Source organism: Micromonospora sp. URMC 103 (assembly GCF_051386435.1).
GTDB lineage: Bacteria > Actinomycetota > Actinomycetes > Mycobacteriales > Micromonosporaceae > Micromonospora.
The window spans coordinates 1087854-1144084 of the sequence record NZ_JBPQTR010000005.1 but is presented as its reverse complement, the minus strand read 5'-3'; the positions used below and the strand labels follow the sequence as shown (position 1 = coordinate 1144084).

51 protein-coding genes and 1 pseudogene (1 of these 52 only partly in view) are annotated in these 56231 nt (G+C 74.7%); 32 read left to right on the top strand and 20 right to left on the bottom strand.

Going from position 1 to position 56231, the window contains the following annotated elements; genetic code table 11:
- Window positions 1-178 precede the first annotated feature (178 nt).
- Entirely contained in the window at window positions 179-1579 is a 1401-nt protein-coding gene (locus ACSNOA_RS18365) for a glycosyltransferase family 4 protein (protein WP_436659906.1), read from the bottom strand.
- Between the two features lie 336 nt (window positions 1580-1915).
- On the opposite strand from ACSNOA_RS18365, the gene glgX reads away from it, so the two are divergent.
- From glgX to ACSNOA_RS18340, 5 genes are all read left to right on the top strand, one after another.
- Complete coding sequence (gene glgX, locus ACSNOA_RS18360; protein ID WP_436659904.1) at window positions 1916-4033, top strand: glycogen debranching protein GlgX; 2118 nt, start codon at window positions 1916-1918, stop codon at window positions 4031-4033.
- Window position 4034: 1 nt separating this feature from the next.
- Window positions 4035-6359 (top strand): malto-oligosyltrehalose synthase, encoded by a 2325-nt coding sequence (gene treY, locus ACSNOA_RS18355; RefSeq protein ID WP_436659902.1) that lies wholly within the window; start codon window positions 4035-4037, stop codon window positions 6357-6359.
- Complete coding sequence (gene treZ / locus ACSNOA_RS18350) at window positions 6356-8089, top strand: malto-oligosyltrehalose trehalohydrolase (RefSeq protein WP_436659900.1); 1734 nt, start codon at window positions 6356-6358, stop codon at window positions 8087-8089. Before treY ends, treZ begins: the two co-directional genes overlap by 4 nt.
- Before the next feature lie 665 nt (window positions 8090-8754).
- Complete coding sequence (locus ACSNOA_RS18345) at window positions 8755-9711, top strand: SRPBCC family protein (protein ID WP_436659898.1); 957 nt, start codon at window positions 8755-8757, stop codon at window positions 9709-9711.
- A gap of 29 nt (window positions 9712-9740) precedes the next feature.
- Complete coding sequence (locus ACSNOA_RS18340; protein WP_436659896.1) at window positions 9741-10913, top strand: zinc-dependent alcohol dehydrogenase; 1173 nt, start codon at window positions 9741-9743, stop codon at window positions 10911-10913.
- Between the two features lie 380 nt (window positions 10914-11293).
- Here ACSNOA_RS18340 and ACSNOA_RS18335 read toward each other — a convergent pair whose 3' ends face one another.
- On the bottom strand, window positions 11294-12772 hold the full coding sequence (locus ACSNOA_RS18335) for a glutamate--cysteine ligase (RefSeq protein WP_436659895.1): 1479 nt from the start codon (window positions 12770-12772) through the stop codon (window positions 11294-11296).
- Window positions 12773-12957: 185 nt separating this feature from the next.
- On the opposite strand from ACSNOA_RS18335, the gene ACSNOA_RS18330 reads away from it, so the two are divergent.
- Entirely contained in the window at window positions 12958-13299 is a 342-nt protein-coding gene (locus ACSNOA_RS18330) for a DUF3817 domain-containing protein (protein ID WP_436662364.1), read from the top strand.
- A gap of 111 nt (window positions 13300-13410) precedes the next feature.
- Here ACSNOA_RS18330 and ACSNOA_RS18325 read toward each other — a convergent pair whose 3' ends face one another.
- A complete protein-coding gene (locus ACSNOA_RS18325) occupies window positions 13411-14271 on the bottom strand; it encodes an alpha/beta fold hydrolase (protein ID WP_436659894.1) in 861 nt (286 codons plus the stop codon).
- Window positions 14272-14340: 69 nt separating this feature from the next.
- Complete coding sequence (locus tag ACSNOA_RS18320) at window positions 14341-14889, bottom strand: hypothetical protein (protein WP_436659892.1); 549 nt, start codon at window positions 14887-14889, stop codon at window positions 14341-14343.
- Window positions 14890-15031: 142 nt separating this feature from the next.
- Between ACSNOA_RS18320 and ACSNOA_RS18315 the strand changes: the two genes are divergently transcribed.
- From ACSNOA_RS18315 to ACSNOA_RS18295, 5 genes are all read left to right on the top strand, one after another.
- Window positions 15032-16156, top strand: coding sequence for a Vms1/Ankzf1 family peptidyl-tRNA hydrolase (locus tag ACSNOA_RS18315; protein ID WP_436659890.1), 1125 nt, complete (start codon window positions 15032-15034; stop codon window positions 16154-16156).
- On the top strand, window positions 16149-17909 hold the full coding sequence (locus ACSNOA_RS18310) for a thiamine pyrophosphate-binding protein (protein WP_436659888.1): 1761 nt from the start codon (window positions 16149-16151) through the stop codon (window positions 17907-17909). Before ACSNOA_RS18315 ends, ACSNOA_RS18310 begins: the two co-directional genes overlap by 8 nt.
- 75 nt (window positions 17910-17984) lie before the next feature.
- On the top strand, window positions 17985-18395 hold the full coding sequence (locus tag ACSNOA_RS18305) for a VOC family protein (RefSeq protein ID WP_436659887.1): 411 nt from the start codon (window positions 17985-17987) through the stop codon (window positions 18393-18395).
- Between the two features lie 326 nt (window positions 18396-18721).
- On the top strand, window positions 18722-20092 hold the full coding sequence (locus ACSNOA_RS18300; protein ID WP_436662363.1) for a hypothetical protein: 1371 nt from the start codon (window positions 18722-18724) through the stop codon (window positions 20090-20092).
- Between the two features lie 222 nt (window positions 20093-20314).
- A complete protein-coding gene (locus ACSNOA_RS18295; protein ID WP_436659885.1) occupies window positions 20315-21460 on the top strand; it encodes a SigB/SigF/SigG family RNA polymerase sigma factor in 1146 nt (381 codons plus the stop codon).
- Window positions 21461-21506: 46 nt separating this feature from the next.
- Here ACSNOA_RS18295 and ctaD read toward each other — a convergent pair whose 3' ends face one another.
- The 5 genes from ctaD to ACSNOA_RS18270 form a co-directional block, all read right to left on the bottom strand.
- Window positions 21507-23543: an aa3-type cytochrome oxidase subunit I gene (ctaD, locus tag ACSNOA_RS18290; protein ID WP_436659883.1), complete on the bottom strand. Its 2037-nt coding sequence runs from the start codon at window positions 23541-23543 to the stop codon at window positions 21507-21509.
- A gap of 105 nt (window positions 23544-23648) precedes the next feature.
- Window positions 23649-24377, bottom strand: coding sequence for an ATP-binding protein (locus tag ACSNOA_RS18285; protein WP_436659881.1), 729 nt, complete (start codon window positions 24375-24377; stop codon window positions 23649-23651).
- A gap of 96 nt (window positions 24378-24473) precedes the next feature.
- Entirely contained in the window at window positions 24474-24923 is a 450-nt protein-coding gene (locus ACSNOA_RS18280) for a DUF4383 domain-containing protein (protein ID WP_436662362.1), read from the bottom strand.
- A 124-nt stretch (window positions 24924-25047) separates the two neighbouring features.
- Window positions 25048-26205, bottom strand: a complete 1158-nt coding sequence (locus tag ACSNOA_RS18275; protein WP_436659879.1) for a glycosyltransferase — start codon at window positions 26203-26205, stop codon at window positions 25048-25050.
- A gap of 82 nt (window positions 26206-26287) precedes the next feature.
- A complete protein-coding gene (locus ACSNOA_RS18270; protein ID WP_436659877.1) occupies window positions 26288-27313 on the bottom strand; it encodes a glucosyl-3-phosphoglycerate synthase in 1026 nt (341 codons plus the stop codon).
- A 181-nt stretch (window positions 27314-27494) separates the two neighbouring features.
- Here ACSNOA_RS18270 and ACSNOA_RS18265 point away from each other — a divergent pair, with 181 nt between their 5' ends.
- From ACSNOA_RS18265 to ACSNOA_RS18240, 6 genes are all read left to right on the top strand, one after another.
- The gene (locus ACSNOA_RS18265; protein WP_436659875.1) at window positions 27495-28499 is read left to right on the top strand and encodes a Gfo/Idh/MocA family protein; all 1005 of its coding nucleotides are present in this window, start codon (window positions 27495-27497) and stop codon (window positions 28497-28499) included.
- A complete protein-coding gene (locus ACSNOA_RS18260; protein ID WP_436659874.1) occupies window positions 28492-29580 on the top strand; it encodes a zinc-binding dehydrogenase in 1089 nt (362 codons plus the stop codon). The genes ACSNOA_RS18265 and ACSNOA_RS18260 overlap by 8 nt, the downstream gene beginning before the upstream one ends.
- Before the next feature lie 103 nt (window positions 29581-29683).
- The gene (gene secA2 / locus ACSNOA_RS18255) at window positions 29684-31975 is read left to right on the top strand and encodes an accessory Sec system translocase SecA2 (protein WP_436659873.1); all 2292 of its coding nucleotides are present in this window, start codon (window positions 29684-29686) and stop codon (window positions 31973-31975) included.
- A gap of 179 nt (window positions 31976-32154) precedes the next feature.
- Window positions 32155-32895: a GAF and ANTAR domain-containing protein gene (locus tag ACSNOA_RS18250; RefSeq protein WP_436659871.1), complete on the top strand. Its 741-nt coding sequence runs from the start codon at window positions 32155-32157 to the stop codon at window positions 32893-32895.
- Between the two features lie 97 nt (window positions 32896-32992).
- Window positions 32993-33496 carry a DUF2231 domain-containing protein gene (locus tag ACSNOA_RS18245; protein WP_436659870.1) on the top strand — a complete coding sequence of 168 codons (504 nt, stop codon included), beginning with the start codon at window positions 32993-32995 and terminating at the stop codon, window positions 33494-33496.
- A 133-nt stretch (window positions 33497-33629) separates the two neighbouring features.
- Window positions 33630-34388: a class I SAM-dependent methyltransferase gene (locus ACSNOA_RS18240; RefSeq protein ID WP_436659868.1), complete on the top strand. Its 759-nt coding sequence runs from the start codon at window positions 33630-33632 to the stop codon at window positions 34386-34388.
- Window positions 34389-34525: 137 nt separating this feature from the next.
- On the opposite strand, the gene ACSNOA_RS18235 is transcribed toward ACSNOA_RS18240, so the two are convergent.
- Window positions 34526-35476: a DUF3500 domain-containing protein gene (locus tag ACSNOA_RS18235; protein WP_436659866.1), complete on the bottom strand. Its 951-nt coding sequence runs from the start codon at window positions 35474-35476 to the stop codon at window positions 34526-34528.
- A 134-nt stretch (window positions 35477-35610) separates the two neighbouring features.
- Here ACSNOA_RS18235 and ACSNOA_RS18230 point away from each other — a divergent pair, with 134 nt between their 5' ends.
- The 9 genes from ACSNOA_RS18230 to ACSNOA_RS18190 all read left to right on the top strand — a co-directional run bounded on the left by ACSNOA_RS18230 (window position 35611) and on the right by ACSNOA_RS18190 (window position 41528).
- Complete coding sequence (locus ACSNOA_RS18230; protein ID WP_436659864.1) at window positions 35611-35988, top strand: signal peptidase I; 378 nt, start codon at window positions 35611-35613, stop codon at window positions 35986-35988.
- Between the two features lie 129 nt (window positions 35989-36117).
- On the top strand, window positions 36118-36573 hold the full coding sequence (locus ACSNOA_RS18225; protein WP_436659862.1) for a cysteine dioxygenase: 456 nt from the start codon (window positions 36118-36120) through the stop codon (window positions 36571-36573).
- Between the two features lie 98 nt (window positions 36574-36671).
- A complete protein-coding gene (locus ACSNOA_RS18220; protein WP_436659860.1) occupies window positions 36672-37160 on the top strand; it encodes a rhodanese-like domain-containing protein in 489 nt (162 codons plus the stop codon).
- A 50-nt stretch (window positions 37161-37210) separates the two neighbouring features.
- On the top strand, window positions 37211-37759 hold the full coding sequence (locus tag ACSNOA_RS18215; protein ID WP_436659858.1) for a winged helix-turn-helix domain-containing protein: 549 nt from the start codon (window positions 37211-37213) through the stop codon (window positions 37757-37759).
- Window positions 37760-38039: 280 nt separating this feature from the next.
- Entirely contained in the window at window positions 38040-38645 is a 606-nt protein-coding gene (locus ACSNOA_RS18210; protein WP_436659856.1) for a winged helix-turn-helix domain-containing protein, read from the top strand.
- A gap of 24 nt (window positions 38646-38669) precedes the next feature.
- Window positions 38670-39329: a uridine kinase gene (locus ACSNOA_RS18205; protein ID WP_436659854.1), complete on the top strand. Its 660-nt coding sequence runs from the start codon at window positions 38670-38672 to the stop codon at window positions 39327-39329.
- A 153-nt stretch (window positions 39330-39482) separates the two neighbouring features.
- Window positions 39483-39881, top strand: coding sequence for a TraR/DksA family transcriptional regulator (locus ACSNOA_RS18200; protein WP_436659852.1), 399 nt, complete (start codon window positions 39483-39485; stop codon window positions 39879-39881).
- A gap of 49 nt (window positions 39882-39930) precedes the next feature.
- Complete coding sequence (locus ACSNOA_RS18195; RefSeq protein WP_436659849.1) at window positions 39931-40827, top strand: DUF72 domain-containing protein; 897 nt, start codon at window positions 39931-39933, stop codon at window positions 40825-40827.
- Window positions 40828-41099: 272 nt separating this feature from the next.
- Complete coding sequence (locus ACSNOA_RS18190) at window positions 41100-41528, top strand: DUF2267 domain-containing protein (protein ID WP_436659847.1); 429 nt, start codon at window positions 41100-41102, stop codon at window positions 41526-41528.
- A gap of 40 nt (window positions 41529-41568) precedes the next feature.
- Here the strand turns inward: ACSNOA_RS18190 and ACSNOA_RS18185 are convergent, their stop codons facing one another.
- On the bottom strand, window positions 41569-42315 hold the full coding sequence (locus tag ACSNOA_RS18185; protein WP_436659845.1) for a DUF72 domain-containing protein: 747 nt from the start codon (window positions 42313-42315) through the stop codon (window positions 41569-41571).
- 7 nt (window positions 42316-42322) lie between these two features.
- Entirely contained in the window at window positions 42323-43066 is a 744-nt protein-coding gene (locus ACSNOA_RS18180; protein WP_436659843.1) for a PIG-L deacetylase family protein, read from the bottom strand.
- A gap of 220 nt (window positions 43067-43286) precedes the next feature.
- Between ACSNOA_RS18180 and ACSNOA_RS18175 the strand changes: the two genes are divergently transcribed.
- Both ACSNOA_RS18175 and ACSNOA_RS18170 read left to right on the top strand, forming a co-directional pair.
- Window positions 43287-43577 (top strand): hypothetical protein, encoded by a 291-nt coding sequence (locus ACSNOA_RS18175; protein ID WP_436659841.1) that lies wholly within the window; start codon window positions 43287-43289, stop codon window positions 43575-43577.
- A gap of 9 nt (window positions 43578-43586) precedes the next feature.
- Complete coding sequence (locus tag ACSNOA_RS18170) at window positions 43587-44858, top strand: cupin domain-containing protein (protein WP_436659839.1); 1272 nt, start codon at window positions 43587-43589, stop codon at window positions 44856-44858.
- Between the two features lie 87 nt (window positions 44859-44945).
- Here the strand turns inward: ACSNOA_RS18170 and ACSNOA_RS18165 are convergent, their stop codons facing one another.
- The 5 genes and pseudogenes from ACSNOA_RS18165 to ACSNOA_RS18145 all read right to left on the bottom strand — a co-directional run.
- Window positions 44946-45611, bottom strand: a complete 666-nt coding sequence (locus ACSNOA_RS18165) for a hypothetical protein (protein WP_436659837.1) — start codon at window positions 45609-45611, stop codon at window positions 44946-44948.
- On the bottom strand, window positions 45608-48292 hold the full coding sequence (locus ACSNOA_RS18160) for an FtsK/SpoIIIE domain-containing protein (RefSeq protein WP_436659835.1): 2685 nt from the start codon (window positions 48290-48292) through the stop codon (window positions 45608-45610). Before ACSNOA_RS18160 ends, ACSNOA_RS18165 begins: the two co-directional genes overlap by 4 nt.
- Window positions 48285-49403, bottom strand: coding sequence for a hypothetical protein (locus tag ACSNOA_RS18155; protein WP_436659833.1), 1119 nt, complete (start codon window positions 49401-49403; stop codon window positions 48285-48287). Before ACSNOA_RS18155 ends, ACSNOA_RS18160 begins: the two co-directional genes overlap by 8 nt.
- A gap of 8 nt (window positions 49404-49411) precedes the next feature.
- Window positions 49412-49672: a hypothetical protein gene (locus ACSNOA_RS18150; RefSeq protein ID WP_088993708.1), complete on the bottom strand. Its 261-nt coding sequence runs from the start codon at window positions 49670-49672 to the stop codon at window positions 49412-49414.
- 192 nt (window positions 49673-49864) lie between these two features.
- A pseudogene (locus ACSNOA_RS18145) lies at window positions 49865-50230 on the bottom strand (hypothetical protein); the annotation flags it as partial.
- Window positions 50231-50339: 109 nt separating this feature from the next.
- On the opposite strand from ACSNOA_RS18145, the gene ACSNOA_RS18140 reads away from it, so the two are divergent.
- From ACSNOA_RS18140 to ACSNOA_RS18130, 3 genes are read left to right on the top strand one after another with little or no spacing between them, the layout of a single operon-like run.
- Window positions 50340-52895 carry an ATP-dependent Clp protease ATP-binding subunit gene (locus ACSNOA_RS18140; RefSeq protein ID WP_436659831.1) on the top strand — a complete coding sequence of 852 codons (2556 nt, stop codon included), beginning with the start codon at window positions 50340-50342 and terminating at the stop codon, window positions 52893-52895.
- A complete protein-coding gene (locus ACSNOA_RS18135) occupies window positions 52892-53155 on the top strand; it encodes a hypothetical protein (RefSeq protein WP_436659829.1) in 264 nt (87 codons plus the stop codon). The genes ACSNOA_RS18140 and ACSNOA_RS18135 overlap by 4 nt, the downstream gene beginning before the upstream one ends.
- The gene (locus tag ACSNOA_RS18130) at window positions 53155-53505 is read left to right on the top strand and encodes a DUF3140 domain-containing protein (RefSeq protein ID WP_436659827.1); all 351 of its coding nucleotides are present in this window, start codon (window positions 53155-53157) and stop codon (window positions 53503-53505) included. The genes ACSNOA_RS18135 and ACSNOA_RS18130 overlap by 1 nt, the downstream gene beginning before the upstream one ends.
- Before the next feature lie 81 nt (window positions 53506-53586).
- On the opposite strand, the gene ACSNOA_RS18125 is transcribed toward ACSNOA_RS18130, so the two are convergent.
- The 3 genes from ACSNOA_RS18125 to ACSNOA_RS18115 all read right to left on the bottom strand — a co-directional run bounded on the left by ACSNOA_RS18125 (window position 53587) and on the right by ACSNOA_RS18115 (window position 55574).
- Entirely contained in the window at window positions 53587-53850 is a 264-nt protein-coding gene (locus tag ACSNOA_RS18125) for a hypothetical protein (RefSeq protein WP_436659825.1), read from the bottom strand.
- A gap of 19 nt (window positions 53851-53869) precedes the next feature.
- Window positions 53870-54877 (bottom strand): LysR family transcriptional regulator, encoded by a 1008-nt coding sequence (locus ACSNOA_RS18120; RefSeq protein WP_436659823.1) that lies wholly within the window; start codon window positions 54875-54877, stop codon window positions 53870-53872.
- Window positions 54878-54974: 97 nt separating this feature from the next.
- Window positions 54975-55574, bottom strand: a complete 600-nt coding sequence (locus ACSNOA_RS18115; RefSeq protein ID WP_436659821.1) for a hemerythrin domain-containing protein — start codon at window positions 55572-55574, stop codon at window positions 54975-54977.
- A gap of 135 nt (window positions 55575-55709) precedes the next feature.
- Here ACSNOA_RS18115 and ACSNOA_RS18110 point away from each other — a divergent pair, with 135 nt between their 5' ends.
- A protein-coding gene (locus tag ACSNOA_RS18110) for a M20/M25/M40 family metallo-hydrolase (RefSeq protein WP_436659819.1) crosses the window boundary here: on the top strand, window positions 55710-56231 show its 5' end (the start). 807 nt of this gene lie beyond the right edge of the window; 522 of the gene's 1329 nt are visible here — the first part of the coding sequence; its start codon is at window positions 55710-55712; its stop codon lies off the right edge, out of view.

Below are 56231 nucleotides of genomic sequence, written 5' to 3'. Positions count from 1 at the left end.
GCGGCCTGTCCGCATCCGCCCCCGGGCCGACCTGTGCCCGGGCCGACCTGTGCCCGGGCCGACCTGCCCCGGTGATCAAGAGGTTTGCGTCAGAGATGGCGCCATTTCTGACGCAAACCTCTTGATCAACCGGGCGAAGACGGAGGCCGGGCGGGCCGGGTGGGCTTGCGGGGTTGGGTCAGCGGAGGCCGGCGGTTGCCAGGAGGTTGCCGGTCGGGATCGGGGGCAGGGAGCGGCCCTGGGCCATCCGCTGCTCTGCGCGTTCGGCGGTGAACGCACCGGCGGTGGCCACGGCGGCGGCGTAGGTGTCGGCCGTACGCCGGGCGATGGCCGCCCACCCGTACTGCTCGTGGACCATGGCGCGGGCGCGGCGGGCCAGCGTGCGGGCGCGGTCCCGGTCGGCGAGCAGCGCGTCCACCGCGTCGGCCAGCCCGTCCGGATCCTGCGGCCGGAACGTCATCCCGGTGACGCCGGGCTCGACGATCTCCGCGAGCCCGCCGGTGGCCGACACGGCGAGCGGCGCACCCGCCGCGGCGCCCTCCAGGGCCACCATCCCGAACGGCTCGTAGATGCTCGGCACCGCGAAGCAGTCCGACGCGGCCATCACGGCGGGCAGGTCGGTCCCGCCGAGGAAGCCCGGCATGCTCACCGCGTCGCCCAGGCCGAGCCGGTGCACGTCCGCCTCCAGCTCACCGCGGTACGGGCCGTCGCCGGCGACCACCACGCGCAGCCCGGGGTGCCGCTCCCGCAGCCGGGGAACCCCGGCGAGCAGGTGCTGCACACCCTTCTCGTAGACCAGCCGGCCCGCGAACGTGACCAGCGGGCCGTCGCCGGCGAACCGCGCCCGCGCGGCGGCCACCGCGCCGCGCGACGCCCGCCACCGGTGCGGCTCGACGCCGTTGGGCACCACGTCGACCCGGCCGGACGGCACGCCGAAGAGCCCGGTCACCTCGTCGCGCATGTACCCGGAGCAGACGATCACCCGGCCCGACTCGCCGCTGAGCCAGTGTTCGACCCCGTGGATGGTGCGGTTCATCTCCTCGGGCAGCCAGCCCTGGTGCCGGCCGGCCTCGGTGGCGTGGATGGTCGTGACCAGCGGGATGTCCAGGTGCTCGCGGAGCGTGATCGCGGTGTGGGCGACGAGCCAGTCGTGGGCGTGGATGACGTCGTACTCGCCGGCCTCGGTGGCACGTAGGGCGGCGCGGGTGAGGGTGTGGTTGAAGGCCATGGTCCAGGCCAGGAGGCTGTTGGTGGCCAGGGGGAAGGTGACGGGGTCCTCGGCGGCGCGGATGATGCGGACGCCGTCGGCGTACTCCTCGAGGGGTGCGCCGTCGGCGTGGCGGGTGACGACGGTGACCTGGTGGCCGGCGGCGGCGAGGGCGACGGACAGGGCGTGCACGTGCCGGCCGAGGCCGCCCACGAGCACCGGCGGGTACTCCCAGGACAGCATGAGGATGCGCCGCGACGGCGGCGGAACGCCGGGGCCGGCGGACTGCGGGATCTGGGACCGGGTCAGGGTGGGCCGGCAGGTGCGGTCCGGGGCGGTGGCGAGCGGTTCGCCGACCCGCAGGGTGCTCACATCTGTCTCCGTCCAGGCAGGGGCGTGTGCACCGTCGTCGGTGACGGCGCGACCGAGGTGAAGGGTGGGGCCGAAGGCCGGGCGGTGACGCGCGGGCGCGCGCGTCCCCGGACCAGCAAAGGGCATCCCGCGATGATCCGCATCTCGAGAGCGGCCACGGTGACCGAGGACACCCTTTCGGCCCGCCCGTCCCAGTCGGGCGGATTTCCGGCGTTCGGCTGGAAGGATGGATTGGCCGAACCGGGCGTGGGGCATTACCGCCGTGCGTCCCGCCCGGCCGTGCGGTGCGGTGCGCTCATGACGCGGTGCGCGCATGATCCGAACCAAGGGAGCGACATGCAGGTCTGGCCGGGTGAGCGCTATCCCCTCGGCGCCACGTACGACGGGATGGGCACCAACTTCGCGCTCTTCTCGGAGGTCGCCGAGAAGGTCGAACTCTGCCTCTTCGACGAGTGGGACACCGGCGCCGAGCTGCGCGTCGAGCTGCGCGAGGTGGACGCCTACGTCTGGCACGCGTACCTGCCGGGCATCGAGCCGGGCCAGCGGTACGGCTACCGCGTCCACGGCCCGTACGACCCGGCGAACGGGCTGCGGTGCAACCCCCACAAGCTGCTGCTCGACCCGTACGCGAAGGCCGTCGACGGCGACGTGGTCTGGGACCCGGCGGTCTACGACTACGACCTGGGCGACCCGGAGCGGATGTCCGAGACCGACTCGGCGCCGTTCATGCCCAAGTCCGTGGTGGTGAACCCGTACTTCGACTGGGGCAACGACAAGCCGCCGCGCACCCCGTACCACCACTCGGTGATCTACGAGGCGCACGTGCGCGGCCTGACCATGCGCCACCCGGACATCCCGCCGGAGCTGCGCGGCACGTACGCCGGCATCGCCTCGCCGCCCATGATCGAGCACCTGACCCGGCTCGGGGTGACGGCCATCGAGCTCATGCCGGTGCACCAGTTCGTGCACGACCACCGGCTCGCCGACATGGGGCTGCGCAACTACTGGGGCTACAACACGATCGGCTTCTTCGCCCCGCACCACGGCTACTCCGCCCTGGGCCGGCTCGGCCAGCAGGTGCAGGAGTTCCGGGGCATGGTCAAGGCGCTGCACGCGGCCGGCATCGAGGTCATCCTCGACGTGGTCTACAACCACACGGCCGAGGGCAACCACCTCGGGCCGTCGCTGAGCTTCAAGGGCATCGATGCCCCCAGCTACTACCGGCTCTCCGAGGAGGATCGGCGCTACTTCGTCGACTACACCGGCACCGGCAACAGCCTCAACGTGCGTAGCCCGCACTCGCTCCAGCTGATCATGGACTCGCTGCGCTACTGGGTCACCGAGATGCACGTCGACGGTTTCCGCTTCGACCTCGCGGCCACCCTGGCGCGGGAGTTCTACGAGGTCGACCGCCTCTCCACGTTCTTCGAGGTCGTGCAGCAGGACCCGGTGGTCAGCCAGGTGAAGCTGATCGCCGAGCCGTGGGACGTGGGCCCGGGCGGTTACCAGGTGGGCAACTTCCCGCCGGTGTGGACCGAGTGGAACGGCAAGTACCGGGACACCGTGCGGGACTTCTGGCGCGGCGAGCCGGCCACCCTCGCCGAGTTCGCCTCCCGGATCTCCGGCTCCGCCGACCTCTACCAGGACGACGGGCGCCGCCCGTTCCACAGCATCAACTTCGTCACCTGCCACGACGGGTTCACCCTCAACGACCTGGTGTCGTACAACGACAAGCACAACGAGGCCAACGGCGAGGAGAACCGGGACGGCGAGAGCCACAACCGGTCCTGGAACTGCGGGGTGGAGGGCCCCACCGACGACGAGGCGGTGCTCGCGCTGCGCGCCCGGCAGCGGCGCAACTTCCTGGCCACGCTGGTGCTCTCCCAGGGCGTGCCGATGATCGGCCACGGCGACGAGCTGGGCCGGACCCAGGGCGGCAACAACAACGCGTACTGCCAGGACAGCGAGCTGTCCTGGGTCGACTGGGAGAACGCCGACGAGGGCCTGCTCGAGTTCGTCCGGACGCTTGTCGCGTTCCGCCGCCGGCACCAGGTGTTCCGCCGGAGGCGCTTCTTCACGGGGCTGCCCGTGGGTGGCCGCGACGTCGGCTCGCCGCTGCCCGACCTCGCCTGGTACACGCCGGACGGGCGGGAGATGACCGGCGAGGACTGGGGCAACGACTTCGGCCGGTCGGTGGCGCTGTTCGTCAACGGGGAGGGCATCCGCGAGCGCGGCCCGTACGGCCAGCGGCACCACGACGACTCCTTCCTGCTCTGCTTCAACGCCCACGACGCGCCGCTGGACTTCACGCTCCCGCCCGCGGAGTTCGGGCAGCGCTGGGAACTGGTGATCAGCACCGCGGAGCCGGAGGCCGAGAAGGCCACCGTGGTCGAGGCGGGCGGCGCGCTCTGCGTGCCGGACCGGTCCCTCGTGGTGCTGGAGAGGACAGCCTGACATGTCCACCACCCCTCGATCCGACGCGCCCCGGGTCCGCGCCACCTACCGGGTGCAGGTCCGCCCCGGCTTCGACCTGGACGCCACGGCCGGCCTGGCCGGCTACCTCGCCGACCTGGGCGTGACGCACCTCTACAGCGCGCCGCTGCTGGCCGCCGCCCCCGGCTCGGCGCACGGCTACGACGTGGTCGACCACCGGGCCGTCAACGCCGAACTCGGCGGCGAGGCGGGCCGGCAGCGGCTGCTGCGGGCCCTGCGCGCGGTCGGGCTGGGCCTCGTGGTGGACATCGTGCCCAACCACGCCGGGGTGGCCGTCCCGGCCGCGAACCCCGCCTGGTGGGACGTGCTGCGCCGGGGGCGCGCCTCGGCGTACGCCCGCTGGTTCGACATCGACTGGGACCGGGGCCGGCTGCTGCTGCCGGTGCTCGCCGACACCCCCGACGCCCTCGACGACCTCAAGATCGTCGACGGGGAGCTGCGCTACCACGAGCACCGCTACCCGATCGCCGACGGCACGGGCGAGGGCACGCCCCGGCAGGTGCACGACCGGCAGCACTACGAGCTGGTCTCCTGGCGGCGCGGAGACGCCGAGCTGACGTACCGCCGGTTCTTCGCCGTCTCCGACCTCGCGGGGTTGCGGGTGGAGGACCCGGAGGTCTTCGCCGCCACCCACGAGCTGGTCCTGGCGTGGGCGGCGGCCGGGGAGGTCGACGGCATCCGCGTCGACCACCCGGACGGTCTGCGCGACCCCGCCGGCTACCTGGCCCGGCTGCGCGACGCCGCGCCGGCCGCGTGGCTCGTGGTCGAGAAGATCCTGGAGTACGGCGAGGAGCTGCCGGACTGGCCGGTCGACGGCACCACCGGCTACGAGGCCCTCGCGGCGGTCAGCGGGCTCTTCGTCGACCCCGACGCGGAGGGCGACTTCACGGCGCTGGACACCCGGCTCGTGGGCCGACCCACCTCCTGGGAGGACCTGACCCACGAGACCAAGCTCGCCGCCGCCACCCGGCTGCTCGCCGCCGAGCTGACCCGGCTGGCCGCCCTCGCCCCCGACGTGGAGCCGGCCGCGGCCCGGGCGGCCCTGGCCGAGCTGGCCGCCGCCTTCCCCGTCTACCGCGGCTACCCGCCCCACGGGGCCCGACACCTCGCCGTGGCCCGGGCCGAGGCCGGTCGCCGCCGGCCGGACCTGGCCGCGGCCCTGGACGCGGTCACCCGGCGCCTGCGCGACCCGGACGACGAGCTGGCCCGGCGGTTTCCGCAGCTCACCGGGGCCGTGATGGCCAAGGGCGTCGAGGACACCGCCTTCTACCGCTGGAGCCGGTTCGTGGCGCTCAACGAGGTCGGCGGCAGCCCCGCCCACTTCGGCGTGCCGCCCGCCGAGTTCCACCGGTTCGCCGCGGCCCGGCACGTCCGCTGGCCCACCGGCATGACCACGATCTCCACCCACGACACCAAGCGCGGCGAGGACGTCCGGGCGCGTCTCGCCGTGCTCAGCGAGCTGCCCGACCGGTGGGCCACCCTCGTCACCGGCTGGACGGCCCGGGCGCCGCTGCCCGACCCGGCGTTCGCGCACCTGCTCTGGCAGACCGCCGTCGGCGCGTGGCCCATCGAGCGCGAGCGGCTGCACGCGTACGTGGAGAAGGCCGCCCGGGAGGCGTCGGTGTCGACGAGCTGGGCCGACCCCGACCCGGCCTTCGAGCGGGCGATGCACGCGGTGGTCGACCGCATGTACGACGACCCGGACCTGCACGCGGAGCTGACCGCGTTCGCCGCGGAGATCACCCCGGCGGGCTGGTCGAACTCGCTCGGGCAGAAGCTCGTGCAGCTCGCCATGCCCGGGGTGCCCGACACCTACCAGGGCACCGAGCTGTGGGACAACTCCCTCGTCGACCCGGACAACCGCCGACCGGTCGACTTCGCCGTACGCCGGGAGCTGCTGGCCCGGCTCGACGCCGGCTGGCGGCCGGCGGTCGACGCGGACGGGGCGGCCAAGCTGCTCGTGGTGTCCCGCACGCTGCGGCTGCGTCGCACCCGGCCCGACCTGTTCACCGGCTACCGCCCGGTGCCGGCGCGCGGGCCGGCGGCGCGGCACGCCGTGGCCTTCGACCGCGGGGGCGTCGTCGCCGTCGCCACCCGGCTGCCGGTGGGGCTGGCCACCGCCGGTGGCTGGCGCGACACCGTGCTGTCGCTTCCCGTTCACAACATGACGGACCTGTTCACCGGTCGGGTCTACAGTGGCGGTGAGACCCGCCTCGCCGATCTGCTGGCCACCTATCCCGTCGCGCTGCTGGCTCCCACCATCGAATCCGCGGAGGCTGCGTCATGACCGAGTTCACGGTGTGGGCGCCGGACGCCGCCCGGGTCCGGCTGCGCCTGGACGGCGCCGCCGACCACGAGATGACCGCCGGGCCGGGCGGCTGGTGGCGGGCCGAGGTGCCGGACGCCGGCCCGGGCACCGACTACGCCTTCCTGCTCGACGACGACGACCAGCCCCTGCCCGACCCGCGGTCGGCCTGGCAGCCGCACGGCGTGCACGGGTCCAGCCGCCTCTACGACCACTCCGCCTTCTCCTGGACCGACGGGGAGTGGACGGGTCGCCAGTTGCCCGGCAGCGTCCTCTACGAGCTGCACATCGGCACGTTCACCCCCGAGGGCACCTTCGACGCGGCCATCGAGCGCCTCGACCACCTCGTGGCCCTCGGGGTGGACATGATCGAGCTGCTCCCGGTCAACGCGTTCAACGGCGAGCACAACTGGGGCTACGACGGCGTCTGCTGGTACGCCCCGCACCAGCCCTACGGCGGCCCGGACGGGCTGAAGCGGCTGGTGGACGCGGCGCACGCCAAGGGGCTGGGGGTGATCCTCGACGTCGTCTACAACCATTTCGGGCCCTCCGGGGCCTACGCGCCGCGCTTCGGCCCGTACCTGGCCGAGCAGAGCAACACCTGGGGCCGCGCGGTGAACCTCGACGGGCCGCACTCCGACGAGGTACGCCGCTACATCATCGACAGCGTGCTCATGTGGCTGCGCGACTACCACGTCGACGGGCTCCGGCTGGATGCCGTACACGCCCTGCCGGACAGCCGGGCCGTACCGTTGCTGGAGGAGATGGCCGTCGAGGTGGAGGCGCTCTCCACCCACCTGGGCCGGCCGCTGTCGCTGATCGCCGAGTCGGACCTCAACGATCCGCGGCTCATCACACCGCGCGAGGCCGGCGGGTACGGCCTGCACGCCCAGTGGAACGACGACGCCCACCACGCGCTGCACACCCTGCTCACCGGCGAGCGGCAGGGCTACTACGGCGACTTCGGCTCCATCGAGTGCCTCTCCGACGTGCTCACCGGCGCGTTCTTCCACGCCGGGACGTGGTCGAGCTTCCGCAACCGGCACCACGGCCGGCCCGTCGACCGGCAGCGCACCTCGGGCCACCGGTTCGTGGCGTACCTGCAGAACCACGACCAGATCGGCAACCGGGCCACCGGCGACCGCATCTCGGCGACGCTCTCGCCGGCGCTGCTGCGGGTCGGCGCGACGCTGCTGCTGACCGCGCCGTTCACCCCCATGCTCTTCATGGGGGAGGAGTGGGCGGCCAGCACGCCCTGGCAGTTCTTCACGAGCCATCCGGAGCCGGAGCTGGCGAGCGCCGTGGCCAACGGCCGGCGGCGGGAGTTCGCCGCGCACGGCTGGCCGGAGGGTGACGTGCCGGACCCGCAGGACCCGCAGACGTTCGTCCGCTCGCGGCTGGACTGGGCCGAGCTGGACAAGCCCGAGCACCGGGAGATGCTGGAGTTCTACCGGCGGCTCATCGCGCTGCGCAAGAGCCGGCCCGACCTGTCCGACCCGCGGCTCACCACCGTCGACGTGCGCCACGGCGACCAGTTCCTGCTGATGAGGCGTGGGGAGTGCCTCGTGGCGGCGAACCTCGCGGGCAAGCCGCAGCGAATCAACCTGCCGGGCGTGGTCCGCGGCGTGCTGCTGGCGACCAACACCGGGGTCACCGTCATGCGCGACACCGTCGAGCTGCCGCCGGAGACCGCCGCCATCGTGGCGCTCTGACCGCGCCGACGTCGCTCGGGCGCATACACCCGGGCGCCCCCTTCCTCGCCCACGACGATCCTTCGGCTTCCGCATGAGGGTGTGACTCGCTGTCACGAATCCGTCCCCTCGACGCCGTCGCACCTGGATCCTTTGCTCTGCAGCCCTATAGGCACCAGTGACGGTGCGTCACGCACGCGCCCCGGGGCCGGCGGGGGTCGGTCGCTGATTCCGCAGCTCAAGCGGGTGGTGCATAGAGACATGCAGAGCAAAGCGTCGGATGGGCATCCCGTGAGGTCGGGCCGGTAGTCACGGTGGGCGAACTTCACGCTCCGTGGTCGGGCGGCTGATGGTCCGCCCGGTCCTCCGCGAAGGGACTGCGGGAGTCGGGCTCATTGCGCCGGTCCGGGCTCGCTGCGCTTGCCCGGGCCCGCCGCGCACGCTGTCGGTCCCGCTTGGGCGGTGACAGGTGGAGGTTGATCGACTCCGTTTCGCCGAAGTGGCGGTGTCGCGGGGCATTGGATGCCGCCATATCGGCGATCTGGTGTGGTTCTCGGGCGGAGTGTGGCACATTCTGGTCGGAACCGGGCACACCGGTCCGCCGTACGACATAGCGTCACGGTGGCGGCGCCACCGCCACGGCCGCCGGGAACGTCGACGGCCATGCGCCGAGCGGAGGGACCCACGTGAACCGTATCGACGGAGTGCTCCTGCCCGAGTTGGAGGACCCGACCCGCGAGCCGTGGCTGCCCCGGGCACTCGGCTGGTTGAGCCTCGCCCTCGGTGTGGGCGCCGTCGCCGCGCCCGGCCCGCTCGCCCGCCTCACCGGCGTCGACGACTCGCCCGCGGCGGGGACGGTCATCTCGGCCGTGGGCGCGCGCGAACTGGGACACGGTATCGGGCTCGTCGCCGGCCGCCGGCGCGCAGGCTGGGCCTGGACGCGGGTGGCCGGAGACGCCATGGACCTGGCCGTGCTCGGCCAGGCCCTCGCCGACCGTAGGGGCGAACGACGACGCCGGGTCGCCATCACCACCGCCGCCGTGGCCGGGATCGCCGCGGTCGACCTGTTCGCGGCGATCGGCGCCACCCGCGCCCGGCGCGCCCGGGACCGGGCCATCCGCATCACGATGGGTGTCACCGTGAACCGGTCGCCCGCGGAGGCGTACCGGTACTGGCGGGACATCGAGAACCTGCCCCGGTTCATGTCGCATCTGGAGTCGATCCGCGCCGAGGACCTGCGCCGGTCCCACTGGGTCGCCCACGGCCCGGCCGGCCGCCGCATCGAGTGGGACGCCGAGATCGTGGACGACCAGCCCAACCGCTCCATCGCGTGGCGGTCGCTGCCCGGCACCCGCGTGCCCAACGCGGGACGGGTGCGGTTCGTGCCGGCGCCGGGGGACCGGGGGACGGAGGTGCGGGTCCAACTGGGTTACGCGCCACCGGGCGGCGCGGTGGGCCGGGCCGTGGCGAAGCTCTTCGGTGAGGAGCCCGAGCAGCAGGTCCGCGACGACCTGCGCCGATTCAAGCAGGTGCTGGAGACCGGCGACGTGGTCCGCTCGGAGGGCAGCCCGGACGGGATCTCGGTGCGGCAGCAGGTCATGCAGCGCCCGGCGCAGCCGTTGCCCGGCCGGCCGCGGCGCTGACCAGCCCGATCGGGAGGAGAGGACAGACGATGAGGGCCACCGCCTGGATGGGCAAGGACAGCGTCAAGGTCATCGACGTGCCGGAACCCAGGATCATGAACCCGCGGGACGCGATCGTCCGCATCACCACGACCGCCATCTGCGGTTCCGACCTGCACCTCTACCACGGCTACATCCCGGCGATGCGCAAGGGCGACGTCCTCGGGCACGAGTTCATGGGCGAGGTGGTCGAGGTGGGCCCGCAGGTGCGCAACCTGCGCCCCGGCGACCGGGTGGTGGTGCCGTTCCCGATCGCCTGCGGCCACTGCACCTCCTGTCAGCGCGGCCTCTACTCGGTCTGCGAGAACTCGAACCCCAACGCCGGCATCGCCGAGAAGATCATGGGCCACTCGCCGGGCGGCATCTTCGGCTACTCGCACCTGCTCGGCGGGTACGCCGGCGGCCAGGCCGAGTACGCCCGGGTCCCGTTCGCCGACGTCGGCCCGCAGAAGGTGCCCTCCGACGTGCCCGACGACCAGGCCGTCATGCTCGCCGACGTCTTCCCGACGGGCTACATGGGCGCCGAGATGTGCGACATCAGGCCCGGCGACGTGATCGCCATCTGGGGCGCCGGGCCGGTCGGGCTCCTCGCCGCGGCCAGCGCGCGGCTGCTCGGGGCGGAGCGGGTGTTCGTCATCGACCGGTACCCGTACCGGTTGCGGCTGGCGCGAGAGTTCGCCGGCGCCGAGACGATCAACTACGACGAGACCGACGTGCTCGACGCGCTCAACGAGCTGACGGCCGGCCGCGGCCCGGATGCCTGCATCGACGCTGTGGGCCTCGAGGGGCACCACGGCAACGCGGCGATCTACGCGTACGACCGGACGAAGCAGGCGGTGCGGCTGGAGACCGAGCGCCCCTTCGCCCTGCGCCAGGCGATCCTGGCCTGCCGCAGCGGCGGAGTCGTGTCGGTGATCGGCGCGTACGGCGGGCTCATCGACAAGTTCCCGATGGGCGCGTTCATGAACCGGTCGCTCACGATGCGGACGGGGCAGTGCCACGTCCAGCGGTACACGCGCCCGCTGCTGGAGCGCATCCAGCGGGGGGAGATCGACCCGAGCTTCATCGTGAGCCACCGCATGCCGCTCAAGGACGCCCCGAAGGGCTACAAGATCTTCCAGAAGAAGCAGGACGAGTGCACCAAGGTGCTGCTCACCGTCTGACACCGGCAAGCGGCGGAACCGCCGTCGGCCGGCTGCGGCACGGCGCCGCGTGCCGGCCGGGGCGGCGGGCGGAGGCCGCGGTGGCTAGCCTGTCCGGTGTGGAGGGCGGCTACTGTGCCCACGCCCGGCATCGTCCACGACGGCGACGGCACCCGCGTCCGCCTGCGCCCGGTGGTCGAGGCCGACCTTCCCATGTTCCGGCGCTTCTGCACCGAGCCCGGCCTCGTCGGCCTCGACTGGGGCGGCTTCCTCGATCCGGGCGCGCCGGCACCTCGAGGGCGTGGTCCGGGCCTGCGAGTTTCGGGCCGGGCGGTGGCGCGACGGCCACCTCTACAGCCGGCTGCGCGACGACCCGTCGCCCTGGGAGTGACCGGGCCCGTTCAGGGCAGCGGCCACTCGTGCACCGGCCGGTTGCTGTGCATCAGGTCGACGTAGTGCCGCATCACCTCGCGCAGGGCCTCCGGCCGGTCCAGGTGGTCCGCGGATTCCAGCCGGTGCAGGGTCTCCACCTGCCAGCTCGCCCCGTTGCGTCCGGTGAGGCAGCGCCGCTCGATGATGCCGAGCAGCCGGTCGCGCTCCGGCGGGGCCAGCCCCCACCGGTCCAGTCCGTGGTGGGCCAGGGGCAGCAAACGGCGCAGCACCAGTTCCGTCACGGGCAGGTAGCCCAGGCCGGGCCAGAAGACCTGCGCGTCGATGCCGTGGCGGGCGCAGCTCGTGAAGTTCTCCTCGGCGGCGCTGAACGACATCTGGGACCACAGTGGCCGGTCGGACTCGGCCAGCGCCCGCACCAGGCCGAAGTAGAAGGCGCCGTTGGCGATGGTGTCGAGGACGGTCGGCCCGGCCGGCAGCACCCGGTTCTCCACCCGCAGGTGCGGGCGGCCGCGCAGGACGTCGTAGACGGGCCGGTTCCACCGGTAGACGGTGCCGTTGTGCAGCCGCAGCTCGGCGAGCTTCGGCACGCCGCCGCTCGCGAGCGCCTCCGCCGGGTCCTCGGGGTCGCACACCGGCAGCAGCGCCGGGAAGTAGCGGACGTTCTCCTCGAACAGGTCGAACACGCTGGTGATCCACCGCTCGCCGAACCAGACCCGCGGCCGTACGCCCTGGGCCTTGATCTCCTCCGGGCGCGTGTCGGTGGCCTGCTGGAACAGCGGGATCCGCGTCTCCCGCCACAGCTCACGGCCGAAGAACAGCGGCGAGTTGGCGCCCAGCGCCACCTGCACCCCGGCCACGACCTGGGCGGCGTTCCAGTAGTCGGCGAACTGGGCCGGGCTCACCTGGAGGTGGAACTGGGTGCTGGTGCAGGCCGCCTCCGGGGTGATGGTGTCGGCGGTGACCGACAGCCGCTCGACGCCGTTGATGGCGATGCGCAGATCCTCCCCGCGGGCCGCGAAGATCTGCTCGTTGAGCAGTTCGTAGCGCGGGTTCGCCGAGAGCGTACGCGCCGTCAGGTGCTCGGGCCGCAGGGTCGGCAGGATGCCGATCATCACCATGTGCGCGCCGATCGCCCGGGCCTTGGCGTCGGCCGCGTTGAGGCTGGCGCGGACGTCCTCCTCGAACTGCGCGGTGCCGGTGCCGGCGAGCCGCCGCGGCGCGACGTTGATCTCCACGTTGAACTGGCCGAGCTCGGTCTGGAAGCTCGGGTCGGCGACGGCGGACAGCACGTCGGCGTTGCGCATCGTCGGCTGAGACTCGTCGTCGACCAGGTTGAGCTCGATCTCCAGCCCGGTCATCGGGCGGTCGACGTCGAAGCGGGCCTCGCGCAGCATCTCGGCGAAGACGTCCAGACACCGGCGCACCTTGTCGCGGTAACGCGCCCGGTCCTCCCGACTGAAGGTGCGCGCGCCGACGTCTTCGCCCATGGTCACCACCCGGAGTCACCGCTGGTCCTCCTAAGCTCGCACGGCGGCCGTGCGTGGGGGAAGACCATTCGGATCCTTCTCTACCCATCCTGGCGCCCGGTGATCCCCGTCGCGCCCCGCCGGTTCGCCCCGACCACCGGCCCGGCGCCCGCTACCATGGGCCGCCGGAAGGGGTGGCGATGGCGATGCGCGACAGGGTGACCCGGCTGTTCGTGGGAGCGGCGGTCGCCGAGGCATGCTCGTGGCTCGGCCTCCTGGTCGGCATGGCCGTCAAGTACGGCCCGCCCGGCAACGAGGTCGGTGTGAAGGTGTTCGGCCCGATCCACGGCGGGCTCTTCGTCGCGTACCTCCTGCTGGTCCTCCTCGTGGCCCGGCGGCACCGGTGGAGCCTGCTCGCGACCGGGGTGGCCCTGGCCTGCGCGGTGCCCCCGTTCGCCACCCTCGTGTACGAGCGCTGGGCCCGCCGCCGGGGGATGCTCGGGTCGGCGGAGGCGGCGGCCCGTCCGGAGCCCGTGCCGGCCCGCTGACCGCCGGACGGCGCCCGCCGTCCGATGCCCGCGCCGGCGTCCGGCCGTCAGCCGCCGGAAGTCCGCGCCAACGCCCGCCGGCCAGGCGTCAGCCACGCGGCGTCCGCGCGGTCAGCCGGCGAGGAAGTCGCTGAGCAGCGCGGCCAGCTCCTCCGGGGCCTCCTCTGCCATGTGGTGGCCCGAGTCCACCGACGCGACCCGCAGGTCGTCGGCCCAGTCCCGCCAGATGGCCCCGGGATCGCCGTACAGCTCGACCATGTCGTCCCGCTCCGACCAGGCGAACAGCACCGGGCAGGCGATCCGGCGACCGGCGGCCCGGTCGGCGTCGTCGGCGGCCCGGTCCGGTCCGAGCCCCGCCCGGTAGTCCTCGCACATGGCGTGCACGGTGGCCGGGTCGTGGATCGCGCGGCGGTAGTCCGCGTACGCCTCCTCGCCCATCTGCTCAGGCGTCCCGCCGTACCAGGCGTCCGGGTCGGCGTTGATGATCCGCTCGGCCGGCTTGTCGGTCTGCCCGAGGAAGAACCAGTGCCACCACCGGGCGGCGAACCGCGCGTCGGCGCGGGCCAGCGCCTCGCCGATGGGCACGCCGTCGAGCACCCCGAGCCGGCTCACCCGGTCGGGGTGGTCCAGCGCCGTGCGCATGGCCACGTAGCAGCCCCGGTCGTGGCCCACCACGGCGGCGCGCCGGTGGCCGAGCGCGTCGAGCAGCGCGACCACGTCGGCGGCCATCGCCCGCTTCGCGTACGACGAATGGTCGGGTGTGTCCGGCGGCACCGTGGAACCGCCGTACCCGCGCAGGTCGGGGCAGATCACGGTGTGCCGGGTGGCGAGCAGCGGCGCGACCCGGTGCCAGGTGGCGTGGGTGCGCGGGTGGCCGTGCAGCAGCACGACGGGCGGCCCGGATCCGCCGTGGCGCACCCGCAGCCGTACCGCGCCGACGTCGATCGAGTCCAGGGCGAATCCGTCGAACATGCGTTCCCCGGTGCCCCGGCCCGCGCCGGCCGAAACGCGCCGGCGGAGCGACACGCGCGCCCCGGCCGGTCAGCGCAGAGCGGACCAGGCGGCGATCCCGAGAAGGAGCAGCATCCCGAACGTGGCCCGCAGCAGCAGCGGCGGGCCGAGGTGCGTCCAGACCGTGGCCGTGCGGGGAGTGAGCAGCTGCCCCGTGGTGAGGTTGACGATCCGTTCGATCCGGGGCGGCAGGTCGGGGTCGGCCTGCGGCCGGAGCGTCAGCTGGACGTGGTCGGCGGGGTGCAGGGCGCTCTGCGGCAGGTGCCCGTGCAGCTCGACCTCGCAGAGCCGGCCGGTGGCGTCGCGCAACCGCAGGGGCGTCACCAGGTACTCCGGGCCCTTCTTCAGGTCCTTCCAGCGTCGCCGGGGCCCACCCGCCCCGCCGGGCAGGACGGCGCGCGCCAGCCGCATCGGCAGGCTCGCCACGCCGGCCGCGGCAAGCACCGCCACGAGCACCGGCTGACCGACCGCCACCTCCCGGGAGTAGCCGTCGAGCAGCCGCACCACACGGCCCGCGACGATCCGCTCCGTGGGGTGGGCGATCCGTCGGGTGTCGAGTCCGCTGTCCATGTTCACCACCGAGAGTCCTGATCCGTTCACTGATGGTATCGGCGGAAGGGGTTGAACGGCGTGAATGAAACCTGGTCACGCGCTCACGACCGTCAGGTGAACTCCGGGGCGGCACGGGTAAGCGCAGGGCCGAGCTGGAAAGGGGTCGAGCATGCAGCTGTCCTTCCTGCGCCCGCTCTACGACCGTCCCGGGCCGTGGTGCTCCGTGTACGTGGACGCGTCGGCCGACACGCACGAGGCCCACCCGGCGCTCGACCTGCGCTGGCGGGCGCTGCAGGGCCAACTCACCGACCAGGGCGCGGACGAGCCCACCGTCGCGGCGCTGGACCGGGTGGTCCGCGGCCACGACCCGATGGCGGGTAGCTACGGCCTGGCCGTGTTCGCCACCCGCGGCCGGGTGGTGCTAACCGAGTACCTCTCCGCCCCGCCGCTGCGCGACCTCGCCAGTTACGCGCCGCTGCCGCACGTGATGCCGCTGCTCGCCCAACGTGGTGAGCAGGTGGCGTGGGTGCGGGTGCTGGCCGACCGGACCGGCGCCGACGCCATGGCGGTCAGCGCCGGGGGCGTGCCGCGCCGGGCGCACGTGGTGGGGCGCGAGAACTCGCAGCTGCGCCGGGTGCAGCCGGGCGGCTGGTCGCAGCCGCGATACCAGCGCGCGGCCATGGAGGCGTGGCACCACAACGCCGGCGACGTGACCGCCGCGACCGTCGACCTGGCCGAGCGGGTCGGCGCGGACGTGGTGGTGGTGGCCGGCGACGTGCGGGCCACCGGAATGGTCGCCGCGCAGATGCCGCCGCGCTGGCAGGACGTCGTGGTCCGCACCGACGCCGGTTCCCGGGCCGGCGGCGCGGACCAGACCCAGCTCGACGACCTGACCGTGCAGACCATCGCCGAGGTGGCCGACCAGCGCATCGCCGCGGCCCTGGACCGGTTCGGCATGCAGGAGGACGTCGGCGCCGGCCTGGAGGCGGTGGTCGGGGCGCTCCAGCGTAACCAGGTCGAGACCATGCTGATCGTGGACGACCCGTCGGCCAACGGCGAGCTCTGGATCGGCCCCGAGCCCACCGAGATCGCCGTCGACCCCGGGCAGCTCAGCGCGATGTCGGTCGCCGAGCCGCAGCGCGTACGGGCCGACGCCGCGCTGGTGCGGGCGCTCGTCGGCACCGACGCCGAGTTGACCGTGCTCGGGCCGGAGGAGGCGCCGGAGCTGACCGACGGGGTCGGCGCGGTGCTGCGCTACGTCGACGCGAGCACCCCCGGGCGGGGCAATGGCTGAGCGCGTCGCGGCCGACCTGGTGGTCGAGCGGCTGCGGGCCTGGCGGGTGCCCCGGGCGTTCGGCTATCCGGGCGAGGCCATCGCCCCGATCGTTGCGGCGCTCGACCGCGCGGGCGGGGACCCGGAGTTCGTGCCGGCCCGGCACGAGGAGACCGCCTCGTTCATGGCGACCGGGCACGCGAAGTTCACCGGCGGGATCGGCGTCTGCCTGGCCACCCAGGGGCCGAGCGCCGTGCAACTGCTCAACGGCCTGTACGACGCCAAGCTGGACAGCAAGCCCGTCGTGGCGCTCGTCGGCGAGGACGTGTCCGGCCCGCTCGGCGGGGCGCACCAGGAGATCGGGCTCAGCCGGCTCTTCGGCGACGTCTGCAACCAGTTCGTCCAGTACGCCCGCAGCGCCGGCCAGGTGCCCGGCCTGCTCGACCAGGCGTTCCGCACCGCCGCGGCGACCCGCAGCCCGGTCTGCGTGGTGCTGCCCCGGCAGGTGCAGGAGGCCTCGGTGCCGGACCTCCAGGCGTACGCCGCCGGGGTGATCACGGCGACGCCCGGCGAGCCGCTGGCCCGGGTGCTGCCGCACGACGTCGACCTCGCGGCTGCCGCGCAGGTGCTCGGCGGCGGCCAGCGCACCGCGATCCTCGTGGGGCAGGGCGCCCGGGACGCGGAGGACGAGGTGCTCGCGCTGGCCGACCGGCTCGGGGCCGGGGTGGCCACCTCACTGCTGGGCAAGCCGGTCCTCGACGAGCGGCTGCCGTTCCACACCGGCGTGCTCGGCGAGGTGGGCACCCGGGCCGCCGCCGAGCTGATGGGGGGCTGCGACACGTTGCTGATGGTCGGCACCAACGATCCGTGGACCGGCTACCTGCCGATGCCCGGCCAGGTCCGGACCGTGCAGATCGACATCGACGGCCGCCGGATCGGCAGCCGGTACCCGGTCGACGTCCCGCTCGTCGGCGACGCCGCCGAGACGCTGCGCGCCCTGCTCAACCGGATCCCGGACCGGCCGAACCCGCGGTGGCGGGCCACCGTCGAGAACTCCGTCGACCGCTGGCGGCAGGAACTCACCGATCGTGCGTCGGCGCCCGCCGAGCCGGTGAACCCGCAGCTGGTGCTCCAGGAGCTGTCGCCCCGGGTGCCGCGCGCGGGCGCGCTCGCCGTGGACGTGGGATCGGTCCTCTACTGGTACGCGCGGCACCTGGAGCTGCCGCCCGGCGTGAACGCCCAGCTCTGCGGCACGCTCGGTTCGATGGGCTGCGCCCTGCCGTACGCCGTGGCCGCGAAGCTCGCGGCGCCGGACCAGCCGGTGATCGCGCTGGTCGGCGACGGCGCCATGCAGCTCAACGGCCTGGCCGAGCTGATCACCGTGGCGCACCACTGGTCGCGCTGGCCCGATCCGCGGCTCGTGGTGCTGGTCCTCAACAACCGCGACCAGTCCGGGATGGGCGGTGGTCGCCAGCCGGTCAGCGACCCGGGGCGACGCCGGCCGGACGTGCCGTACGCCGGTTGGGCCCGGCTGCTCGGGTTGCACGGCGTCCGTGTGGACCGCCCGGAGCTGGTGGGCGCCGCGTGGGACGAGGCGCTGGCGGCGGACCGGCCGTGCGTGGTGGAGGCGGTGGTCGACGCGGCCGTGCCGCTGGCCCCGCCGGAGCCCGCCTTCGCCGACCTGCGGGGCGTCTACGCCGACGGTGCCGCCGCGCGCCGCGTCCGGGAGCAGGTGGACCGGCAGTTGTCGGTGGCCGCGGAGGACCTCACCTGACCTCGTGGTCCGGCCGGTCACGATCGGTCAGGATTCGAGAAGCGGGGCCGCGGGCCCGTACCTAGCCTGGTCGGCATGGACATCACCATTCACACCAGCGTTCTTCCGCACGTCGACCCGGACGCGTCCCTGGCGTTCTACCGCGACGTCCTCGGCTTCGAGGTCCGCAACGACGTGGGTCAGGGCCGGATGCGGTGGATAACCGTGGGCCCCGTCAACCAGCCCGACACCTCGATCCTCCTGGCGCCGCCGACCACCGACCCCGGGATCACCGAGGACGAGCGCCGCACCATCGCCGAGATGATGGCGAAGGGCACCTACGGCTGGATCCTGCTGGCCACCCGCGACCTGGACGCCACCTTCGAGAAGGTGCAGGCCGGCGACGCCGAGGTCGTCCAGGAGCCGACCGAGCAGCCGTACGGCATCCGGGACTGCGCCTTCCGCGATCCCGCCGGCAACCTGGTCCGCATCCAGGAGCTGCGCTGAGCGTTCGCGGGCCTCGACCTGCCTGACCGCGCCAGCGCCGCCGACGTGGCCTCGCCCGGCCGAGCGGACACCACGACCTCGGCGAGCGGAGTCGATCACGCCCGGACTCCCGGGTGTGCCCGGGACGGGCGGGGCGAGGCGGGCCGGACGCCACCTACCGCCCGGTATCGGCGAAGCGCCCCCGATCAGCGGATTGGCCCCGCCCGGTGGGGGAGGGCCCGTTTGAACCGCATCCGGACGGGAAGCCGGGCCGCGTGGTGAGCGAACGAGGCAAGGTGGGGCCGGTGCACAAGGTGCACGAGGGGCTGGTTGCCGCAGACGCCGGTATGGCGGGAGACCGCGTCGTGGCGGCCGGCAGCACGGCGCGGGTCCTGGTCGCCGCCACGGCCCGCGCGCTGCGCGGCAGCGACTGCGCCGACCTGGGGCATCCGGGTCCGGTGTCCCGTTTTCCCGGCGCACCGGACCCGGTGCGCCGGGCGGCCGTCACCCGGGCCGCCGGACGGGTCGCGCTCACGCCCGCGCAGACCGCCGACGTGGACGCGGCGCGGGTGGCGAGCTGGTTCGTCGACCAGTACCCCCGGCGGCGCTACCCGGGCGCGGTGCTCGGCTCGCCGCACGGCGCCGCGGCGCACCTGGCGGTGGCCCTCGGTGTGCCCTGGCTGCCCGCCGGCTTCGAGATGACCGTGCACTGGGCGCAGGGCGCCGTGGACCGGCCGGGCGCCGCCCTGGACCACGGGGCCGCGCTCTGCGGGCGGCTGCTCGCCGGGAACGACGACCTGCACGTACGCCAGGTGCACTGCCCGGCGAGCCGGGGCGCGCTGGCCGGGGCCATGGTCTCCCTGGCGGCCCGCTGGCGGACCCTGCCGGCCGCGTACCGGCGTTTCCTGACCGACCGGCTCGCCCCCGGCGCGCCGGTGCTGCTGCTGCGCGACGCCCGCACCTGGCCGGTGCTCGACCCGGGGCAGGGGCACAGCTTCCAGGTCGGCTGCCCGGGCAGCGGACTGGACCCGGTGGACTTCCACCCGGACAGCCACGCCCTGCGCCAGGTGCTCCGGTCGGCGGGCGGGGACGCGGCCCGCTGGGAGCCGCCGCAGGTCTCCTCCCCGTCCGGCTACGCCGAGCACGGCGTCGAGTCGGGTTTCGAACTCAGCGCCCGGGACTGGGCCGGGCGCGGCGGGCACCCCCTGCACCGGGTGCTCTTCCCGCGGCCGGAGGCGCTCAGCGCGGCGATCGCCGACCTGTACCGCCGCTGGCTGCGTGCGGCGGGCAAGACCGGCGACCGGCTCGTCGTGGAGTGCGGGCGGCTGCTCGACCCGTGGCAGGTGGTGCGGGCGGGGCTCGTGCCGTACTGGTGCGAGAACGCCACCCGGCGCAGCGTCGAGGGGGTCGAGTGGTGGCTCGCCGGCAGCGAGCCGTTCACCTCGGTGGACGTGCTGCCCGAGCCGCCCGGCGTCCGCTCGCCGGCCCTCGCCGGGCTGCCCCAGTGGCTCGCGGTGGCCGGTTTCGGGCGGCGTCGCCGCGCCCTGGACCGCACCTCCGCGCGGGGCTACCCGGTCGCCTCGGTGCCGACCCGCCGCGCCACGGAGGTCCTGCGGGCGCAGCCGTACGACCTGCCGACGCCGCCCCCGCTGGCCGTGACCGAGGCGCTCACCGTGCTCCGCGACAGCGGCACCCACCAGGGGTTGCTCGTCTCTTGAGGTGAGCCCAGCGAAACATCCTCGCGAACCCGGGATCCCGTGATTGAGTACCTACGGAGCGGGAACATCGCTGGCTGCGATGGACTGACCACGTAGCGCAGCGTGTTTCGTCGCCCGCTGGCGTCCCAGTCACGTAACCCACTTCCGGCCCGGTGCGTGGCCCGACCACGCGCACGACCGGTTTCCCAATCCGGGCGGGGGACCTTCCTGAGGGAGGCGCGGATGTTCGGACAGACCACCACAAGCACACCACCACCCACCGAGCGAGGACTGGAGGACCTCGACGCCGCCGCTCTGGCGTACGCGGCGCGCATCGAGGGGCTGCCGCCCGAGCGGCGTCAGGAGGCCCGCGACGACCTGGTCCGGTTCGCCCTGCCGTTCGCCGGCCGGCTCGCGCGCCGGTACCGCGGCCGGGGTGAGCCGCTGGAGGATCTGGAGCAGGTGGCCCGGCTGGGGCTCGTGAACGCCGTCGACCGGTACGACCCGGAACGGGGCTCCTTCACCGCGTACGCGGCGATCACGATCGTCGGTGAGATCAAGCGGCACTTCCGGGACCGGACCTGGGGCGTGCACGTCCCCCGCCGCCTGCGTGACCTGATCCTCGAGGTGGGGCAGGCCACCGCGGCGCTGACCAGCGAGCTGTCCCGGGCGCCGTCGGTCGCCGAGTTGGCGGAGCGGCTGGAGACGCCGGAGGAGGAGATCCTGGCCGCGCTGGAGTCGGCCGCCGGTTACAGCCCCGCCTCGCTGAACGCGCCGGTGGGTGGCGAGAGCTCGGCCGAGTTCGGCGACCTGGTCGGCGAGTCGGACAACGCGCTGGAGTCGGTCGACGACCGGGTGACGGTGAGCGGCCTGCTGCACCGCCTGCCCTGGCGGGAGCGGCGGATCCTGGCCATGCGCTTCTACGGCAACCAGACGCAGGCGGAGATCGCGGCCCGGTTCGGCATCTCTCAGATGCACGTCTCCCGGCTGCTGTCGCGTGCGCTGACCTGGCTGCGTCAGGCGATGCTCGCCGACGCCCCGCCGCCGTGGCAGAACGGCGCCGCGGAGTCCGAGACGGCCAAGGCCCGCATCAACGTCCGGCAGAACGGCGACCGGGTGGTCGTCGAGGTCGGCGGCGACGTGGACCGCGACGGCGCCGACCAGCTGCGCCGGGCGATGTTGGAGGCGGTCACCGGCCAGCCGAGCGAGGTGGTGGTCGACCTGGTCGGCGCGGGCGGGGTCGACGCCGGAGGGATCGCCGCGCTGGTGGCCGGTCGGGACGCCGCGGCCCGCACCGGGGTGCCGCTGCGGCTCACCCGCGTGCAGCCCGCGGTACGCCGCTCGCTCACCGCGGCCGGCCTCGCCGCGACGCAGCCCGTGAAGCCGTAGGAGCGGACGCGGGGCCGGCGCCACGGGCGCCGGCCCCGCGCGTGTCTCACCCCTCCTCGCGCCGCTCCGGCGGCTCACGGGGATGCTCGGGTGGGTCGCCGTGGCTGGACGGGTGCCGCCACTCGTCCTTCTCCTGCGGCGCGCGTTGCGCGCCGAGACGGGTCTCCTCCGGCTCGTCGGTCTCCTCGAAGCTCGGCCGCCGGGCGTCCTCCGGGCCGGGCACGTTCACGGGGCGGGCGCCGGACTGCGGCGCCGGCGTGTACTCGGCCACCTCGCGTGGACCGTGCGCGCCCTCGGCGGCCGGCGACTCCGGCACCTGCGCGACGTGGCGCAACTGCTCGTGGAACGCCTGCGGCGGCCGGGCGGCGCGCTGCGGCAGGTCGCGGCCCAGGTCGGCGACCAGGGTCCCGTACTTGGCGTCGAAGGCCGGGCGCTCCGAGCGGATGCGGGGCATCCGGTCGAAGTTGCGCAGCGGCGGCGGACAGGTCGTGGCCCACTCGAGGGAGTTGCCGAACCCCCACGGGTCGTCCACTGTCACCATCGCGCCGTAGCGCCAGGACTTCCACGCGTTGTAGATGAAGAACAACGTGGAGAACCCGAGCACGAACGCCGAGATCGTGGAGATCGTGTTGAGGGTGGTGAACCCGTCGGTGGGCAGGTAGTCGGCGTACCGGCGGGGCATGCCCTCGGCGCCCAGCCAGTGGTGGACCAGGAACGTGCCGTGGAAGCCCAGGAACATCGTCCAGAAGTGCATCTTGCCGAGGCGTTCGTCGAGCAGCCGCCCCGTCATCTTCGGCCACCAGAAGTAGTAGCCACCGAACAGCGCGAACACCACCGTGCCGAAGACCACGTAGTGGAAGTGCGCCACGACGAAGTACGTGTCGTGCGTGTGGAAGTCCGCGGGCGGGCTCGCCAGCAGCACGCCGGTGAGGCCGCCGAGCAGGAACGTCACGAGGAAGCCGATGGCGAACAGCATCGGTGTCTCGAAGGTGAGCTGCCCCTTCCACATCGTGCCGATCCAGTTGAAGAACTTCACGCCGGTCGGCACGGCGATGAGGTAGCTGAGGATGCTGAAGAACGGCAGCAGCACCTGCCCGGTGCCGAACATGTGGTGCGCCCACACGGTCATCGACAGGATCGTGATGGCGATCGTCGCGAACACCAGACCCGTGTAACCGAAGATCGGCTTACGCGCGAACACGGGGATGATCTCGGTGATGATGCCGAAGAACGGCAACGCGATGATGTAGACCTCGGGGTGGCCGAAGAACCAGAACAGGTGCTGCCACAGCAGCGGCCCGCCCGTCGCCGCGTCGAAGACGTGCGCGTTGACCAGCCGGTCCGCCGCCAGGGCCAGCAGCGCCGCCGCCAGCAGCGGGAAGACCAGGATCACCAGGACGCTCGTGAAGAGCATGTTCCAGGTGAAGATCGGCATCCGGAACATGGTCATGCCGGGTGCGCGCAGCGTGAGGATCGTGGTGATCAGGTTGACCGCGCCGAGGATCGTGCCCAGACCCGAGACGACCAGGCCGATCACCCACATGTTCGCGCCCACGCCCGGGGAGTGCTCCACGTCGCTCAGCGGCGTGTAGGCCGTCCACCCGAAGTCCGCGGAGCCACCCGGCGCCAGGAAGCCGCCGATGACCATGAGCCCACCGAACAGGTAGAGCCAGTAGGCCAGGGCGTTGAGCCGGGGGAAGGACACGTCGGGGGCGCCGATCTGGATCGGCACGATGAAGTTGCCGAACCCGAACGCCGCCGGTGTGGCGAACAGCAGCAGCATCACCGCGCCGTGCGAGGTGAACAACTGGTTGTACTGCTCCGAGGACAGAAACTGCAGCCCGGGACGCGCCAACTCGGCGCGCATCACCATCGCCTCGAACCCCGCCGCCACGAAGAACCCGAACGACGTGAGCAGGTACAGGATCCCGATCTGCTTGTGGTCCGTGGTGGCCAGGAACCGGATCAGCGAACTACCCGGGACGGGCAGCCGCACGGGCCCCGGGTAGCCGCCGAACCGGGCCGGCGCGAGGATCGCGGGCCCGCGGTCTCGACCTGGCTCCGTGGGGGCCCGTTCCGGCATGGTTGGTTCACCCGTCGTCGCGCAAAAGGGACGGGCGTGCCTACCCGGCCCGGTTTCCATGAAACCAGGCCGAAGGTCTGAATCAGGTCGGTTTCGCCGGGCAGCTCAGCTCGCCGGCACCATCGCCCACACGGCCTTGCCGTCGCCGGCCGGGACGGTGCCCCAGCGCTGCGCCAGCTGGCGTACCAGCAGCAGCCCCCGGCCCCCCTCGGCGCGCGCGTCCGGGGTGCGCTCCTGCGCCGCGGCGCGGCTGCCGTCGACCACGGCCAGGTGCAGGTACGGCCGGCGCAGGGTCAGCGTGACGTGCATGGGCGTCCGGGCGTGGCGGACCACGTTGGCGACCAGCTCGCTGAGCACCACCGAGGCAGGGCCGGCGACGTCCGGGAGGTTCCACCGGGTGCAGGCGTCGCCGACCAGGTCCCGTGCCCGCCGGCACGCCTCGGCCACCGGCTCAAGCCGAGCGCGCAGGCGCGGCGCGACCGCCGCGCCCGCCGCCTGGGTGGCCTCGGCGCAGTTGCGCCGTACGGGAAGCACCCGGCACGCCGTGGTCTCCGCCAACCAGCGCTCGGCGGGCGGCGGCGGGGCGCAGAGCACCACGGGCACGGCCGGCCACTCCTCGGCGCGGCGGGCCGTGGCGGCGAAGACCGCCAGCGCCAGGCGGTCGCCGACGGTGACCTCGCCGAGGTCCACCACGACGGCGTCCGGTTGGGCCGCGAGGCAGGACTCCAGCGTCCCGTGGACCGACCGCATCGTGTCCAGGTCCAGCATTCCGGCGAGGCGGACGACGGTGACCGGGGACCCGTCGCGTACCTCGCAGGTGATCCGGCTCGCCATCAGGGCCCTCTCGCGTCTCGTCCGTGGGACTCCAGAACTACCCCCGGCGGCGCCCGAACAAACCGGCGGGCCGGACGGGTCGGGCCGGCGGGGCGGTCAGGCCGGCGCCCGCCGCGCGGTCAACGCGCCGAGGCCGATCATCCCGACGCCCAGGCCCAGGTGCAGCCAGTCGTCGGCCGGGTTTAGCGGAAGGAAGTTCGCGCCGCTGTCGGCGTCGACGGCGAGACCGTAGAGCCACAGCACCAGGTAGATCGCGCCCCCACCGACCAGGTAAACCCGGGCCATGGCGACCGTGCGCGACATCGCGAGCCCGGCCACCCCGAAGACCAGGTGGACGATGTTGTGCAGCGCCGAGACCTGGAACGCGTCGAGCAGCCGTGCACCCGAGTGGTGACCGGCGAGGCGCAGGTCGGCGAACGGATGGGTGACGCCGGGCACGAAGCCGAGCACCCCGATGAGCACGAAGAGCACGGCCACCACCGCGGTGACCCGGCGTACCGGGGGCTTGCCGTCGGCCGGATTGGGCCGGGCGCGGGAGTGTGCCATGGGTCCGGCCACCACCGTCTCCTCCCTGTGCGGCCCTGGGCCGTGCGCGGCTACCCCGAACCGGCGGGCGCAAACCGGCCGCCGCCGGGCCACCCTGCGGGGCCGGCGACCGGACGTCCACGGATCAGGCGGGTTGCAGCCGCGCGGCCGCGGCCGGCTGCCGGACCCGGTCGTACAGGGCGAGGTAGCGCTCGGCCATCACGGCCGGGGTGAACCGGGCCGCCGCCTCGCGGCGGCACTCGTCCGGGTCGAGCCGGCCCACCGCCGCCACGAGGTCGCCCAGCTCCTCCTCGTCGGCGGTGAGCAGCCCGGTGCGGCCGTGCTCGACCAGCTCCGGCAGGCAGCCCCGGGCCGTGGCCACCACGGGGGTGCCGAGCGCGAGCGACTCCACCACGGCGGTGCCCCCGGGCTCCTCCCAGCGCAGGGGGAACAACGTCGCGCGCGCCCCGGCCACCAGGTCGTCGCGGTCCTGTCCGGCGACCGTGCCGACCCAGCGGACCAGCTCGCCGTCCACGTACGGCGCCACCTCGTCGAGGAAGAAGCGGACGTCCGGGTTCTGCCGGGCGTCGTCACCGGCGGCGGCCAGCGCCTCCGGCCGGTGGTACGGCCCGACCGGACCGGCCAGCACCAGCGGGAAGCCGGCCTGCCGGGCGAGCCGCGCCCCGAGGTCCTGCCCCTTGCCCGGGTTGATCCGGCCGAGCACGACGACGTGGTCGCCCTTCTCCCGCCGCGGCCGGCGGTCCGCCCCGACGGCGAGCGGGGTGGCCAGGTGCACGTGCCCCACCGAGTGGTCGCGCAGCGCCTGCGGCGCCCGGGCCAGTTGCGCGGCGGACACGCCGTTCACCCGCACCCGGTCGCCGCCGTCGAGGGTGCCGTAGAGCGCCGGGTGCTTCGCCAGGTCCCAGTGCAGGGTGTGCAGCACCGGCGGGGCGTCCGGGCCCATGGCGGTGAGGGTGGCGAGGCCCACGGCCTCGACGTGGTCGTGCACGAGGTCGATGTCGTCGCGCGTGTGCAGCTGGCGGACCACCCCGGCCAGGTGCGCCTGGGCGATGCCGCAGACCTGGTTGTACGGCCGTTGCAGGGCCGCGAACTGGCCGTCGGGGAACACCGACACCAGCTCGTCGACCGGCAGCTCGCTGGTGCCCACCGAGGCGAGCACGACCCGGACGCCGAGCCGCCGCAGCTCCGGCACCAGCGTGGCCACGACGTTCTCGATGCCGCCGTAGCCCGGTGGCGGCACGGACAGCCACGGGCCGGCGTTCAGGAGCACGGTGAGGCTCATCGGACCCGGGTCCCGTCGCCCGGCCGGCGGGCCGCCCCCGCCTCGCCGCTCGGGCGCACCTCGCGGTCTCCGCGTCGGGCGGTCACGCCGCCGCCATCCGCCGGCGCGGCACCCGGTGCCGCAGCTCCGCGAGGGGCGGTCGCTCCTCGATGGACACGTCGCTCACCACGATCTCCCGCTCGAGGTTGGGCAGCCCCTCGGAACCGCCGCGACGGAACTGCGTCAACAGGGGAGTGGGGTCGGCGCCCGGAGCGGCCCAGCCGCGTCGTTGCAGGCGCGACCAGACGGTCAGCAGGATCTGCGCGGACATCCGGCCCAGCGCCGCCGTGTCCTGGTGCCGGTGCTTGCGCTCACCGAGGTCGACCTGGGCCAGCGCGTCGAGCCCCACCAGCTCCAGCAGGTCGATGAGCATGGCCGTCTCCACCCCGTAGCCGGAGACGAACGGCACCTGCGCGAGCACGTCGCGGCGGCCCGCGTACTCGCCGGCGAGGGGCTGCACGAAGCCGGCCAGCTCCGGCCAGAACAGGTTGAGCAGCGGGCGGGCCATCAGCTCGGTCACCCGGCCGCCGCCGTCGGGCTCCACGCTCGTGGTGCCGACCAGCGGCCGGTGGTAGAAGCCCTTCACGAACTCGACCGACGGGTCGGTCAGCAGCGGGCCGACCAGCCCCGTCACGAAGTGGGGGCGGAACTCCCGCAGATCGGCGTCGACGAACGCCACGATGTCGCCCTCCGCGGCGGCGAGCCCGGCCCAGAGGGCGTCCCCCTTGCCACTCAGCCGGGGCAGCCCGCGCGTCATGGCGTCCTGGCTGACCACCTCCGCCCCGGCGGCGCGGGCCACCCGGGCGGTCCGGTCGGTGGACCGCGAGTCCACGACGATGAGCTCGTCGACCAGGGCGACGCGGTCCATGAGGTGCTCGCGGATCGTCGACACGATCGCGCCGACGGTGGCCTCCTCGTTGCGCGCCGGCAGGACCACGCTGACCCGGCTGTCGCCCTTGGCGCGGAGCAGGTGCCGAGCGTTCCAGTCGTCCGCCGAGGTCGTGCGGTAGGTGGCCCAGGCCTCCACCACCGGTGAAACGGTCTCAATATCCCGCACGGGCACCCCCATTGTGTGGCGGAAGACGCTGGGTCCTTTTCCCACTGCGGACCTCGCGCTAACCGGATCATGCCTACCAGCTAGATCACGACGGTCCCACCACCTGGTTCCGGCCCGGTGAACGTTTCGTTGCGCGCCGATGGGGGGAGTGCTTGCCTTCGTACGGGAGACCGCGGGCGGGAGGGCGGGCCGGATGGGCACATGCCGGGTGGGACTGGTCGGCGCCGGTGGCGTGGCGCAGCGGCACGCGCGCGTGCTCGCCGGATTCGCCGACGTCGACCTGCTCGGGGTCACCGACGTGCGGGCGGAGGCCGCCGCCGCGCTGGCCGGCGCCCACGGCGCCCGGGCGTTCGCCGACGTCGACGCGCTGCTCGCCGCCGGCCCGGACGCCGTGTACGTCTGCGTGCCGCCGTTCGCGCACGGCCCCGTCGAGGAGGCGGTGGTCGACGCCGGGGTGCCCATGTTCGTGGAGAAGCCGGTCGCGCTCGACCTGCTGACCGCCGAGCGGATCGCCGGGCTCGTGGCGCGGCGGGGGCTGCTCACCGCGGTCGGACACCACTGGCGGTACCTGCCCGTGGTGGGGCAGGCGCGCGACCTGCTGGCGGGCCGCCGGATCCGGCTGGTGAGCGGCTCCTGGTGGGACAGGGTGCCGCCGGTGGACTGGTGGTGCCGCCGGAACGGCTCCGGCGGCCCGGTGGTCGAACAGGCCGCGCACGTCCTGGACCTGGTCCGCGTCCTCGCCGGCGAGGCGACCGAGGTCACGGCGTACGGCGACGGCACACCGCCGCCCGTCGACGGGGCGGACATCGACTCGGTCACGGCCGCCACGCTGCGCTTCGCCGGCGGCGCGGTCGGCACCCTGAGCACCGCCTGCGTCCTCGGCTGGAAGCACCGGGTCGTCCTGGAGATCCTGGCCGACGGGCTGGCCCTGACGCTGACCGAGGACGGCCTCGTGGTCCGCGACGCCGACGGGGAGCGGCGGATGCCGGCCGACCCGGAGGCCGCCCGGGTCGCGGTGGATCGGGCGTTCGTCGACGCGGTCCGCGGTGTCGCCGACGACGTCCGGGTTTCGTACGCCGAGGCGCTGGCCACCCACCGGCTCGCCCTGGCGGTGGCCGACTCGGCCCGCACCGGGCGGCCCGTACGCCTGGCGGAGGCGACCCCGGCGGCGACCGCGGGGGTGAGCGTCGATGCGTGACCGGGTGGTGGTGGTCGAGGGCCCGGGCCGGGTCACCCTGGCCGAGCAGGACACCGAGCCGCTGCGTCCGGGCACCTTCCGTGTCGCCACCCTCTTCAGCGGTGTCTCCGCCGGCACCGAACTCAGCTACGTGAAGGGCACCAACCCCTGGCTCAACGCCACCTGGGACGCCGACCTCGGCCTGTTCCGCCCCGGCCCGCCCAGCACCCCGTACCCGGTGACGAGGTTGGGGTACATGCAGGTGGGGCGGGTGGTGGAGAGCGCCACCCCGGCCGTCGCCGAGGGTGCGGTCGGCGCCATGACGTACGGCCACCGCACCGGCTGGGTCGCCGACCCGGTCGCCGAGCGGTTCGTGCCGCTGCCGGACGACCTGGACCCGCTGCTCGGCGTCTACGTCGCGCACATGGGGCCGATCTGCGCCAACGGGCTGCTGCACGCGGCCGCCGACCTGCACGGCGCCGACGTCCGGTCGCTCGGCGACGGGGTGCGCGGCCGGCGGGTCGCCGTGGTCGGGGCCGGGGTGGTGGCGCTGCTCACGGGCCTGTTCGCCCGGCGTCACGGCGCGGCGTCGGTGGTGGTGCTCGACCCGACGCCCCAGCGCCGCCAGGTCGCGGAGGCCCTCGGTCTGGAGACCCTCGACCTGGACGCGGACGACCCGGCCGTGGTGCTCAAGACCCGCTGGGCGCACGCGCCCGGGGACCGGGGCGCCGACGTGGTGTTCCAGTGCCGGGGGCGGGCCCCGGCCCTGCACCTCGCGCTGCGCCTGCTCCGCCCCCAGGGCACGGTCGTCGACCTGGCGTTCTACCAGGCGGGCGCCGACGCGGTGCGCCTCGGGGAGGAATTCCACCACAACGGCCTGTCCGTCCGGTGCGCCCAGATCGGCCGGGTGCCCCGCGGGCTCGCGCCGACCTGGGACCGGGAGCGGCTCTCCGCCGAGACGATCGACCTGCTGCGGACGCACGGCGATCTCATCCGCAAGCACCTGGTGTCGGCGGTGGTGCCGTTCGACGAGGCGCCCGCCCTGCTGACCGACCTCGCCGAGCGGCGCCGGCAGGAGCTGCAGGTGGTCCTCGCCGTCTGAGGAGGCGAGTCGATCACCGTGTTGCCCCCGGCCCGGGGTCGGGAGCAACATGCCGCTCGGGTGGGACGCGGAAGCCGCCCGAGTTCGCGTACCGTTGCCGCTCATGGGTGTGTCGCAACGGTTCAAGACCAGGTTCCGGCGGTTCCTCCAGCGCCCGGGGCACACGGTCGACCTGGCCCCGCTGGAGAAGCTGCTTCCGGCGATCGAGGCGCGCGAGGACGACCTCGCGGCGCTCGACGACGCCGAGCTCACCGAGGCCGCCGGCCGGGCCGCGGGCTACGAGGAGATCTGCGCGATCGGCCGGGAGGCCGCCCGGCGCGGGCTGGACCAGCGGCCGTACGACGTCCAGCTGCTCGGCGCGATGGCCCTGCTTTCCGGCAAGGTCGCGGAGATGGCGACCGGTGAGGGCAAGACGCTCACCGCGGCGGTCGCCGCGTACGGGCACGTGCGGATGGGCAACGGGCCGGTCCACGTGCTCACCGTCAACGACTACCTGGCCCGCCGCGACGCCCAGTGGATGGAGCCGGTCTACACCCTGCTCGGCCTCACCGTGGGCTGGGTCAACGAGGCGTCCACCCCGCAGGAGCGGCGCGACGCGTACGCCTGCGACGTCACCTACGTCTCGGTCAGCGAGGCCGGCTTCGACTACCTGCGCGACCAGCTCGTCACCGACATCGACGACCGGGTGCAGCCGCCCCTGCGCACCGCCATCGTCGACGAGGCCGACTCGATCCTCATCGACGAGGCCCGGGTGCCCATGGTGCTGGCCGGCGCGGTCCCCGGCGAGCAGGACCCGGTGCACGCCGCCGCCGCCCTCGTGCGCGGGCTGCGCAAGGGCAAGCACTACACGGTGGCCGAGGACGGCCGCAGCGTGGCGTTCACCTCCGCCGGCCTGGCGGCCGTCGAGGCCAAGCTGGGCATCGACCTGTACGACGAGGAGCACGTCGAGCAGCTCTCCGCGGTCAACGTGGCGCTGCACGCGCACGCCCTGCTGCACCGTGACGTGGACTACATCGTCCGGGAGGGCTCGGTCGAGCTGATCGACGAGATGCGGGGCCGGGTGGCCCAGCGCCGCCGCTGGCCCGACGGGCTCCAGGCGGCCGTCGAGGCCAAGGAGGGTCTGGACGCCACCGCCGAGGGCGAGGTGCTCGGCACGATCGCCGTGCAGGCGTACGTGGGGCTCTACCCGAAGGTGTGCGGGATGACCGCCACCGCGGTGCTGGTCGGCGACCAGCTGCGCGAGTTCTTCGGCCTCGAGGTGGCCGTGATCCCGCCGAACACCCCCTGCGTCCGCGAGGACGAGCCGGACCGCATCTACGCGACCCGCGCCGAGAAGGAGGAGGCGCTGATCGACGAGATCAAGCGCTGCCACGAGGTGGGGCGGCCGGTGCTGGTGGGCACGCTGGACGTCAAGGAGTCCGAGGGGCTGGCGGCCGGCCTGCACGCGGCCGGCGTGCCGTGCGTCGTGCTCAACGCCAAGAACGACGACGAGGAGGCGGCGATCATCGCCGAGGCCGGCGCGTACGGCGCGGTGACCGTCTCCACCCAGATGGCCGGCCGGGGCGTCGACATCCGCCTCGGCGGCAGCGACCAGGCCGACCGGGAGCGGGTGGCCGAGCTCGGTGGCCTCTACGTGATCGGCAGCGGCCGGCACGACAGCCGGCGGGTCGACGACCAGCTCCGCGGCCGGGCCGGCCGCCAGGGCGACCCGGGCGGCTCGGTCTTCTTCGTGAGCCTGGAGGACGACCTGGTCGTGCGGCACGCCGCCGACTCGGTGCCGGCGTCGCCGCGGATGAACGCGGACGGCCTGGTCACCGACGAGCAGGTCGACTACGCGGTGGAGCACGCCCAGCGGGTCGCCGAGGGCGTCAACCACGAGATCCACCGCAACACCTGGCGCTACAGCGTGGTGATCGAGCAGCAGCGCAAGGCGCTCGCCGAGCGGCGCGAGCGGCTGCTCACCAGCGACGTGGCCGCGCTCATGCTGCTGGACAAGGTGCCGGAGAAGGCCGGCGAGATGGACGAGGACCTGCTCGCCCGGGTCGCGCGTTCGATCGCGCTCTTCCACCTCGACCGGCTGTGGGCCGAGCACCTGGCCGAGCTGTCCGAGGTCCGCGAGGGCGTGCACCTGCGGGCGCTGGGCCGGCTCGACCCGCTCGACGAGTTCCACCGGGCGGCGGTGCCGGCGTTCAACGCGCTGGTTCCGGAGATCGAGGCGCGCACCATCGCCACTTTCACCGAGACCGACTTCGACGAGGACTGGGTGCCCGACGAGGCCAAGCTCGTGCGGCCCACCGCCACGTGGACGTACCTCGTGCACGACAACCCGTTCGGTTCGGAGCTGGATCGGCTCATCGCCTCGGTGGGGCGCCGCCTCACGGGGGCGTCCCGCTGACCCGCGGGGGCCAGTCCGGCGCCGGTCCCGCCAGCTGGCCCCCCTTTTGGCCCGTTTCGACCCCTGTACGCGGGGGTAGTAGGGCGCGTCCGGGAACTCGGGAGAGAGCAGAACATGACACAGGGGATGGCACCGGCCGGGTGTGCCGGAACGGGCCGCGGCACGGGGGCTGTGTACCGGTGAACCTCGACACCGACGCACCGGTGGTGGCGACCGTCGGCGTGCTGGAGACGGCCGCGCTGTTGCGGGAGCTGACCGCCGGTCTCATCACCGTGACCGATTTCGATGATGCGCTGGCCGCGCTCGTCCGGATCACCCGGGACGCCGTGGCCGGGGTGAGCTGGTGCGGTTTCACGGCGCTGCGAGCCGGGCAGCCGGCCAGCGCGGCCGCCTCGGACCCCCGGCTGGCCGGCCTGGACGACCTGCGGCACGGCCCCGACTCACCGGCCATGGACGCGATCCGGCGGCGGGAGATGGTCCTGTCGGAGGACCTCGGCCGGGAGCGGCGGTGGCCCGACTGGACGTCCCGCGCCGTCGACCTCGGGGTCCACGGCGTGATCTCGGCGCCGCTCGACGTCGACGACCACGTGATCGGGGCGATCAACCTGTACGCGGACGCCCGCGACGCGCTGACCACCCAGCACCAGCTCACCGCGATGCTGCTCGCCGAGCACGCGGGCCTGCTGCTGGCGGCCGTCCGCGACCGCGCGCGGCAGCTCGAGGTCGCCGGCGAGCGGGACGCCTCGCTGCTGCACGAGGGCGTGGTGGGGCAGGCCATCGGTGTGATCATGACGCAACGGGGCTGCCCGGCCGCCGAGGCGCTCGAGGTGTTGCGCAGCGCCGCGTCGTCGCTCGACATCCCGCTGCGGGAGGTGGCCGAGCGGCTGGTGCGCACGGTCTCCCGCGACCGCGACAACTGACCCTGGCGTCGGCTTCCGTCCGGTCTCGTGCCGTTTCGCCCGGGGTGCGCCCGGGTAGCACCCTGGACTCACGCGCTACGCACCAGGGGAGGGAACGATGCAGAGCCGGCTACGGGTGCAGGGGCACCCGATCCAACCGATGCTGGTGACGTTCCCGTACGGGCTCTTCGTCTGTGCGGTCGTCTTCGACCTGACCGACGTCCTCGGCGGGCCCGCCTTCCTCGGCGAGGTCGGCTACTGGACGGTTGTGGCCGCGCTGGTCTCCGCCGCCATGGCGGCGGTGGCCGGGATGGTCGACCTGTGGGACGTGCCCGGCGACCGCACGCAGCGCACCGCGATCGCGTTCAACCTCGTGAACCTCGCCATGGCGGGGCTCTTCCTGCTGGCCTGCCTGATCCGCTCCGACTCGCCGGAGCGCGGCGCGTCGGCCGTGCTGCTCGCCACCGAGGTGGTGGCCCTGGCCGTCGGCGGGGTGGGCGTCCGACTCGGCGCGCGCCTCGTGCGCCGGTTCGACGCGGGCCGCCGCGCCGAGGCGACCACGTTCGACGCCCTGCCCGGCGTGACCGGGTCGACGGCCGAGGTCGTCCCACCCCGGCCGTGACGGCGGGCCGGATGTCCGCCGACCGGTGGCGCCCGATCCGCTGGGAGGGGCCTGCCCGGCCGGGGTGCGACGGGGTCGGTCCGGCCGCCAAATCCGTTTGCCGGCCGCGGCCGCCGCCGGCAGCCTCACTTCCATGCAGACCGACGCCGATTTCGCGGACCTGATCGCCGAGGGCGCCGCCGCGCCCGTCGAGGGCTGGGCGTTCGACTGGCTGTCCGGCCGGGCCACCGAGGAGCGCCCGCCCTGGGGGTACGCGCGGCTCGTCGCCGCGCGGATGGCGCACGCCGACGCGGCGCTGGACGTGGACACCGGCGGCGGCGAGGTCCTCGCCGAGGTGCCCCGCCCGCCCCGCCTGCTGGTGGCCACCGAGGGCTGGCCGCCGAACGTGGCGGTCGCCCGGCGCACGCTGCGCCCGCTCGGCGCCACGGTGGTGGCGGTCACCCCGGACGCGCCGCTGCCCTTCCGGGACGCGAGCTTCGACCTCGTGGTGAGCCGCCACCCCGTGCGCACCGACTGGCCGGAGACGGCCCGGGTCCTGCGGCCCGGCGGGACGTTCCTGTCCCAGCAGATCGGGGCGGGCACCGTACGGGAGCTGAGCGAGGCCGTCCTCGGGCCGCTACCGGCACCGACCCGGCGTCACGCGGACCAGGCGGTCGCCGCCGCGCGGGACGCCGGGCTCACCGTGGTGGACCTGCGGGAGGCGACGCTGCGGACGGTCTTCCACGACATCGCGGCGGTCGTCTGGTTCCTGCGCAAGGTCGTGTGGACGGTCCCCGGTTTCACGGTGGACCGGTTCCGCCGCGAGCTGTACGCCCTGCACCTGCGGATCCGGGCCGAGGGCGCGTTCGTGGCCCACGCCCGCCGTTTCCTGATCGAAGCCCGCCACCCCTGATCCGCCGCCCCGCCCGGCCCCTCCCGGTGATCATGAAGTTGTTGCCTCTTCACACGGCGTGTCGTGACGATAACTTCATGATCACCCGGGCTGGGCCGGGCTGGGCTGGGCCGGGGCCGGGCCGGGGGCCGGTGCTGTCAGTGGGGTGCCTCTTTGTGGTGGGCGGCGAGGACGTCGTCGCCGAAGTCGCTGGCGGGCCGGCGCAGCACGGTGTGCACGTGGTTGCCGTCGTCGGCGGTGTTGTCGTACTCGAGGAGCAGGTCGTCGCCCTGGACGCGGTAGTAGTGCCGCTGCCCCGGGCGGGTCGGACCGGCCCACGCGAAGTGCAGTTCGCGGCCGTCGAGGCGGTCGGCCTCCCGGAGGGCCAGCTCGGGCGGGAGCCGGTCCAGGTAGACCGCGACGAGCTGGTTCAGCAGCGCCCGGCCGGTCGGCCCGAGCCGGTCCGCCGGTACGCCGAGCGGCTCCAGCGGGCCGGGGACGCGGGGACGGGTGGCGCTCACGATGTCTCCCGGCGCCTCGTCCGCGATGATCGCCGCGGCGCGCGCGGCCGGACCCATGGCGTCGAGCAGCGCGCGGGCCAGGTCCTCCTCGACACCGAGGGGCCGCGAGACGGGGTGGCCCGCGTGCCGGACGGTGGCGGGGTTGGCGCCGAAGAAGATCGGGGCGGGGGAGACCCGGTCGTCGGCCACGGTCATGCTGACCGACAGGTGGTGCCCCTCCAGCCGCCAGCCCCACCGGTCGTCGCGTTCCGGGTCGCCGAAGACGGCCACCCAGTAGTCGCCGCTGTGCCGGCCCTGGCGCCAGCCCTCGGCCCGGTCCAGCACCTCCTCGAGCGCGACGATCGCCATGGCCTGCGCGTACGCGGCCGGGCTGAGCGCGGTGGCCAGCAGCCGGTGCGCGGCCTTGCGGCCGGCCCGGTCCAGGTCGTCGAGGCAGACACCGGGCCGTGGCCGGGGCCGGTACTCCAGCCAGCGCCGCGCCGCGGTGTCGTCGAAGCGGTACGCCGCGCGGGCGCGCGCCGGCTCGTCCAGTGCGGCGAGCAACGCGGCCCCGGCCGCGCGCATCTGTTCGGGCAGGGGATCCATCACCGCCCCTGTATACCGGCCCGGCCCGGGCCCCGCGGGGGATCACCCCGGATGTGGGGGCGGACCGGCGACCGCCCGTCCCCCGCAGGTCGGCCGGGCGGGGTTGGTACGGTCTGCGGCGCGCGTCGGGGAGGGCCATGGACGAGTTGGTGTACGTGGGCAACGCGGGGGTCGACGGGGCGACCAACGCGGGTTGGCTGCTCGGGTACTTCATGCCGCCGGGCGAGGTGCGTCACAGCGCCGACGTCGAGGTCAAGTGGGGTGTGCATCCGGCGGGGGAGGCGCGTTCGGCGTGGGCGACCGGTGAGCGCCGGACGGCCCTGCTGGTGCTGGTGAGCGGCCGGTTCCGGGTCGAGCTGCCGGACCGGACCGTGGTGCTCGGCGCGCCCGGCGACTATGTGGTGTGGGGTCGCGGCGTGGACCACTCCTGGTACGCCGAGCGGGAGTCCGTGGTGCTGACCGTCCGCTGGCCGTCGGTGCCGGGCTACCGGGTGGGACCTCCCGTCGTCCGCTGACCGGTGCTGACCCGCCCCGACCGGCCGCCAGGGGTGGTGGCGGACACCACGTCCCAGCATCCGGAATGCCTACTAAACCAATAGGGTTTGCAGACTAATCTGGAGGCGTCTCCGACCCGTGAGGACGCCATGAGCCACCGCACCGAGCCCGACCTGCTCGCCCTCGCCGCGCCCTGGGCGGCGGACCCGGCCGGCTGGCCGGCGCCCCTGCGCTTCGACCCCGTCACCCGCTGGTACGCCCGGCTCGCGACCGGTGTCGACCACGAGGTCTGGGCGCTGAGCTGGCTGCCGGGGCAGGGCACGGACCTGCACGACCACGGCGGCTCGGCGGGCGCGTTCCTCGTGGTCGCCGGCATCCTCACCGAGGAGACGGTCAGCGGCGCGCGGCTGCGCCCCCGTCGGCTCCCCGCCGGTTCCGGCCGGCGCTTCGGCGCGCGGCACGTGCATCTCGTGGCCAACCGCGACGACGCGCCAGCCGTCAGCGTGCACGTCTACCGGCCGGCGCTGCGCCGGATGACCCGCTACCACCTGGGCGGTGGCCGGCTGCGGGTCGCCGACGTGGCGGAAGCCGGCGTCGCCTGGTGACCACCGCGCCGCGGCACCCGCCCGCGGCCGTTCGACCCCGGCGCCCGCGACGACCCGCCCGCCCCCCGTCCCCGCTCCCGACACCGGAAGGAACCCCCATGCGCCCGTCCCGTGCCACCCGCTGTCCGGACCCGACACCGCCGCCGGGTTCTCGCGGCGTCGACGAGATCCTGGCCACCGCCCGGGCCCGGCTCGACCGGCTGGACCCGGAGCGCGCACACCTCGCGTACCGGGGCGGCGCGCTGCTGGTCGACATCCGGCCGGCAGCCCAGCGGGCCGCGCACGGCACCGTCCCGGGAGCGCTCGCCGTCGAGCGCAACGTCCTCGAGTGGCGGTTCGACCCCCGCTGCCCCTCCCGGCTGCCCCAGGCCGGCGGCTACGACCTGCCGGTGGTGATCCTCTGCCAGGAGGGCTACACCTCCTCGCTGGCCGCCGCCTCCCTCCAGGACCTCGGGCTCTGGCGGGCCACCGACGTCGTCGGCGGCTTCGCCGCCTGGCGGATCACCGGCCTGCCCGCGCTCGGCCCGACCCCGCTGCCCCCGTCGCCGTTCCCGCCCCCGGTCACCGCCGCCCGGGCGCTCCACTGACCGCCGCGCTCCACCGCGCGCGGCGGACGCACGCCGTACCAGGAGGCACCATGTCCGTCGTCGCCATCTCTCCCCGGCCCCGCCCCGCGACCCGCGCCGACCGGCCCGGGCCGGTCCGCACCGCGGCGACCCTCACCCTCACCGTCGAACTCCAGCCCGGGCCCCTCACACCCCGGCTCGCGCGACTGCTCGACCTCATCGGCGAACTCGCCGAGTCCGGTGAGGGCCGGCTGCGCGCCGCCGCGCCCCCGCCGGCGGCGCCCCGGCCGGTCCCGGCCCCGCCCGCCGCGGGGCCCGACGAGGTCCGCATCCTGGCCGGCACCCGCGTCGTACGCCACGCGGGCCGCGTCGTGCAGCTCACCCGCATCGAGTACGACCTGCTGCTGTACCTGGCCGAGCGGCCCCGGCGGGTGTTCACGCGCCCGCGCCTGCTGGCCGACGTGTGGGGCTACGAACACGCGCTGGCCCGCACCGTCGACGTGCACGTCCGCCGGCTGCGCGCGAAGTTCGGCGCCGGCACACCGCTCGTGACCACCGTGTACGGCGTCGGCTACCGGCTCGCCGACGACGCCCGGATCACCATCGACCGGGACCACTGAGGGCGGTGTCCCGCCGGGCGCACCCGCCACTGTGGTGGGCGGGTGCGCCGCCCGGCGCGGAACGTGAACCGGGAGGGCACCCCCCGTATCGGGTCATCTCGGCGGCTCTGCTGTAATCATCAGACCTCGTACGCAGAGCGAGCATCCGGCTCCGATGTGTTCGTCAATTGTCACATTCATGCAACGCAGCCGCCTCTTGACCCTCGCACGGGCGCCGGGAAGCATCGATGAAGCGGCGTCCCGGGCCGTGGGGAGATACCCGGACCAGCCAAGGAGGACCATGTCGGTCAGCCCCGCCTCGTCGCGCGCCGGATGGCATACGTCCCAACCCGCGGTTCCCGGTCGACCCCCCGGGGGCCAGCGCCGTCCGGCGAGCACGTCCGCGCCGGTGCTCACCGTCACCCTGTCCATCCCGCTGGCCTGCGAGGAGTCGCTCACCCCGCCGGCCCGCCGGCTGCTAGAGGCGGCGCGCGAGCTGATCGAACGCGGCGAGGGGACGGTCTCCGGGGTGCCCGCCGCGACCGAGCGGCGCGCCGAGGTGCCGGCGGGCCGGGCCCCGTCCCGGCCACTCGCCTCCACCCTCCCGAGCCTGCACATCCTCGCGTCCTCCCGGTCGGTGCTGCGCGACGGGGAGCCGCTGCCGTTGACCCGGCTCGAGTTCGACCTCCTGCTGCACCTGGTGGCCCACCCGCGCCGGGTGTTCACCCGGCTGCAACTGCTCAACGCCGTGTGGGGCTACGAGCACGCCGGCGTCCGCACCGTCGACGTGCACGTGCGGCGGCTGCGCGGCAAGGTGGGCGTCGACGTCCCGCTGGTCACCACCGTCTACGGGGTCGGTTACCGGCTCGCCGACGACGCCCGGGTGACCGTCGACCGCAGCGGCTGACCGGCGCCGGGGCAGGATGGTCGGGTGCGCGTCCGACCCATCTCGCCCGAACGGCTCGTCACCGAGCTGACCGACCGACTCGTCGAGCACGCCGCCCGCGTCGACGCCGGCACGCCCCCGGGCCGCCTGCGCGTCGGCGTGGACGGGCCCGCCGCCGCCCGTCCCGACGACCTGGCCGCCGCCCTGATCGACCCGCTGCACGAGCGGGGCCGCCCGGCGCTGCACGTGCGCGCCGAGGATTTCCTCCGCCCCGCCTCGGTCCGCCTCGAACAGGGCCGCACCAACCCGGACGCCTACTACGAGGGCTGGGTCGACGAGGCGGGGCTGCGTCGCGAGGTGCTCGACCCCGCCGGCCCGGGTGGCTCGGGGCGGCTGCTGCCCTCCCTCTGGGACGCCGTGGCCGACCGGGCAAGCCGGGCCGCGTACGTCGAGCTGCCGCCGGGCGGCGTGGTGCTCGTGAGCGGCCCGCTGCTGCTCGGCGGGGCGCTGCCCTTCGACATCACCGTCCACCTGGCCCTCTCCCCGGGCGCGCTGCGGCGGCGGACCGACCCGGGGCAGGCGTGGACGCTGCCCGCCTTCGACCGCTACGACACCGAGGTCGCGCCCGCGTCGTTCGCCGACGTCGTGGTCCGCTTCGACGACCCTCGGCACCCCGCCGTCGTGGAGTCCCCGATGCCCCGCTGAGTACCGCAAATCCCCGGTTTGATCGTCGGATCGGGCGGGTATTCGCCCGGCTCACAGAGCACGGGTGATCGCCCGTGCACCCGACGCGACCGTGACCGGAGCCACCGCGCACCGGGCGCCCGGTTGACCAGATGCCAGGAAAGGCAGGCAGCCATGCTCGTCCACGACACGGTAGGCACGAGCCGCTCGCAGGCGGAGATCGACCAGATCCGGCAGTCCCTCCAGGCGCGCTACGACGAGCTGTCCGCGGAGTACGACCAGGCGGTGCTGCAGAGCCAGGTGCTGCGGCTGGTCGAGGTCGGCGACACCGCCGGCGACGACCAGGCCGACAGCGGCACCAAGACCGCCGAGCGGGACACCGCGCAGTCGCTGCTGCGGACCATCCTCGACCGCCGCGCCCAGTACGAGCACGCGCTCACCCGCCTCGCCGAGGGCACCTACGGCTACTGCGAGGGCTGCTCGTCGCCGATCCCGGTCGAGCGGCTGGAGATCTTCCCGTCGGCCACGACCTGCGTGTCCTGCAAGCAGACGCGGGAGCGCCGGGCGGCCTGACGGACCCCGCACGGTTGCCGGTCGGTCCGGAACGCGGTGGACTCCACTGATGGGTGACATCTTGGTGGGCACCGCGTCCTGGACCGACCGGACGCTGCTGGACTCGGGGTGGTATCCGCAGACGGCGGACACGCCGGAGAAGCGGCTCGCGTACTACGCGCGGCAGTTCCCCCTCGTCGAGGTGGACGCCACCTACTACTCGCCGCCGGCCGAGCGGACCGCCCGGCTGTGGGCCGAGCGCACCCCGGCCGGCTTCACCTTCAACGTCAAGGCGTTCAGCATGCTCACCGGGCATCCGACCCGGGTGAGCGCCCTCTACAAGGACCTGCGGCCGGAGACGGACAAGCGCAACGTCTACCCGGACGACCTGGCCCCGCAGGCGTACGAGGAGGTGTGGACGCGCTTCCTCTCCGCGCTCGACCCACTGGTCGAGGCGGGCAAGCTCGGTGCGCTGCTGTTCCAGTTCCCGCCCTGGTTCACCATCAAGCGGGACAACAAGCAGTACCTGCTGGAGGTCGCGAAGCGCTGCGCCCCGCTGCAACCGGTGTACGAGTTCCGGCACGCCTCCTGGTTCGACGGTGCGAACCGCGACGAGACGCTCGCGTTCCTGCGCACGCACCGGCTTCCGTACGTCAGCGTGGACATGCCGCAGGGCCACCGCTCCTCGGTGCCGCCCGTGCTGGCCGCGACGGGGGACCTCGCGGTGGTGCGCTTCCACGGCCACAGCGACAAGTGGACGAGCACCGACATCCACGAGAAGTTCGGCTACCGCTACTCGGACAAGGAGCTGCGGGAGTGGGCGCCGAAGCTGCGGGAGCTGGCCGACGAGGCCCGGCAGACGCACGTCCTCATGAACAACTGCTACCGCGACTACGCCCAGACCAACGCGGCGACTCTCACCCGGCTGCTCGACGCGGACTCAGGCGACCTCATCCCGCCCGGGTGAGGCCGGCTCACCCGCCGCTCCGCCAGGGTGGAAGGTGCGTGCGGCCCGTCGACGCGGCCGGCGTACCACGAGGAGGTGACCGGGAATGACGGCTCGGGTGGTGACGGATCCCCGCAGGGGTGCCGTCCTGCACGTGGTCGGCGCGTCCGGGAGGGCCCGTCCGGGCCCGCGGGCCGGCCGACGCAGCCCGGTCCGGGCGCGGCCCGGCCCGGTGGGGCCACCGCCCCGCGACGACGACCGGGGCTGGGTAACCGAGGAACGGGGGTGGGAAGATGGCTGAGCAGTTCATTTCGGCGATCGAGTCCTCGATCGACAAGACGAACCTGATCCTGAAGGACATCGAGAACGCCTACGGCTGGCCCAAGCAGCAGCGCAACCAGTCGTACGCCGCGCTGCGGACGGTGCTGCACCTGCTGCGTGACCGGATGCCGGTGCAGGAGAGCGTCGAGTTCGCCCAGCAGCTGCCGACCGTGGTGCGTGGCGTCTACTTCGACGGGTGGAACCCGTCCGACGTGCCGATCAAGCTGAAGCGGGACGACTTCCTCTACGAGGTCCGGCAGGGCTTCCCGTACGACGTGGAGGGCGGCCCCGAGCGCGTGGTGCAGGTCGTGCTCGACACCCTGCGCCGGCACATCACCCAGGGCGAGTGGGAGGACGTCAAGGACACCATGCCCCGGGACCTGGCCCGGATGATGCCGTGAGCTGACGTCGGCCCGCCCCGCCCGGGGCGGGCCCCGCGGTTCACGGCACGCGGCTCGCCCGCAGCCCGGCACGCTCCGCGAGGCCGGCGAAGGCGACCGCGTCCACGACGGCCGCGCCGCCCGGGTCGTTGTTGAAGTACACGTACGCCGGCGCGTCGCCGAACGTGTCGGCGATCCGGCGTACCCAGGAGGCGAGCGCCGCGCGGCCGTAGCGCGGATGCGGCCGGGCCCGCCCCTCGTGCAGGCGCAGGTAGCCGAAGTCCGTGGTGCGCCACAGCGGCGCGACGGGCCGGCCCCGCCGGTCGGCCCAGACCAGCGCCGCCCGCCGCCGCTCCAGCACGGCCCGGGTGGTGGCCGTCCACCAGGACGGGTGACGCGGCTCGACGGCGACCCGCACCTCGGCGGGGAACAGCCGCAACGTGGCGTCGAGCGCCGCCGGATCCGCCGGTAGGTTGGGTGGCAGCTGCACGAGCACCGGCCCCAGCCGGTCGCCGAGCGCCGTGGCCCGGTCGAGGAAGCGCGACACCGGCTCGGCCGGGTCTCGCAGCCGCTTGATGTGCGTGAGGTAGCGGCTCATCTTCACGGCCACGCAGAAGTCGTCCGGCGTGCGGGCCCGCCACGCCGCGAACGTCGCCCGTTCGGGCAGCCGGTAGAACGCGTTGTTCACCTCCACCGTGGCGAACCGCTCCGCGAAGTGCTCCAGCCACAACCGCTGCGGCAGCGCGCGCGGGTAGAACGGGCCCCGCCAGTCGCGGTACTGCCAACCGGAGGTGCCGACCAGGATCATGAGCCGGTCACCAGAGGTCGAAGGGGAACACCTCGAACCCGACGCCGTAGCGGACACCGAGCCGGGTGCCCGCCGGCCGCGCGAGCCCCTCCAGGAACTCCTCGGCGTCGAAACCCCCGTCACCCAGGCCGGTCAGGTACGCCTCGTGCGCCCGCAGCGAGGCCACCCCGCGGTCGAAGGTCGCGGTCACGTCGACCCCGTGCGCCGCCCGGGGCGAGGACGCCGCCCACACCTGGCGTACGCCGGCCCACCGCTCGACGTCCCCGGTCAACTGCTCCGGGAAGATCCACCGGTTGCCCGCGTCGCGCACCGCGTCCAGCGTGGCCTGCCCGGTGGCGATGTGGTCGGCCTGGTTGAGCGTGTACGCGCCGTCCCAGGTCTCCCGGAAGTTGTTGGTGATGACGATCTCGGGGCGGTGCCGGCGCACCACCTCGGTGATCGCGCGGCGCAGCGGCACCCCGTACTCCAGGATGCCGTCGGGCAGCCGGAGGAACTCGACGGTGTCGACCCCCACGAGCGCGGCGGACGCGCGCTGCTCCTGCTCGCGGACCTCGCGGGCCTGCTGCGGCGGCATCGCGTCGATGCCGGCCTCGCCGCTGGTGACGAGGCAGTAGACGACCTGCTTGCCCTGCCCCGTCCACCGCGCCACCGCGGCCGCGGCGCCGAACTCCAGGTCGTCGGGGTGGGCCACCACGGCGAGGGCGCGCTGCCAGTCCTCCGTCACCGGTTCGAGCGCGGTCGGCTCGGTCATCGGCACCTCCTGCTCGCCGTCCGCCCCATCCTGCCACCGCCGGCCGGTTCCGCGCGCTCCGGGCCGCCCCGTGTGGCGCCGTTCCTGCCGGGGCGCTGACGCCGAACCGCCGGTGTCCGCCGGCAGGGGCGTCTACGGTGAGGTTAGAAGATCGGGCATGGGGTACCACCCGCTGCACGACGGACCCCGGCGCACGGCGGGGCGGCACAAGGGAGCACCGATGGCACTCAACGACGACGACATGACCACCGGCGGCGCCGCGGGCGCCGAGGGGCCGGCCGACGGCGGCGCCACCCCGGGCCAGCGTGACGGCGGCGCCGACGGTGGCGCCGACCAGGGCGCCGAGCGCGGCATGGACCGCGGCGCCGACCAGGGCGCGGAAGGCCCGGCCGACGGTGGGGCGACCCCCGGCAAGCAGGACGGTGGCGCCGACGGTGGCGCCGAGGGCCCGGCCGACGGCGGTGCGACGCCGGGCAAGCAGGACGGCGGCGCCGACGGCAGCGCCCGCTGACGGGTCACCGTGACGCGTAACGACCCGCCGGGCGGCATCGACCGCCCGGCGGTCACGTCCGCAAGCGCCGCGGCGCTCGCCCGTTGCGTGGCCGTCGAGCCGGCGAAGTTCGCGGCCGCGCACTGGGGCCAGACGCCGCTGCTGTCCCGCGCCGACGAGCTGCCCAACCCGGCGGGCTTCACCGACCTGTTCAGCCCGGCCGACGCCGACGAGCTGCTCAGCCGGCGCGGTCTGCGTACGCCCTTCCTGCGCATCGCCAAGGACGGCGACCTCGTGCCGTCGGGCCGCTGGACCGGCGGCGGCGGCGCGGGCGCGGAGATCGCCGACCAGGTCCTCGACGAGCGGGTGCTGGAGCAGTACGCGGCCGGCGCGACCCTCGTGCTGCAGGGGTTGCACCGCACCTGGCCCGCCGTCGGCGACTTCGCCCGCGACCTGGGTCTCGCGCTCGGCCAGCCGCTGCAGGTCAACGCGTACCTCACCCCGGCCGGCAACCAGGGTTTCGCCACCCACTACGACACCCACGACGTCTTCGTGCTCCAGGTGGACGGTCGCAAGCACTGGCGCATCCACCCGCCCGTGCTGCCCGACCCGCTGGAGCGGCAGCCGTGGGGCGGACGTGCCGACGAGGTCGCCGCCACCGCCCAGGGGCCCGCCGCGCTGGACGTGGTGCTCGCCCCCGGCGACGCGCTCTACCTGCCCCGGGGGTGGCTGCACAGCGCGGAGGCGCAGGAGTCCAGCTCGCTGCACCTGACCGTCGGCATCCGCGCGCTGACCCGGTACGCGCTGGTCGAGGAGCTGCTGGCGCTGGCCGCCGAGGACCGCCGGCTGCGCAGCAGCCTGCCGTTCGGCACCGACGTGTCCGACCCGGACGCCATCGAGCCCGAGCTCACCGAAACCGTCGAGGCGCTGCGCGACTGGCTGCTGCGCGTCGACCCCGGCGCGGTGGCCGCCCGGCTGCGGCAGCGCGCCTGGCCCGCGGCCCGGCCGGCGCCGATCCGGCCGCTCGCGCAGGCCGCCGCGCTCGTGGCGCTGGACGCCGACGCCCGGCTCAGCCCGCGGGCGGGGCTGCGCTGGCAGCTCGTGCCCGACGGCGCCGACCGGGTGACGCTGCGGCTGTTCGACCGCACCATCGGCCTGCCCGCGTCGTGCGAGCCGGCGGTGCGGGCGCTGCTCACCTCGGCGGCCACCCGGGTCGGTGACCTGCCGGGCCTGCCCGACGACGCCGACCGGCTCGTCCTGGCGCGCCGCCTGCTCCGCGAGGCGGTGGTCGTCCCGGCCTGACCCGCCGGGGCCGCGGCCCACCGCCCGCCACGCCCACCGTCCGCCCACGCCCACCGTCCGCCGCACGCGGACGGTGGGCGTGGGCCGTCAGCGGCCCAGGGCGAGCAGCAACGCCGTGGTCACCAGCCCGGCGGCCAGCACGACGATGATCGGGCGCGGGCCCAGCACGGCGTGCCGCCGGTCGGCCAGCACCTTGGCCGGCACGAGGCCGACCAGCGGGCCGAGCAGCGTCACCATGAACGCCAGCACCGGCATCCCGACGGCCAGGTCCCCGCCGTAGCCCACCCCGGCCGCCCGGGCGCCCGCCCCGAGCGCGTACGCCAGGACGGCGCCCGCCACGCCGCAGAGCGCCAGCAGCGGGTTCGCCGAGCCGGGCAGCTCGCCGGGCTGCCCGGCGCGGTCCAGCAGCTCCTTCACCCGGCCCAGCAGCACCACCGGGTCGGCGTCGACGTCGGCCGCGGGCTGCGGCGGGCCGCGCAGCCGACGTCCACCGGCGCCGAGCCGGTCACGCAGCCGCTGCCACAGGTGCGCCGCCTCCGCGTCCACCCGCTCCTGGAGTTCCCGGGCGGCCGCGAGGTCCCGCTCGGCCTGCCGTACCTGCTCCTCGGCCTCGGCCACGGCACGGTCCGCCGCCGCGCACTGCCGCTCGTACCAGGTCCGGGCCTCGGCGCGCTGGGCGTGCACCCGCGCGCTCAGCTCGGCGAGCCGGCGCACCTGCGCCGCGTACGTCTCACTGGTCACCGGTCGGTTCATCGCGACGGTCCATAGGGAATGATCACCTGTCCGGTGCGGTGCACCGCCCGGTCGAAGAAGAGCCCCCGCCACGGGCGCGGGTACCAGTCCGGGCCGCCGGTGCCCGGGTAGAGGGACGAGCCCAGCTCGCCGCCGTGGGCGTCCAGCGCCACCCACGCCCCGATCTGGTCGGTGCGCGCCGCCGGCCCGCCGAGGTCGGCGCGCATCCGGGCCACGCCCCGCCACCAGGCCAGCACGTGGGTACGCCGCTCCGGCCCGTCGTGCAGGATCCGGCGCAGCTGCTCCAGCCCGTTCCGCCCCCCGGCCCGAGCGGACAGGGCTCCGGCCGCCGCGTCCACGGCGAACAGCAGCAGGTAGTGCGGGTCACCCGTGCTCGCCAGCCCCGCAGCCGTCTCGGCCATCAGCTCGGGCACGGTCTCCTCGTCGTACCACGACGCGTCGTCGGCGAGGTCCTCGTAGAGCGCGCGGGCGACGGGGTCGGCGTCCGGGTCGAGGCAGGCGATGGAGAACCGCGCGGCGCCGGGGCGGTGCTGCCGGGCCAATGAGCGTGCGGCCGCGTCCAGCACCGCGCACGCCTCGTCGACGCGGGTGCCGAGCACCGCGAGGTTCCGCCCGGGCGCCCGGGGCAGGCGCAGCGCGGCCGAGCGGGCCTGCACGTCGATGATCTCGCCGAGCAGCGCGACCGGGCCGCGCGTCGTCCCGTCGCCGGGGCGCAGCGCGCGGAAGTCCGGCGCGTCGGCCAGCCGGGGGATCGCGTCGCCGTCGAAGAGCCGGGCCGGGGCGGCGTCCTGCGGCCGCATCCGCCACAGCCGGTGCTGCAACCCGCTCCACGTCTCCCAGTCGCTGGCCGAGGGGATCCGAGCGACCTCGTTGCCCTCCGGCAGCCCGGACTCGGCGTTGACGACGGCGTGCCAGCGCGGCAGCGACTGCGCCGCGTCGTTGCGTTCGGCCAGGATGCGCAGCGCCTTGGGCAGGGCGATGCGCAGGGTGAACTGGGCCACGAGCGCCGGCCGGCCCCACAGCGCCTCGATGCCGCGGACGTCCTGCGAGGCGAGCACCAGGTGGATGCCCTGCGAGCGGCCCCGCCGCGCGAGGTCCTCCAGCAGGTCGGCGGCCTCGCGCGCCACCACGTCACGCCCGGCCAGCAGCATCTGGAACTCGTCGACCACCGCCACGATGCGGGGCCAGCGGCCCGTCGGGTCCACGGCGCGCAGCTCGGCGAGCTTGGTGACCTCGTGCTTCTTGGCCGCGTCGGCCCGCCGGCGCAGCTCCTCGGCGAGGAACCGCAGCAACGCGAGCCCGAACTCCCGGTCGGTGTTCACGTTGATGCCGACCAGCCGCATGTGCGGTAGCCAGCTCGGGTCGCGCCGGCCCTGCGCGAACCGGGCGAAGGAGACGCCCTCCTTGAAGTCGAGCAGATAGAACTCCAGCTCGTTGGGGGAGTAGCGGGCGGCCAACGCCCCGATCCACGCGAAGATCAGATTGGTCTTGCCGGTGCCGGACGGCCCGCCGATGAGCGCGTGCGGCGGGTAGTCGCCGAGCGTCACCGTGACGGGACGGCCGGACGGGGCCTCGCCGATCGGCGCCGTGAGCCCGGTGGCCGAGTCCTCCCGCCACATCAGCTCGGGAGGCGGCAGCAGATCGGTGAACGGGGTCGGCGGCGGACCCGCGTTGAACCGGGCCGCCACGTCCCGGCAGGTCTCGGTGACCAGCGCCGCGGGCGGCGGCGGGTCGAGGCGTACGGGCAGCCCGGGCGACCCGCCGACGCGGGCGCCGTCCGGGTCGGCCACCACCCGGACGACCGTCGGGTCGTCGGGCAGCGGAACTCCCCGGACCACGAGGTGCACGCCGCACGCCGCCCCGGTGCGGACCACCCGGTCGAGCTGGCCGCGTTCGTGCCGGGACAGCTCGTCGCCGCCGAGCAGCACCGCCACCCGCCACGGCTCGGGCCGGCGGCCGGTCGCCTCGGCGAGGTCCCGCAGCGAGGCGTGCTCGCCGGCCAGGACGGTCTCGTTGATCCGGCGGATCTGTTCCACCAGGTCGTCGAGCAGGCGGCCCAGCCCGCCGGGGCCCACGAACGTGAGCAGCCCCGCGGTGCCGAGCGGGGCGAACCCGGCCAGGCCGCCGCCGAGGTGCTCGGGGTCGTACCCCATGAGCCGGACGGCGCCCGGGTCGGCCCGGCCGAGAGCGCGCAGCAGCAGCGCGGCGACCACCGCGTCGCAGCCGTCCCGGTCGGCGCCGTCGAGTTCGACGTGCCCCGCGTCGAGCAGCGGCACGAGGGCGGGCACCGGCTCGGCGCCGGGCACGGCCAGGGCGCCGACCCGCAGCGCGCCGACCCGCAGCGCGCCGACCGGTTCGCCCCGGCCGGCGGGGGTGGGCCGCCAGCCCGGCCACTCCTGCGCGGCGGCGCCGGGCGCCTCCCGCCGGGCCGCCTCGGCGGCGCGGCGGGCCAGCTCGGCGATCCGCGCGGCGTGCCGGGAGTCGATCTCGGCGAGCCGCCGGTCCCGCTCGGCGCCGACCCGCTCCGGCACGGCCGACGCGGCCCGGCGGACCCGGGCCAGGCGCTCCCGGCCGGCGGTCAGGTCGGCCTGGGCGCCCGACAACCGGGTGCGGGCCGCGCCGAGCGCGTCGGCGAGCGTGTCCCGGACCCGGCTGACCAGCTGCGCGCGCCGGTCAGCCATCGCTGCTCCGGAGCCCGCCGCGCCGCGGCGCCTCGTGCCAGGGGCCGGCGCCCGCCGGTCGTGCGCCAAACCCCGATGTCGCGCGGCCGGGCGGGACGCCCGGGGTCGCCCGGCCGGTCCGGGACGGGTCGCCGGTGCGCGCCCGGGCACCGGCCTCCGCGTCGCGCGGGCCGGCGCGCGAGTCGCCCGCGTCGCCGCGGCCCGCGCCACGAACCTGGCCCGCGTCGCCGGCCCGGCCCGCGCCGCGAACCCGGCCCGCGTCGTCGGCGCGGCCCGCGTCGGCGGGCAGGTCCCGCCCGAGCCGGGCGAGCAGGACGCCGGTCAGCACGCCGGCGGCCACCGCGGAGTCCGCGGCGTGCGGCGGCTCGCCGCTGCGCCGGGGCGGCGGCATCCGGCACACCCGGGTCAGCAGCGTCTCCAGCACCGGCGCCGGCAGCCCGGGCAGCAGGTCCCGGACCCGCCCGTCGAGCTGCCCCCGCAGCCGGCCGAGGTCGTCGGCGCGCGGCGGGTGCCCGAGCAACTCGGTGGCGAGGTCACGCAGCAGCGGCGGGGCCACGGCGGCCAGCCCGAGCCCGACGTCGGCGTGCGCCCGACGCAGCTCGGTGCGCAGCCGGTCCCGGTCGCCGGCGCGCACCCCGCCCACCACGCGGCGCAGCAGCTCGGTCGGGTCGGCGACGCGCTCGTCCGGCTCGTCGGCGCTCTCGGCGCCGCCGGTCAGCTCGGCCACCCGCACCGACCACCAGCGGCGCAGGCGCACCTGCTCGGGAGGTTCGACCGGCACGGCGACCGGGGCGCCCGCGCGGGGCGCGTCGTGCCGCGGCTCGGGCTGTGGTGGCCGGGCCGGCGCGGCGCCGTCGGCCCCCAGCCCGATCGCGGCCAGGTACGCGGCGAGCTGTTCCTGCGCGAGCCGCAGCGCGTACCCGGCGGTCTCGGCGTGCTCGGTGGCGGCCGAGAGCTCCGGCACCCCCATCGGGTCGGCCGACTCCTGGCGTACCCACCGCAGCCGCTCGCTGGCCCGCCCGAACGTCTCCAGCGCCTGCGTGACGAGACCGAGCGGGAGTTCCTCCGCGGCGGCGCGGACCTGCGCGCCGACATCCTCGACGATGGACACGGCGGATCTCAGAGGGCCGCGACGTAGAGCTGCGCCTGCTCGACGGCCACGAGTGTGGCGGCGAGGCACTCCTCCAGCTCCTGGCTGGCCTGGGTGAGCGAGGCCTGGGCCGCCTCGACCGTCTCGTGCCCGCTGCCCTCCAGCGCGCCGGCCAGGGTCTGCTGCGCCTCGGCGAGCTTCTCGCCGGCAGCCTGCACGGCGCTCTGGCCGTCACCGATCTGTTGCAGTGCCACGTCGATGGCTGCCTTGAGCTCGGCGACGCTCGCCACGGGGGTTACCTCCTGGGGGCGGGGAGGCCTTCATTAGAGCCTATGCGTACGGCGGGGGAACATCCGCCCTGTCAGTGTTCCTGCCCCGGTGACCGCTTGTCACCCTGAAGCGCCCGGAGTCCGATTGGCGGGACCGCCGGCATCCGGAGTGCCCGGCACCGGCTCCGCCGCCGACCCCGGCACGGCGTCGCGCAGCCAGCGCGGCCCGTACACCTCGGCGCCCCGGGAGGTCACGCGGTCGCGCAGCTCACGGTCGGCGGTGACCACGACCCGGCGGCGGCCCGCAGCGGCGCTGACCAGCTCGACCACGGCGTCGTCCCCCGATCCCCGGGCCGCGACCACGGCGACCCCCGGCACGGCCGGGACGTCCCGCGCCCGGCCCTCCACCACGAGGACCACCTCGACGGGAGGCGGCAGCTGGGGCAGCCCGGCGTCGGCCACGAACCGCAGCGAGTCCCGCAACCGGGCGGTCGCCCCGGCGCGGTCCCGCCACCAGCCGTCGGGTCGCGACCCGACCACGTTGGCGGCGTCGACGATCAGCAGGGGCGGCGCGTCCATGGCCCCACCCTGCCATCCCCGGCGCGGGCGGCGCTCGGGGCGCGGCGTTTGTCACGGCGACCGTCGGGTAGGCCCTGCCGACCGTGCCGCGCGGACAGCGGAGGACAGAATGATGGGACCCGGCGACTTCGGCACCGACCCGTGGGACGAGTTCCTGGCCCGGTACTTCGGCCGGGGCGAGAGCGGGCGCCGGCCGCCGCACCGGGTCGACATCACCCGGCTCATGACCGCCGACGCGCGGGAGATGCTGGCCGACGCGGCCCGGCGCGCCGCGCAGAAGCAGAGCAGCGACCTCGACACCGACCACCTGCTCTGGGCCGCGCTGCAACGCGAGCCGCTGCGCGACCTGGTCCGGCGGGCGGGCGCGGACCCGGACACCCTGCTCAACGCGCTGGGCGGGCGGGGCGACGGCGCGCCGCGCGGTGAGGTGCCGCCCAACCTGTCGCTCACCCCGGCCGCGAAGCGGGCCCTGCTCGACGCCCACCAGCTCTCGCGGGCGATGGGCGCCAACTACATCGGTCCCGAGCACATCCTCATGGCGTTGCCGCTGAACCCGGAGTCGCCGGCCGGGCGGATGCTCGCCGCCGGGCGGATCCAGCCCGAGTCGCTCCAGGCGGCCAACGCCGAGCGGGGCCCGATGACCGGCCCGCGGCCGGACCGGGGGACGCCCACTCTCGACCAGTACGGCCAGGACCTCACCGACCTGGCCCGCGCCGACCAGATCGACCCGGTCATCGGCCGGGCCGACGAGATCGAACAGGCCGTGGAGATCCTGTCCCGGCGTACGAAGAACAACCCCGTGCTCATCGGCGAGGCGGGCGTCGGCAAGACCGCCATCGTGGAGGGGCTGGCCGAGCGGATCTGCGACGGGGACGTGCCGCAGACCCTGCTCGGCAAGCGGGTGGTGCAGCTCGACCTCGCCGGGCTGGTCGCCGGCACCCGCTACCGGGGCGACTTCGAGGAGCGGCTCAAGAAGGTGATCGACGAGATCCGCGCCCACCGCGAGGAGCTGATCATCTTCCTGGACGAGATCCACACCCTGGTGGGCGCGGGTGGCGCCGGCAGCGAGGGCGGCATGGACGCCAGCAACATGCTCAAGCCCGCGCTGGCCCGCGGCGAGCTGCGGGTCATCGGCGCGACCACGCTGGACGAGTACCGCAAGAGCATCGAGAAGGACGCGGCGCTGGCCCGCCGGTTCCAGCCGGTGCTGGTGCCGGAGCCGAGCGTGGACGACACGGTGGCCATCCTGCGGGGCCTGCGGGACCGGTACGAGGCGCACCACCAGGTCCGCTTCACCGACGAGGCCCTGGTGGCCGCGGCCGAGCTGTCCGACCGGTACGTCACCGACCGGTACCTCCCGGACAAGGCCATCGACCTCATCGACCAGGCCGGCGCCCGGGTGCGGCTGCGGACGCGGACCCCGGCCGAGGACGTACGGGACCTGGAACGGCAGCTCGACGACGTACGCCGGGACAAGGAGCAGGCGGTCAGCGACGAGCAGTACGAGCGGGCGTCGGCCCTGCGCGACCGGATCGCGGACCTGGAGGGCCAGATCCGCCGGGCGCACGGCGAGGACGGCAACACCTCGCAGGTCCCGGAGGTCGGCCCGCAGGAGATCGCCGAGGTCGTCTCCCGGGCCACCGGCATCCCCGTCGCCCAGCTCACCGAGGAGGAACGCGACCGGCTGCTGCGCCTCGAGGGGCACCTGCACGAGCGCGTGGTGGGGCAGGACGACGCCGTGACCGCGGTGGCCGAGGCGGTCCGCCGGTCCCGGACCGGGCTGGCCGACCCCGACCGCCCGATGGGCAGTTTCCTGTTCCTCGGCCCGACCGGCGTCGGCAAGACCGAACTGGCCCGGGCGCTCGCCGAGGCGCTCTTCGGCGAGTCGGACCGGATGGTCCGGGTGGACATGAGCGAGTTCCAGGAGCGGCACACGGTGAGCCGGCTGGTCGGCGCGCCGCCCGGCTACGTGGGCTACGAGGAGGCCGGGCAGCTCACCGAGGCGGTGCGCCGCCGCCCGTACGCGGTGGTGCTGCTCGACGAGATCGAGAAGGCGCACCCGGACGTGTTCAACATCCTGCTCCAGGTGCTCGACGACGGCCGGCTCACCGACAGCCAGGGCCGGACGGTGAACTTCAAGAACACCGTCCTCATCATGACGAGCAACCTCGGCTCGGAGCTGATCACCGGCACCCAGCGGGCCGTCGGTTTCGGCGCCGGTGAGCCGGGCAGCAGCCAGGAGGCCGACGAGCTGCGGGACCGGCTGATGCGGCGGTTGCAGGAGAACTTCCGGCCGGAGTTCCTCAACCGCATCGACGAGGTGATCATCTTCCGCCGGCTGGAGGCCGCGCAGCTGCGCCAGATCACCGAGCTGCTGCTCGAGGAGACCCGCCGGCGGCTGCACGCCCAGGACATCGAGGTGGACTTCACGACCGCCGGCATCGACTGGCTGGCCGAGCACGGCTACCAGCCGGAGTTCGGCGCCCGCCCGCTGCGCCGGGTGATCCAGCGCGAGGTGGACAACCAGCTCTCCCGGATGCTGCTGGAGTCGGCCATCTCGCCTGGGCAGCGGGTCACGGTGGACGCCCGGGACGGCGCGCTCGCGTTCGACGTGGGATCCGGCGAGCGCGGTTACACGGCCGCCACGACGTCGCATCCGCGATGAGTCGGGCGGAGACGTCCGGGCCGGACGGTCCGGAGGAGTCCGCCGAGCCGGCGCGGTCGCGGGAGCCGACGGAGTCCGGGGAGCCCGATCAGTCGCGGGAGCCGGCGGCGTCGCGCGACGAGACGGAGCATCCCGAGCGGATCCAGGCCCGCCCGACGGCGAACCCGGCACGGGTGCGGATGCCGCCGGAGGGGCCGAGCCGGAAGAAGGACGAGGGGGACCCGGAGGAGTCCGGGCCGCCACCCGGAGAGGAGGGCTGATGGCACGCGAGCAGCGACTCGATCCCGAGGTGGAGGTGCTCTGGGAGGACTTCCACGCCCAGGTCAACGTCCCGTCCGCGCAGTTGCGCCAGTGGCTGCTGACCCGGGGCTCCGGCGAGGAGGCCTTCGGCGCGGACCCGGACCTCGGCCTGCCCGAACCGGGCCGGCAGATCCTCCAGGTGCTCACGAAGCGGAAGGTCGACCTCACGCCGGAGGACATCGAGGTGATGCGGGAGGCGATCGACCGCATCCAGTCCCTCGTGGACGCCCGGCCGCCGCGCGGGAACGCCGACGACGAGTGGCGGCACTCCCTGCTGGACCTCGGCCACGACGTCCTCGTCGAACGCTGACGGCGGGCCGCCCGCGTCGACCGGGGAGTCGTCGTCACGACCGGCGGCGACTCCCCGGTCGGCGGTGCGCGTGGCCCCGGGTCAGGTGCCCTGGTCCGATTCCAGGCTGTAGATCGTGAGGCCCGCCGCGTCGGCGGCCGCCTCCCGGTTGCCGCGCATCTGCTCCTCGCGGGTGATCAGGTTGGCATACTCGGTGATCTCCGCGGGCCCGGGCACCTCGGGCAGCCGGCGCAGGAAGGCCTCGACGTCCTGGGCGGCCGCGGTGTGCGCCGCGGCGGCCCGGCGCAGCAGGTCCCGGTCGTCGCCCGTGGAGGAGTCGTCGCCGGTGGAAGAACGGTCCGTCATGTCGGCCTGATACCCGTCGCTAGGCGGTTCGCACCCCGCCGGCGCCGGCGACCGGCCCGGCCGGGGCCGAGCGGCGGACGCCGAAGGCCGGGTTGCGCACCAGCCAGGCCAGGTACGCGGGGTGCGGGGCCAGCGAGTCGGTGTACGCCGACCGCGCCGTCTCCACCACCAGTTCCGCGGCCGGGGCGGCGGGCGAGTCCGGGTGCCAGCCGAACATGAGCCGCCAGCGCAGTGGCGTCCCCGCCAGCCGACGGGTGACGAGCCCTCCGGGCGGGCGGAACGTGGCCTGGCACAGGGCCACCGCCTCGCCCGCGTCCACCAGGTCGACGCAGGCGCGGACGTCCGCCTCGTAGACCTTGCGCGGGGTGAAGCCGGCGCGGGCGCAGGCGGCCGCGAAGCAGTCGCCGAAGCAGCCGTCGCCCGGCGCCGCCACCCACTGCTCGTGGCGCAGGTCCACCAGCCGGATCTCGTCCCGCCCGGCGAGGGCGTGCGTCTCCGGCAGCAGCACCATCACCGGGTCGACCGCCACCTCCCGCCAGCTCAGCCCGAGGTCGGCCGACGGGTTGGAGTCGCCGCACACGCCGGTCAGCACGAAGTCGAGCCGGCCGCCCACGACGAGCTGGGCCAGCTCGTCCACCGACCAGGACGCGTACGTCGTGATCTGCGCCTGCGGCTGCTCGGCCGACAGGCGGTGCACGAGCCGGCCGAGGATCGGGCTGTTCACCCCGCCGAACCGGTACCGGCGGGGCGCCTCCGCCGCGCCGGCCAGGCGGGCCGCCTCGTCCTGCAGGCCCTTCATGGCCGGCAGCAGCACCCGGGCGCGGGCGAGCACCAGCTCGCCCAGCGCCGTGGGTCGGGCGCCGCGCCGGTCGCGTTCGAACAGGGGACCGCCCAGCGTCCGTTCGATGCGTTGGAGCTGGGCGGTGAGGGCCGGCTGGGCCAGGCCGAGCGTGGAGGCCGCCTTGGTGACGCTTCCCGTCTCGGCGATCGCGCACACCACCCGCAGGTGTCGCAGCTCCAGATTCATACCGTGACGGTATGACCCCGCTCCGGCCTGGGGGAAGGGCCCGGACGGATCGGCGATGATGGATGACCGTCGACCGGGCCCGGCACCGCCGTCGGCGTCAGTCGCGCGGCGGCTCCGGCAGGTCCGCGAGGTACGTGGGCCGGCCGGTCACCACGTCGCGCACCTTGTCGACGACGCCCAGGGCCGGCTCGACGATCCGGTTCCACGGCGGGGTGGCCGGGGTGCCCGGGTGCGGCCGTGTGGGCGCCGCCTCCTCGGCGATCTCCAGCCGGTTACCGAGCCGGATCAGCTCCTCCGGGCTGGCCACCCCGCGCAGCTCCGCGACGAGCGCGCCCACCCCCTCGACGTGGCGGCGGACTCGCTCGGCGGCCTCGGTGAGGTCGTCGTCGGTGAGCGCCGCGAGCAGCGTCAGCAGGGACGCGTCCGCGTCGAGTTCCCGGTCCACCCGGTCGGCCGCGGCGGGCAGCGCCGCCCGGACGGCCGGCAGCAGGTACTGCTCCTCCGCGGAGAGGTGCCGCGACAGCGCGGCCGTCAACACCGGCACGCCCTCCCGCGGGGTCGCGCCCGGCCCGGTGAGCTGCGCCACGAGCTCCAGCAGTTGCCGGTGCTCCTCGTCGACGATGTCGGCGATGCTGCGTCCGCCGGGCCGGTAGCCCTCCTCGGGGGCGGGCGGCAGCGGCGGCAGGGGGACGGTCATGGTGCCCTCCTCGTCTGGCGGGCGGTGCGGACGGGACGTACGGTCGCGGGCGGCGGTACCCGGGCCGGCCCGCCGCGAAACCGCGCTCCGGCCCGGGGTGACCTCCCGGGGCATCGCGGCTGGTATGAAGAAGCGATGACGAGCGACGCCACCTCCGCCCCACCCGCCCCCACCGACGAGGTCGTCGACCTGTGCCGCGACCTGCTGCGGATCGACACCACCAACACCGGCGACAACGACACGAGCGTGGGCGAGCGCCGCGCCGCCGAGTACGTGGCCGAGAAGCTGGCCGAGGTCGGCGTCACCGCCGAGATCCACGAGTCCGCGCCCGGCCGGGCCAACGTCGTCGCCCGCATCGCCGGCACCGAGCCCGGCCGCGGCGCGCTGCTGGTGCACGGCCACCTCGACGTGGTCCCGGCCGACGCCGACGAGTGGTCGGTGCACCCGTTCTCCGGCGAGATCCGCGACGGCTACCTGTGGGGCCGGGGCGCCATCGACATGAAGGACTTCGACGCCATGGTGCTCGCCGTCGTGCGGCACTGGCAGCGCACCGGCGTACGCCCGACCCGCGACATCGTGCTCGCGTACACCGCCGACGAGGAGGCGGGCAGCGACTACGGCGCCCACTTCCTGGCCCAGCGGCACCGGGACATCTTC

Coding starts and splice junctions, on each gene's coding strand:
- ACSNOA_RS18315 (WP_436659890.1), top strand. CDS start 15,032: ATGCAGCTGTCCTTCCTGCGCCCGCTCTACGACCGTCCCGGGCCGTGG.
- ACSNOA_RS18240 (WP_436659868.1), top strand. CDS start 33,630: ATGCAGACCGACGCCGATTTCGCGGACCTGATCGCCGAGGGCGCCGCC.
- secA2 (WP_436659873.1), top strand. CDS start 29,684: ATGGGTGTGTCGCAACGGTTCAAGACCAGGTTCCGGCGGTTCCTCCAG.
- ACSNOA_RS18215 (WP_436659858.1), top strand. CDS start 37,211: ATGTCCGTCGTCGCCATCTCTCCCCGGCCCCGCCCCGCGACCCGCGCC.
- ACSNOA_RS18260 (WP_436659874.1), top strand. CDS start 28,492: ATGCGTGACCGGGTGGTGGTGGTCGAGGGCCCGGGCCGGGTCACCCTG.
- ACSNOA_RS18220 (WP_436659860.1), top strand. CDS start 36,672: ATGCGCCCGTCCCGTGCCACCCGCTGTCCGGACCCGACACCGCCGCCG.
- ACSNOA_RS18340 (WP_436659896.1), top strand. CDS start 9,741: ATGAGGGCCACCGCCTGGATGGGCAAGGACAGCGTCAAGGTCATCGAC.
- ACSNOA_RS18325 (WP_436659894.1), bottom strand. CDS start 14,271: ATGTTCGACGGATTCGCCCTGGACTCGATCGACGTCGGCGCGGTACGG.
- ACSNOA_RS18300 (WP_436662363.1), top strand. CDS start 18,722: ATGGCGGGAGACCGCGTCGTGGCGGCCGGCAGCACGGCGCGGGTCCTG.
- ACSNOA_RS18310 (WP_436659888.1), top strand. CDS start 16,149: ATGGCTGAGCGCGTCGCGGCCGACCTGGTGGTCGAGCGGCTGCGGGCC.
- ctaD (WP_436659883.1), bottom strand. CDS start 23,543: ATGCCGGAACGGGCCCCCACGGAGCCAGGTCGAGACCGCGGGCCCGCG.
- ACSNOA_RS18295 (WP_436659885.1), top strand. CDS start 20,315: ATGTTCGGACAGACCACCACAAGCACACCACCACCCACCGAGCGAGGA.
- ACSNOA_RS18190 (WP_436659847.1), top strand. CDS start 41,100: ATGGCTGAGCAGTTCATTTCGGCGATCGAGTCCTCGATCGACAAGACG.
- ACSNOA_RS18230 (WP_436659864.1), top strand. CDS start 35,611: ATGGACGAGTTGGTGTACGTGGGCAACGCGGGGGTCGACGGGGCGACC.
- ACSNOA_RS18200 (WP_436659852.1), top strand. CDS start 39,483: ATGCTCGTCCACGACACGGTAGGCACGAGCCGCTCGCAGGCGGAGATC.
- ACSNOA_RS18245 (WP_436659870.1), top strand. CDS start 32,993: ATGCAGAGCCGGCTACGGGTGCAGGGGCACCCGATCCAACCGATGCTG.
- ACSNOA_RS18165 (WP_436659837.1), bottom strand. CDS start 45,611: ATGAACCGACCGGTGACCAGTGAGACGTACGCGGCGCAGGTGCGCCGG.
- ACSNOA_RS18125 (WP_436659825.1), bottom strand. CDS start 53,850: ATGACGGACCGTTCTTCCACCGGCGACGACTCCTCCACGGGCGACGAC.
- ACSNOA_RS18130 (WP_436659827.1), top strand. CDS start 53,155: ATGGCACGCGAGCAGCGACTCGATCCCGAGGTGGAGGTGCTCTGGGAG.
- ACSNOA_RS18265 (WP_436659875.1), top strand. CDS start 27,495: ATGGGCACATGCCGGGTGGGACTGGTCGGCGCCGGTGGCGTGGCGCAG.
- glgX (WP_436659904.1), top strand. CDS start 1,916: ATGCAGGTCTGGCCGGGTGAGCGCTATCCCCTCGGCGCCACGTACGAC.
- ACSNOA_RS18280 (WP_436662362.1), bottom strand. CDS start 24,923: ATGGCACACTCCCGCGCCCGGCCCAATCCGGCCGACGGCAAGCCCCCG.
- ACSNOA_RS18175 (WP_436659841.1), top strand. CDS start 43,287: ATGGCACTCAACGACGACGACATGACCACCGGCGGCGCCGCGGGCGCC.
- ACSNOA_RS18335 (WP_436659895.1), bottom strand. CDS start 12,772: ATGGGCGAAGACGTCGGCGCGCGCACCTTCAGTCGGGAGGACCGGGCG.
- ACSNOA_RS18180 (WP_436659843.1), bottom strand. CDS start 43,066: ATGACCGAGCCGACCGCGCTCGAACCGGTGACGGAGGACTGGCAGCGC.
- ACSNOA_RS18120 (WP_436659823.1), bottom strand. CDS start 54,877: ATGAATCTGGAGCTGCGACACCTGCGGGTGGTGTGCGCGATCGCCGAG.
- treZ (WP_436659900.1), top strand. CDS start 6,356: ATGACCGAGTTCACGGTGTGGGCGCCGGACGCCGCCCGGGTCCGGCTG.
- ACSNOA_RS18160 (WP_436659835.1), bottom strand. CDS start 48,292: ATGGCTGACCGGCGCGCGCAGCTGGTCAGCCGGGTCCGGGACACGCTC.
- ACSNOA_RS18195 (WP_436659849.1), top strand. CDS start 39,931: ATGGGTGACATCTTGGTGGGCACCGCGTCCTGGACCGACCGGACGCTG.
- ACSNOA_RS18305 (WP_436659887.1), top strand. CDS start 17,985: ATGGACATCACCATTCACACCAGCGTTCTTCCGCACGTCGACCCGGAC.
- ACSNOA_RS18185 (WP_436659845.1), bottom strand. CDS start 42,315: ATGATCCTGGTCGGCACCTCCGGTTGGCAGTACCGCGACTGGCGGGGC.
- ACSNOA_RS18285 (WP_436659881.1), bottom strand. CDS start 24,377: ATGGCGAGCCGGATCACCTGCGAGGTACGCGACGGGTCCCCGGTCACC.
- ACSNOA_RS18330 (WP_436662364.1), top strand. CDS start 12,958: ATGCGCGACAGGGTGACCCGGCTGTTCGTGGGAGCGGCGGTCGCCGAG.
- ACSNOA_RS18140 (WP_436659831.1), top strand. CDS start 50,340: ATGATGGGACCCGGCGACTTCGGCACCGACCCGTGGGACGAGTTCCTG.
- ACSNOA_RS18270 (WP_436659877.1), bottom strand. CDS start 27,313: ATGGGGGTGCCCGTGCGGGATATTGAGACCGTTTCACCGGTGGTGGAG.
- ACSNOA_RS18210 (WP_436659856.1), top strand. CDS start 38,040: ATGTCGGTCAGCCCCGCCTCGTCGCGCGCCGGATGGCATACGTCCCAA.
- ACSNOA_RS18115 (WP_436659821.1), bottom strand. CDS start 55,574: ATGACCGTCCCCCTGCCGCCGCTGCCGCCCGCCCCCGAGGAGGGCTAC.
- ACSNOA_RS18225 (WP_436659862.1), top strand. CDS start 36,118: ATGAGCCACCGCACCGAGCCCGACCTGCTCGCCCTCGCCGCGCCCTGG.
- treY (WP_436659902.1), top strand. CDS start 4,035: ATGTCCACCACCCCTCGATCCGACGCGCCCCGGGTCCGCGCCACCTAC.
- ACSNOA_RS18135 (WP_436659829.1), top strand. CDS start 52,892: ATGAGTCGGGCGGAGACGTCCGGGCCGGACGGTCCGGAGGAGTCCGCC.
- ACSNOA_RS18275 (WP_436659879.1), bottom strand. CDS start 26,205: ATGAGCCTCACCGTGCTCCTGAACGCCGGCCCGTGGCTGTCCGTGCCG.